Raw genomic sequence first — 57,671 nt, 5'->3', positions numbered from 1 at the left:
GCCGTTATGACCACCTGCCTCAAAACCTTCGGCAACCACTGCGTCTACCCCGGCTGCTTCACTTTTCAACGCAAAGGTGGCACTGGAAACTACGTGTACTACTTTAACACCAGCCGCTTTCAATACCGGTGTCCATGTTTTGGGATTCCCGGCAGAAGTGAATACGATAGGAACCCTTTCTTCCAAAATAATATTAATCAGCTGATCTATATCCGGATACAACAAAGGTATATTTACGCCAAAGGGCTTATTGGTAGCCTGTTTACATTGCTGTATATGATAGCGTAATACATCAGGATACATACTGCCGGCGCCCAGCAAACCCAAACCACCGGCATTACTAACAGCACTGGCTAAACGCCAGCCACTTGCCCAGATCATACCAGCCTGGATAACAGGATATTGAATATTGAATAAGGAAGTGATACGGTTGTTCATGGAAGCGAATATACGATAAAGCGGAAAGCAGAAAGGAGAAAGCAAAAAGCTACTGTAGCGATTAAATATCCGCTTCAATAGCTTTTTGCTTTCCGCTTTATACTTTCCGCGCTACCCCAGATCTATTTCAGTATTGTCGCCGATGTTCAGGCTCTGGCTCAATCCGCGGATATTGGCATCGCTGCCTATCAGAGAGGATTTCAACACCACTTCATACAGGTTACTGAAGGAGCCGATAATAGAATCCTTTACAATAGAATAATTGATCACCGTATTGTCGCCAATGGCCACATTGGGACCAATAATGGAGTTTTTGATATTGCAGCCTTCCCCTATGCTTACCGGTGGTATGATGATCGTATTTTCATATGGTAATACCGGGTTGCTGGCGAGTTTATACTTTTTAAGCAGGATGGCATTTGTTTCCAGCAGCGTGTCTTTACGCCCACAGTCAAACCAGTTAGACACCTTAAAGGCGTTGAACTGCACCCCATGCTCGATCATACATTCCAGCGCGTCGGTGAGCTGGAACTCATCATGTGATTTTATTTTATTGTCGATATTGCTTTGCAGGCAATCAAACAATTGTTGGGTTTCTTTGATCTTGTAAAGTCCTACCAGGGCCAGGTTTGACTTGGGGATCTGTGGTTTTTCCACGACACGGGTTATTTTGCCCGTTTCATCCAGTTCTGCTACGCCAAAGTTCCGCGGGTCATCTACTTTCTTCAGGCCCAGCATGGAATAGGGAGAAGCAATCACTTCTTTAAAATCACATTCACAGATGGTATCACCCAATACGATCAGTATTTCATCATTGCCTACCACATCCCGGGTAAGCGACATGGCGTGCCCGGTACCTTCGCGGCTGTTCTGTTGTACAAAGTGACAGGTCAGCTGCGGATATTTCTTTTCCACATAATGCTGGATCTTTTCGCCCAGGTAGCCTACCACAAATACAAATTCTGTGATACCTGCATCCACCAGCTGATCAATAATGATACTAAGAATGGTTCTGCCGGCTAAAGGTATTAATGCTTTGGGCTGTGTATATGTATGTGGACGAAGCTTGGTGCCCGCCCCTGCCACTGGTATTATTGCCTTCATTTAGTGTTGTCGTTAGGATGAGCTATTGCTACTCGAATGCCGCGAAAATAGTACAAAAAAGCGGAAAGCGGAAGGCTTAAAGGATAATGCAAAAAGCTTTTTGCATAATGCTGATGCCTTCTGCTCAGGGAAATAGCTTTTTGCAGCAGGCTTTATGCTTTCTGCTTGCAATTGATCCGCCTTTCATTTATTTTTGCACCAAATTTAAGGCAACATGCAAAGAGACCAGCAAATATTTGATTTAATCGGCCAGGAATTGGAGCGTCAGCGCCATGGCATTGAGTTGATCGCATCTGAAAACTTTACCAGCTACCAGGTAATGCAGGCGATGGGACAAGTGATGACGAATAAATATGCCGAAGGCTATCCTGGCAAAAGATATTATGCAGGCTGCGAAATTGTAGACCAAAGCGAACAGCTGGCAATCGACAGGGCTAAACAAATATTTGGTGCTGCTTACGTAAACGTACAACCTCACTCCGGCGCACAGGCAAATGCTGCTGTAATGCTGGCGATCCTTCAGCCAGGTGATAAAATCCTCGGCCTGGACCTCAGCATGGGTGGTCACCTTACCCATGGTTCTGCAGTAAACTACTCCGGAAAGCTTTACCAACCTCATTTCTACGGTGTTAACAAAGAAACAGGCCTGGTAGAATATGATAAAATGGAAGAAATTGCCAACCGCGAAAAACCAAAACTGATTGTTTGCGGTGCATCTGCTTACAGCCGTGACTGGGATTACAAACGTATCCGCGAAATAGCTGACCAGGTAGGCGCCTTTGTAATGGCCGATATTGCACACCCTGCAGGTTTGATCGCCAAAGGTTTACTCAACTCTCCATTTGCACATTGCCATTTCGTTACCACTACCACCCACAAAACATTGCGTGGTCCACGTGGCGGTATGATCATGATGGGCGCCGATTTCGAAAATCCATTTGGTCTGAAAACACCAAAAGGCGAAACCCGCATGATGAGCTCCCTCATTGATACCGCTGTATTCCCTGGTATCCAGGGTGGCCCGCTCGAACACATCATTGCCGCCAAAGCAGTGTCTTTCTTCGAGATCCTGTCTGACGATTATACCGTATATGCCAACCAGATTCTGAAAAATGCACAGGCTATGGCGAAAAGCCTCGTTGGTAAAGGTTATGAAATCATTTCAGGCGGTACCGATAATCACCTGATGCTTATTGACCTCCGCAACAAAAATATCTCCGGTAAAAAAGCGGAACAAACACTGGTAAAAGCCGATATCACCGTGAACAAAAACATGGTGCCTTTCGATGATAAATCTGCGTTTGTTACCTCCGGTATCCGTGTAGGCGTTCCTGCCATCACTACCCGCGGTTTAACGGAAGGCCATATGGGCCAGATCGTTGACTGGATCGATCAACTGCTGATGGATGCTGATAACGAAGCATTGATCACCAAAGTAAGAGGCGAAGTAAATACCTTCATGCAGCAGTTTACCTTGTATCCTGAATTGTAGGAAGGGCAGAAAGCATAAGGCATAAAGCAAAAAAGCTATTGTCGCGAGTGATATACGCGACAATAGCTTTTTTGCTTTATGCCTTATGCTTTCTGCTGCTTAATCTATTCTCTCCCAAAAAAATTCTTTGAAATATTAAAATCTCAGCTATCTTTACAGTGTACTAGTTAAGTAGTACACTAAACCACACGATATGATTAACATCCAATCCCTGACATTCAGTTACCGGAAAAACAAGCCGTTGTTTGAAAATCTGCAACTAAGCCTGGAAGCTGGCCACATCTATGGTTTGCTCGGAAAAAACGGTGCGGGTAAATCCACCCTGCTGAAACAAATAGCAGGGCTGCTATTCCCGGATCAAGGCACCTGCGAAGTAATGGGCTACACTGCTGCCAAAAGGCAACCGGCCTTCCTCCGCGAGCTGTTCCTGGTACCGGAAGAATTCTACCTGCCTAAAGTAAGCGTTAAAAAGTATGTAAACCTCTACGCGCCATTCTATCCCAATTTCGATGAAGCCGCCTTTTCCAGGTACCTCAAAGAGTTTGAAATTCCCCGTGAACAGAAATTAACGGAAATGTCCTACGGACAAAAGAAAAAGGTGTTAATCAGTTTTGCACTCGCCACCAACACTAAAGTGCTGATCATGGATGAACCCACCAATGGGCTGGACATCCCCTCCAAGAGCCAGTTCCGTAAAGTGATTGCAGCGGCGGTAAGCGAAGAAAAATGTATCATCATTTCCACGCACCAGGTACGCGACCTCGACAACCTGATAGATAGTATTGTGATCATAGATGGTCATAAAATTATTTTCAGGGAAGATGTCCAAACGGTAACGGATAAACTCAGTTTTAAAACCGTGAGTCGCATGGAAGAAGTCACCGGCGTATTATTTGCCGACAGTAGCCTTCGGGGTCATACTATCATCACCAGGAATGCGGGCAACGAACAAAGCAAAATAGATATGGAGCTATTGTTTAATGCGGTATTGACCAATCACAAACCTATTCAGGAAATATTCAACTAATTATATCCCATGCAAGCAAATAACATTTTCAATTTCAGGCGCATGCAGTTATACCTGCAAAAGCACTTTGCGGATCAACTTCGATTTTACCTGATGGGGGCAGTCGCCACCTTCGGATTAGTTACCCTCATAGGCATACTCCTGGTACTTACCCACAACCACTTTGATAAAATAAGCGATATAGTTCCGTTCTACTATGTTGGATTGTTTGCCGGCGGCCTCCTGTTTACCAGCAGATCATTCAATGAATTGGCTCACAAGGAAAAAGGAGTAGATTTCCTGCTGCTACCGGCGTCCCAATTCGAAAAGTTCCTGACGCTGTTTCTCATCAGTACTATCGGCTTCTTCTTATTTTATCACATCAGTTTCTACCTGAGCGTTAACATCGTTGAAAAGGTGCAGATAGCGGTCAATGGCCTCCATGTCCAAAACGATTATAAATTTCTCAGTGATCCGGATGAAAAAGTATATGTCTACTACGTTTACTTTGTGCTGCAAGCCATCTTCCTATTTGGCGCCACCTGTTTCCATAAATATAGTTTCATCAAAACAGTCCTCTGTGTATTACTGTTCCTGTTTGGATTGTTTTTGATTAACAGTGTTATCGTCACTTTGTTATTTGGCTGGAAATCAGAAATATGGAAATCATCCATCCCATTTGTCATGGTACATAAAATGGAAGTAAGTGGCAGGCTTGTACATGGCGGTGGTTCTTATCTTATTCCACGCTGGCTGCTGGATGCCTATGCGTTTATACTCCGGTTTATATTTGCTCCTGTATTTTGGACATTGGCCTATTTCCGGTTGAAAGATCAGGAAATATAAAATTTTTGTGAGATGGAATTCAAAGAAACTCAAGCCATATACGTACAAATCGCGGACTACATCTGCGAACAGATATTGCTTCATAAATGGCAACCAGACGAGCGTATTCCTTCTGTAAGGGAACTCGCAGTATCACTGGAAGTAAATCCCAACACCGTGATGCGCACCTGCGAGCTGCTGCAGCAACAGGAAATTATTTTCAATAAAAGAGGAATCGGTTACTTCATCAGCCCCGATGCCGTCAAAAAAATCAGGCAGTTTAAAAAAGAGGCATTCATTAGTACTGAACTCCCCAGCTTCTTCCGCAGCTTGTATTTACTGGACCTGGGCCTCGATGAACTAAAACCTCATTACGAGAAATTCAAAAAATCTAATTTCAACTGATATGAAAACGAGTAAAAAATTAATGATCGGTTTTACTGGCATGCTCGTGTTTTTGATGCTATTTTCCGCCATCCTGCTGAGAGTGAACTATAGTAAAGGTATTACCAATATGGAGCAATACAATAAGCACGAGGCAGGCAGGCCTGATCCCAATTATAAAAAGGATACGCTTTCCCCATTTCGTGTCCTGGTTCTTACAAATGGTCAGGCAGATCTTGCCACCACTGAAACACACCCGGACGATAATGGTAACGCTGTTGTTTCGCAAAGTACCAACAATGTCAGCATCAATCACGGGGACGCGTATACGCTGGAACATTATAGTCGTGTAACAACAAGGCAATCCGGCGATACTTTATTTGTTAAGATGAATGAACGAGGAAACATTACGCTCACCTGCCCCTCGCTGAATACGATTCATAGCAGCTACTGCAATGCATCTGTGAATGAATTCAAGCAGCCTCGGTTGCAGATCATCGCCGGCCCTAAAGCAGGAACCGGCCTTTACAATTGCGAACTCACCTCCCTGGTTTATACCGGAGAGATGGAAAATAATTTCTTCCTGGGCGGTGAAAATAAGATGGATAGCATAAAAGTAACCATGGGAAAGAATGGGTCGCTCCGGTTTGATGATTTAGTATATAAGGTTGCAGATATCAGTGTGGATAGCTTAAAGGAGTTGGGAATGTATGGCCGGGCCACCAGTTGTATTAAACAAATTCACTAACAAACGCGAAATACGTTTAGCAATAATTTCTATCGATACACGGGCCTGTTTTTTAGCCGGCCCACATTAATAAAAAATAACAAGCTTTAAAAAAAAGTCCCGATTTTCATCGGGACCTTTTTTTATCATTTTAAAACTGCGTTGCTAAATAGGCCATGGTACCCATTCCTATTTCTATGGCGTGTTCGTCAACATCAAATGTAGGGGTATGTACGCCGGAAGTAATGCCCCGGGCGGTATTACCGGTACCCAATCTAAAAAAGCAGGCCGGCACTACCTGCGAATAGTAAGCAAAATCTTCTGCACCCATCCTGATTTCTGTATCGCCTACTGCTTCTTTTCCCAGGTAATCGGTGGCAAAATACCTGGCTTTGTGGGTCACGTCTTCATTGTTATATAACGTAGGATAACCTACCAGTATTTCGATATCTATTTCAGCCCCCATCGCTTCTGCAATACCTATCGCTTGTTTGCGCAACAACTCATGGGCTTTAAAACGCCAGGTTTCATCCATAGCCCGGAAAGTACCCATCAGCTTCACTTCACTGGGTATTACGTTGGTCGTAAAACCACCATTAAAAGCACAGATAGATAATACAGAAGGTGAAAAAGGATTGTTATTACGGGAGATGATCTGCTGCAGGCTTACCACCAGTTGAGACGCCACCAGGATGGTATCAACGGTAAGATGCGGCTGCGCCGCATGCCCTCCTTTACCTTTGATGGTAATATATATTTCGTCGGCACTGGCCATGTATTTACCTGCATGAAATCCCAGCTTACCTGCTTCCAGCGTGGGATGCACATGCAATCCCAGGATGGCGTCCGGACGTGGATTTTCCAGCGCTCCTTCTTCAATCATGATACTGGCGCCTCCGGGATGTTTTTCCTCTCCCGGCTGAAACAGTATCTTGATGGTGCCTTCAAACTGATCTTTTAGTTCGTTCAATATTTTAGTTGCGCCCAATACACAGGAAGTGTGCACATCATGCCCGCAGGCATGCATTACCCCCACGTTCGTAGATTTATAAGGTACGTCGTTGGCTTCTGTAATAGGCAGCGCATCCATATCGGCGCGCAGGGCGATTACTTTGGAAGGGGGATTTTTTCCTTCAATCAGGGCTATAATACCGGTACCGGCAATGCCCGCCTGGAAAGGAACTCCAAATGCGGTGAGTTGCTGCTGGATAAAAGCAGTTGTTTCAAATTCCTGGAAGGATAGTTCCGGATGGGAGTGTAAATGCCGTCTTACAGCGGTAAATTCAGGAGCATACGCCTTGGCCAGCTCCTTAATACGGTTCTTCATTCGATAGTTCTTTATCCGGTGACACGTTAATAATGGCTGGTACTACAAAAACACCTCCTGCAAACAGGTCGGATAATTTGTCCCGTAATTCGGATGCCTCTTCACGGCTTTTAAAATCGCCTACGCGCACTTTGAAATAAGGGGCCTGGTAATCGAGATAGGTACGATAGTCTCCAAAAAGCTGCATTACTTTTGCTTTGGCTTCGTTGGCGTCGCCACGCTTATTGGTAGAAATCACCTGTACACGAAAGCCTGACTGGTTGCGGATAGCCAGGGTATTAATGTAGATCTGTTTTTTAATCAGCACATCCAGCCGACTATCTTTCACCACTTTTACGCCGCCGTTGACCGCCATTGCATTGTCCTGCGCCATGGCCCAACTACTCCCCAACAAACAGCAAACCAGGATAAATAACTTTTGCATGAATACTGTATAATTTACTATGAACAATTATTTACTGTGCCGATGCTTCCTTGCTTTCCTTCACAATGTTCACACTTGCACTGGCTCCGATCCGGGTTGCTCCGGCTTCAATGAGCTCCTTGGCAAATACAAAGGTACGAATACCACCGGAAGCTTTTATTTGTATGTTAGCAGGTAAATTAGCACGCATCAGTCTTACGGCTTCTACTGTAGCTCCCCTTTCAGCATAACCGGTGGAGGTTTTCATAAAATCCACCCCGTACTTCGCATAGAGCTGGCAACACTTCACGATCTCTTCTTCCAATAATATGCCACTTTCAATAATGATCTTGATCACTTTTTTCTTCTCCCGGATGATGTACATGATATTGGCAATCTCTTTCTCCAGGTACTCCCAGTCTTTGTTTTTGATCGCAGAAATATTCACCACCACGTCAAGCTCATCAGCACCATCTACAATAGCCAGCACGGTTTCCGCCACCTTCGCCTCTATAGCCGAATATCCGAAAGGGAAGCCTATTACGGTAGCCACTTTGGTATTGGTGGCTCCCAGGAACTGTTTGGCCAGTTTCACATATAAGGGTGGTACACAGGCTGCGGCAAAATCATATTCCACACATTCCATACACAACTGCTTAATATCGTCCAGTGTAGTGGTAGGCTTGAGAACCGTATGGTCAATGTACTTATTGATATTCATGGAGCAAAAGTAAAGAATTACGAATTACGAATGGCGAATTACGAAGTTGTGAGGAGATTTTAAAAAAACGGGCCACAAATTCAACATTTTTAAATGTTAAATCTGCGACCCATCAAAAAATATAAATCCAAAGCTTAGCTTACTCTCTCTAATCGCCCCACAACTTCGTAATTCGTAATGTCTAATTCGTAATTCTTCCCACTACGCGTTCTTTCCGTGGCATTGTTTGTATTTCTTACCACTACCGCAAGGGCAAAGGTCATTACGACCAATCTGCGGTCCCTGGTGACGGATAGGCTCTGCCTTCACTTCTTCAGCAGTGTGGTACTCCGGTCCACCGGCCTGGTGACCATTTTGGTCGATCAGGTCTTCATGAGAGGCGCGCATACGGCTCATATCTGTTTTCTCTTCTACCGCTTCCCTGAATTCAGGCTCAGCTTCCTGCGCCTGGTTGCTTACGGGGATACCGCATTTAGACAGGAAAGAAACGATATCACGGCTGGTTTCGCCATCCATATCTTTAAACAGGTTGAACGCTTCGAACTTATAGATCAGCAATGGATCTTTTTGTTCGTATACCGCACTCTGTACTGACTGTTTCAGATCGTCCATAGCACGCAGGTGCTCTTTCCAGGACTCATCGATCAGTGCCAGTGTGATACTGCGTTCCAGGGCATTCATGGTTTCATGGCCTTTGGTTTCCACTACTTTCGCCAGGTTAGCCATTACGTTGATACCTTTTTTACCGTCGGTAAACGGAATAGAGATATTCTCAATCTGGTGGCCCTGCTCCTGGTGAATGCGTTCAATCACCGGCAGTGTATTGCTTATCAGCTCATTTACTTTGCGCTGGTAGTTATCTTTTGCTTCATGATACAGTTTGGAAGACAGGCTGGCCACATCGGTTCTGTTCAGTTCTTCGCGGGTAATGACTGTATCGATAGAGAAGTTCATGATCGCATCCATTTTGAAAGCTTCATAGTCGCCGCTTCCTTTATGTACAGTTACCATGTTTTCTGCCACATCATAGAATGCGTTATCGATATCGATGGCAAGGCGCTCGCCAAACAGGGCGTGATTACGTTTTGAGTAAATCACAGTACGCTGTTTGTTCATCACATCATCATACTCCAGCAACCGCTTACGGATACCAAAGTTATTTTCTTCTACCTTTTTCTGTGCTCTTTCGATGGAACGGGTGATCATGCTGTGCTGGATCACTTCTCCCTCTTTATAACCCATACGGTCCATCAGGCCGGCAATACGTTCTGAACCAAACATACGCATCAGGTCATCTTCCAGTGACACAAAGAACTGTGAAGTTCCGGGATCACCCTGACGACCGGCACGACCACGCAGCTGCCTGTCTACACGACGGCTTTCATGCCTTTCTGTACCGATAATAGCCAAACCACCGGCTTCTTTCACGCCAGGTCCGAGCTTGATATCCGTACCACGACCGGCCATGTTGGTAGCGATGGTGATAGCGCCCGGCAAACCTGCTTCTGCTACAATCTGTGCTTCACGGGCATGCTGTTTCGCATTCAGTACGTTATGTGCTACTTTATCGAAGGTGAGCATTTTGCTGAGCAATTCGGACACTTCCACGGAGGTAGTACCTACCAGTACGGGGCGTCCTGCAGCCTGCAGCTTTTTAATTTCTTCGATAACAGCTTTGTATTTATCTCTCTTGGTTTTGTATACCAGGTCTTCCGCATCGATACGGGTGATCGGGAGGTTGGTGGGAATGGTTACCACATCCAGTTTGTAAATTTCCCAAAGCTCACCGGCTTCCGTAGAGGCGGTACCGGTCATACCGGCCAGCTTATGGTACATACGGAAGAAGTTCTGCAGGGTGATGGTGGCAAATGTTTGGGTGGCAGCTTCCACTTTTACATTTTCCTTCGCTTCGATCGCCTGGTGTAAACCATCGGAGTAACGCCGGCCATCAAGGATACGACCGGTTTGCTCATCTACGATCTTCACTTTACCATCCATTACTACATACTCCACATCTTTATCAAATAAAGTGTAGGCTTTCAATAATTGCTGAACGGAGTGGATACGATCTGATTTGGCGGCAAAGTCCTGCAGTAATACATCTTTCTGCTGCAGTTTCTCTTCCGGTGATACTGACAGTTTTTCAATCTCTGCCAATTCTGATCCCACATCTGGCAGGATAAAGAAGTTTGCATCTTCTCCTCCTTGTGTAATCAGGTGAATACCTTTATCGGTGAGGTCTACGCTGTTTTGTTTTTCTTCGATGACAAAGAACAGGCCTTCATCTACTTTTGGCATTTCGCGTTGCTGATCTGCCAGGTAGTAGTTTTCTGCTTTCTGCAGTAATACCCTGTTACCGGCTTCACTGAGATATTTGATCAGCGCACTGCTTTTTGGTAAGCCTCTCCAGGCGCGCATCAGGGCCAGTCCACCGGTTTTCGGATCATCTTTACCTTCTGCGATCAGCTTTTTAGCTTCCTGCAGGTATTGGTTCACCGCTTTTTTCTGCATTTCCACCAGGTATTCGATACGTGGTTTTAATGCGTGGAATTCCTGTTCTTCTCCGCGGGGAATAGGACCGGAAATAATCAGCGGGGTACGGGCATCATCCACCAGTACGCTATCCACCTCATCCACCATGGCATAGTGATGTTTACGCTGTACCATTTCATCCGGGCTGTGTACCATGTTATCACGGAGATAGTCAAAGCCGAACTCATTGTTGGTACCATATGTAATATCCGCCAGGTAGGCATTGCGGCGATCAGGTGTATTGGGTTGGTGCTTATCGATACAATCTACTGTAATACCCAGGAATTCGAAGAGGGGGCCATTCCATTCAGAGTCACGACGGGCCAGGTAATCATTCACTGTTACAATGTGAACACCTTGTCCGGCCAGTGCGTTGAGATAAGCCGGCAGGGTTGATACCAGGGTTTTACCTTCACCCGTTGCCATTTCGGCAATTTTACCCTGATGTAATACCGTACCACCGATCAGCTGTACATCATAATGCACCATGTTCCAGGTAACCCGGCTGCCGGCTGCATTCCAGCTGTTCTGCCAGATCGCCTTATTTCCTTCGATGCTTACATAATCTCCCTTCAGCGCAAGCTGGCGGTCCAGATCTGTGGCGGTTACTGTCAGTGTGGCGTTATTGGTTAACCGGCGGGCTGTTTCTTTTACAACAGCAAAAGCTTGTGGCAGCAGTTCTTTCAACACTACTTCCAGTTGCTTGTCCCGGTCTTTTTTAAGTAAATCTATTTCCTGGTATATCGTATCTTTTTCAGTTACGTCCTCAGCTGAGTCAGCAGCAGCCTGCTTTTCCGCTATTTCTTTATCAATAGCGGCGAGATGTTCAGCGATGCGTCCGCGGAACTCCTGCGTTTTACTACGCAGCTCATCAATTGGCAGGGATTGCAGTTTTTCGTACTCCTCATTAATCTGCTGCACCACCGGAGAGATGGATTTTATATCCCTTTCTGATTTATTCCCTCCAAATAGCTTTGATAAAAAACCTAACATGTTAAATGTTTAATTACGAATTACGATTTCTATTTATTGTAACCTAACCCTATCCTGGCTGAGTTTATATTTCGCCGCACTACCAACCTGTGTATTGCGGGCCTGGCTGGCCGGATAAACGGCATTCAGGTTACTCAAATATTGTGCTTGTAAAGAAGAACTGTCAAGGTGTCAGTTTTACAGCGCTTCCGGGCAAGGCCTGTAAAAGTAGGAATAAATTTGTGGATTTAACGGGGATTTTGAAGGGATTTTGCAATTTCCGGCGTTCAATTAACATATCTATAATATTTACTGCGAACATACTGCTACCGGACTTCCGGGAGCAAAATTTTAAACCGGTACAATGAGAACTATCTGTGGCCATTCACACCCTTTATCAACGAATGCACCCGGTGCTGATTTTTTGACACCTTCTTCATGGAGGATATCCAACCGGTGTTTTCCGCCGATAAACCTGATGAAACAAAAAGTGAATAAAGTATCAGGATGGGAGAAAATATCAACTCCCGGAAACGCCGCTGTCAGGCCCTTTTCCAGGGAATTAATACCAGTTGCGGGGACTAACCGCTTATCCTGAAATACAACCGCCCGGACAGCACCTTTAACCCTTTATTGATGATGCAAAACAGCTGATGATACCTCCCGGATAAAATTTTCATAAAAAATAGGTGTTATCCATACAAAAAGATGGAAATATGCAAATACTTTTTATAAATTTAAAGGTTTAATAGCCGTTTTTAACTTTTACACAAATATCCACGTTTATGGCAAATGTAATACAGCCACAAAAACTGTTCGTAGCCAGCTGCATGGCGCTGCTGGTGACATCGTTATCCTTTGGTATTCGCGCCGGCATCTTAGGCGGCCTTGGTGTTGAGTTCCATCTGGATACAAAACAATTGAGCATTATTGCCGGAACTGCTTTCTGGGGCTTTCCCCTGGCAGTGGTAATAGGCGGTTTCATAGTAGATGTAATAGGCATGAAAAGGTTGCTGCTGGCAGCTTTCATCCTGCATTTGCTCGGAATCGTGTTAACAGTTTTTGCTTCCGGTTTCTGGTCCCTGTTTATTTCCACCCTGTTTATAGGCATGGCCAACGGCACGGTGGAAGCGGCCTGTAACCCGCTGGTAGCCACTATTTTCCCGGATAACAAAACCACTAAACTAAACCATTTCCACCTGTGGTTTCCCGGTGGTATTGTGGTAGGTACGCTGCTGGTATTTTTGCTGTCGAAGCTGGGACTCAGCTGGCAACTGCAGGTAGCCACCATGATTATCCCTACCCTCATCTATGGTTATCTCTTTTTGAAACTTGATTTCCCTGTAACAGAAAGGGTAGCATCAGGTATTTCTTCTGCCCAGATGTACAAATCAGTGTTAAGCCCGTTGTTTATCGTGATGTTTATCCTGATGTTTGGTACTGCTATCACAGAACTCTTTACCGGTCAGTGGATAGAAGTATTGTTAAAGAATGTAACAGAAAATTCTATTCTTATCCTGGCGTTAACTGCAGGTGTGCAAACATTGGGCAGGGGTATTGCGGGGCCGGTGGTACATAAAATATCGCCTACCGGTGTTTTGCTTTTTTCTGCCATCTTTTCTGCTTTAGGTTTATATTTACTTTCCCATGTATCCGGTAACATGATCTTTGTGGCCGCCTTTATTTTTGGTATGGGCGTTACTTATTTCTGGCCTACCATGCTGGGTTTTGTATCAGAAAATATTCCCCAGTCGGGCGCATTGGGTATGAACCTGATGGGTGGAGCGGGCATGTTTGCCGTTTCTGTTTACATGTATTTCATGGGAGGTTTTTATGATAGCATTATCGTAAAACAATTGCCTGCCGGTGCTTCACTGGATGCTTACCGCTCTGCGGCTCCCGGCAGCGCAGAAGCTACCGCATTCAGCCAGGCTACTGCAGTGGCCGGCCCAGAAATCATCAATGCTACACTGGTAATTCCCGTTGCCCTGATCGTGGCTTTTGCAGGACTCTTTATTTATATGCGCGGCCGTAAAAAATCGCAACTTCAAAACGCACAGGTTCAAACCGTATAACTTATAAAACGATAATTGTAAATATGACACGGAAACTAAGAATGGGAATGATAGGAGGCGGGAAAGACGCCTTCATTGGTGCAATTCACCGTATTGCAGCCAATATGGACGGACTGGTTGAGCTGGTGGCAGGCGCCCTCAGTATCAATAACGACATTGCAGTGGAATCAGGTAAAATGCTGTTCCTTGATCCGGAGCGTACTTATCTCGATTTCAAAACTATGCTGGAGAAAGAAGCAAAGATGCCGGCAGATAAACGCCTGGACTTTGTAACGATCGTTACGCCCAACTTTGCACACTTTGAACCGGCGATGATGGCGCTGGATCTTGGTTTCAACGTAGTTATAGAAAAGCCCATCACTTTTTCACTCGACGAAGCCAAACAATTAGAAGCAAAAGTTGCTGCTACCGGCTTAACGCTGTTGCTTACACATACCTACACCGGCTACCCGATGGTAAAACAGGCCAAACAGATGGTGAAAGACGGCGCACTCGGTAAAATCCGTAAAGTATGGGTAGAATATCCGCAGGGATGGCTGAGCAAAATGAGCGAAAGAGAAGGTAATGCACAGGCAGCATGGAGAACAGATCCTAAAAAATCAGGCAAAAGCGGTTGTATGGGCGATATCGGTACCCATGCGGCTAACCTGGCGGAATATATTACCGGCGCAAAAATTGAAAAGCTCTGCGCTGATCTGAATATCATGGTACCCGGTCGTGCACTCGACGACGACGGCGCCGTACTGCTCCGCTTCGACAATGGCGCTGCCGGCGTGCTGATGGCATCGCAGGTGGCCGCTGGTGAAGAAAACGCACTGAAGATCCGTGTATACGGAGAAAAAGGCGGTCTGGAATGGGCACAACAGGAACCTAACACCCTCCTGGTAAAATGGCTGGATAAACCTACTGAAATCTACCGCGCAGGCGGAGGCTACTCTTTCCAGTCGAGCTACATGACACATAATACCCGTACACCGGGCGGGCATCCGGAAGGATACCTGGAAGCATTCGGTAACCTGTACCGCAACTTCGCACAAACCTTAGCAGCGAAAATTGATGGCGTACAACCATCTCCTGAATCCCTGGATTTCCCGGGTACAGCAGAAGGCGTTCGCGGCATGGCATTTATCGATAACGTAGTACGTTCTTCCCAGAGCGATGCTAAATGGACAAATTTCGAGATATAGTATTCATCACTAGAACGAGCGTATGAAAACGATAAAAGGACCCGGTATTTTCCTGGCGCAATTCATGGGAGATGAAGCGCCTTTCAATAATCTGAAAGCCATCTGTGAGTGGGCGGCTTCCATTGGTTTCAAAGGCGTGCAGATCCCTTCCTGGGATGCCCGCCTGATAGACCTGCAGAAGGCTGCGGAGAGCAAAACCTATGCAGATGAAATCAAAGGGATCGTAAATGCAGCAGGACTGGAAATTACAGAACTGAGCACGCATTTGCAGGGACAACTGGTAGCAGTAAATCCCGCTTTCTCTGAAATGTTCGACGGATTTGCGCCCGCGCAATATCATAATAATATCAATGCACGCACGGAGTGGGCGGTGAACCAGCTGAAATATGCGGCTAAAGCCAGCCGTAACCTGGGGCTCAATGTCCACGCCACTTTCAGCGGTGCGCTGTTGTGGGCGCCCGCCATGTATCCGTGGCCACAGCGTCCGGCCGGGCTGGTGGAAACAGGTTTTGCGGAACTTGCGAAACGCTGGCTGCCTATCCTCAATGAATTTGATGCCAACGGTGTAGACGTTTGCTATGAAATTCATCCGGGAGAAGACCTGCATGACGGTATCACCTTTGAGCGCTTCCTGGAAGCCACCGGTAACCATACCCGTGCCAACCTGCTCTACGATCCGAGCCACCTGCTGTTGCAGTGTCTCGACTACCTGGAGTATATCGATATTTACCACGAAAGGATTAAAGCATTCCACGTAAAAGATGCGGAATTCAATCCTACCGGACGTTCCGGCGTTTATGGCGGATACCAGTCGTGGATCAATCGTCCGGGACGTTTCCGCTCCCTTGGTGATGGACAGGTTGACTTTAAATCCATCTTCAGTAAAATGGCACAATACGATTATGCCGGTTGGGCCGTTATGGAGTGGGAATGTTGTATCAAGCATCCGGAAGACGGCGCAAAAGAAGGCGCGCCATTCATCAAGGACCATATCATCCGTGTTACTGAAAAAGCATTTGATGACTTTGCAGGTGCCGGCACAGATGATGCATTCAACAAAAGAATATTAGGCATTTAATTAATTATCCACTGATCGTTCGTAAACAATAACCAAATAAAAAAATCAACAAATGAGAAAGAGATATCTGGCGCCGCTAGTATTAAGTGCTTTATTCTTTGCAGCTTGCGGAGGAGGAGAGAAAAAAACAGAGAATGCTGACAGCGTTAGCACTCATGAAAGCCCAGCAGCAGATACTTCCATGGTATCCCCCAGCGCCAGCAAACCTGTTAGCAAAGGCGAAACCCTGATGGCGCAGAGTGATTGCAAAACCTGCCATAAAGAAGAAATGAAAGTGGTAGGACCTGCCCTGAAAGATATTGCTGGCAAATATCCTAACACACCTGAAAATGTGGAGAAACTGGCTGACAAAGTAATCAAAGGCGGTTCAGGAAACTGGGGCGAAGTAGCCATGTTACCGCATCCACAGGTTTCTAAAGAAGATGCCAAAGAAATGGTAAGCTATATCTTGTCTATTGGCAAGTAATGGTGATTCTATCATAAACTCAATCATCCGGAATGAAAAAATTAATCATGGGCGCCCTGATGGTAGCCGCCGTTCTTGGCACTACCGCAGTGAAAGCCCAGAAATTAAATACCCTGTCGGCCAAAGAAAAGAAACAAGGCTGGGTGCTGTTGTTCGACGGCACTTCTACCAAAGGCTGGCACTCTTACCTGCAATCCTCTGCCAGCCCTGCATGGGGAGTAACGGATGGAGCGATTGGCCTGAACCAGGAAGCGAAAAAGAAGGGTGCACCAGGTGGCGACCTCGTTACTGACGCGGAATATGAAAACTATGAACTGAGCTACGAATGGAAAATATCTCCGGGTGGCAACAGCGGTCTTATTTTCAGCGTTCACGAGGATCCTTCCTTAAGCCAAACATACCTGTCCGGTCCTGAAATGCAGGTGATCGATGACGCAGGCCACCCCGATGGGAAAAACCCAAAACACAATGCGGGTGAATTGTACGATCTCATCAAAGCATCTACCAGGCCGGCAAAACCGGTAGGCGAATGGAATTCCGCCAAATTAACAAAGAAAGACGGTCACCTGACCCTTTGGCTGAATGGCGTGAAAACTGCCGAAACTACTATGGGCACACCGGAATGGGATGCGCTGGTAGCTAAAAGCAAATTCCACGACTGGAAAGCATTCGGCAAATACGCAAAAGGACATATCGCCCTGCAGGATCATGGCGATGATGTATGGTACCGCAATATCAAAATCAGAGTTCTTTAATCTAAGCGAAAAGCGGAAAGCAAAAAGCAGAAAGCTATTGTAGCGCAGATATAGGCATCAGCTGATATCCGTTTACCTCCGCTACAATAGCTTTCTGCTTTTTGCTTTCCGCTTTTTCGCCTTTTTTCATTTTTCTATTCCCACGTAACATAAGATGAAAGCATTAACCGCGTTTATTACACTCATGCTCCTTGCCGGCACCATTTCCGTACAGGCAAAGGACAAACACAAGGCGAAAAGGGTTTTGGTATTCTCCAAAACAACAGGCTTCCGCCACGATTGCATTCCTGCTGCTAAAACAGCCATTATGCAACTCGGAAAAGAAAATGGTTTTGAGGTAGATACTACCGAAGATGCCAGCGCCTTTACATCTGCCAATCTGAAAAAATATGCGGCCGTTATTTTCAGCTGCACCACCGGCGATGTACTTGACAGCGCACAGCAGGTAGCCTTTGAAAATTATATCCACAAAGGCGGCGCCTGGATGGGTATACACGCAGCTACCGATACGGAATACGATTGGCCCTGGTATAACAAGCTGGCCGGCGCCTGGTTCCTCAGTCATCCTCATCAGCAAACAGCCACACTGAAAGTAGTGGACCACAATCATCCCGCTACCAAAGACCTGCCCGACGAATGGATCCGCAAAGATGAATGGTACAATTTCAAAAATCTCAACCCCGATGTACATGTGCTGATCAAAATCGATGAAACCAGCTACACCGGCGGTAAAAATGGTGATAACCACCCCATGTGCTGGTATCATAATTTTGAAGGAGGCCGTGCCTTTTACACCGAAATGGGACATGTGAAAGAAGCATACCAGGATCCCGTATATCTGAAACATTTGCTGGGCGGCATCGAATATGCTATCGGCAACTGGAACCCCAAAAACTAATCCGATACAATGAAACATACCATCAAACTTATTTTGCTGCTCGCCCTCGTTGGCATGGCAGCCTGTAAAAAAACTCGCCCCGGTAAACCCAGGGTGCTGGTATTTACCAAAACCTCCGGTTTCCAACATTCTTCCATCCCTGCCGGCATCGCTGCCGTACAGAAACTGGGTACCGAAAACGGATTCGAAGTGGACACTACCACCGATGCCAACAAATTCAATGAAGATACACTCCAGTCCTATTCTGCCGTTATCTTCCTGAACACCACCGGTGATGTACTCAACAACTACCAGGAAGCCGATTTCGAAAGATATATACAGGCAGGCGGTGGCTATGTTGGGGTACATGCCGCAGCAGACACCGAATATGAATGGGGCTGGTATAACCACCTCGCAGGCGCCTGGTTCCAAAGCCATCCTCCAGGCGTTCACAAAGCTATAGTTGACGTAATTGTAAAATCATTTCCCGCTACTGAAGGACTCCCGGAAAAATGGGAACATACAGATGAGTGGTATAACTACAGGAACGTGGATACTACCACCACCGTACTGTTGAAATTAGATGAGAAATCTTACCAGGGCGGTATCATGAACGGCAACCATCCTATTAGCTGGTATCATGATTACGACGGCGGCCGTGCCTTCTATACAGGACTCGGACATACCGAAGAATCCTATACAGACAGCCTGTTCCTGAAACACCTGGCCGGAGGTATAAAATACGCTATCGGTAAAAACCAGGTGCTGGATTACAGCCTGGCCAAAACGTTGCGTGTACCGGAAGAAGACCGCTTCACCAAAAATGTGCTGGTATCCGGTGAGTTCTTTGAACCTACCGAAATGGCGATTCTTCCTAACCTCGATATCCTCGTGGCACAACGCCGCGGAGAGCTGATGATATATAACAACGCAGAAAAGAAACTGTCGCAGGCAGGCTTCCTGAAAGTATATCATCATACCGATGTTCCCAAAGTAAACGCGGAAGAAGGATTTCTTGGCCTGGCCGCTGACCCCGACTTCAAAAATAATCACTACATCTATGCGATGTACTCACCGGTAGATACCTCCGTAAACCGTTTGTCACGTTTCAAATTTGAAAACAACAAACTGGATATGGCCTCCGAAAAAGTAATCCTGCAGTTCTACTCCCAACGCGATATCTGCTGCCATACCGGCGGTTCTATTGCCTTCGGACCAGGCGGACTGCTGTACCTGTCTACCGGCGACAATACCACTCCATTTGATGAACCGGGACAGAAATATGTGAGCAAGGGTTACGGGCCTACAGATGACCGTCCCGGGCACCTGCAGTACGACGACCGCCGCGGTTCTGCCAATACCAACGATCTGCGCGGAAAAATCCTCCGCATCAAAGTGGAAGCAGATGGCTCTTATACCATTCCTGATGGTAACCTGTTCCCGAAAGGTACAAAAGGTACCCGCCCTGAAATTTATGCCATGGGTACCCGTAATCCCTACCGTATGTCGGTAGACCAGAAAACAGGTTATGTGTACTGGGGTGAAGTAGGGCCGGACGCTAATAACGACGACTCTACCCGCGGGCCAAGGGGCTATGATGAAGTAAACCAGGCCAAGAAACCCGGTAACTTTGGTTACCCCATGTTTATTGCCAACAACAAACCTTACCGCAAATACAACTACGAAACCGGCGAAAGCGGCCCTTACTACGATCCGCTGAAACCGATCAACGACTCACGTAACAATACCGGGTTGAAAGAATTGCCACCCGCAACTTCCGCCTTCATCTGGTATCCTTATGCCAAATCGGACGAATTCCCGATTGTAGGCAGCGGCGGCCGTAATGCAGAAGCAGGACCTGTTTACTACAGCGAATTCTATCCAAAAGAAACGCGCTTCCCGGATTACTATAACGACAAACTGTTTATCTACGACTGGATACGCGGCTGGATCATGGCGGTGACCATGGATAAAAACGGCGACTTCTCCAAAATGGAAAGGTTTATGCCTAACACCAAGCTGAACGCACCGATCGATATGGAAATGGGTCCGGATGGCCGTTTGTATATCCTCGAATATGGTAACGGATGGTTTAGTAAAAATGCAGATGCAGGCCTCTCCCGGATCGATTTTAACGGTGGTAACCGTGCACCGGTAGCGAAGATCCATGCAGACCGTTTAACCGGCGGATTGCCCTTTAAAGTAAAAATAAGCGCAGAAGGATCTGTTGATCCCGATGGCGATAAACTTACCTATCTCTGGAACTTCGGCAACGGCACCAAAAAAGAAACCACGGAACCAACCGTTGAATATACCTACAGCACCGCCGGCGAATACCAGGTGTTCGTAGAAGTAGCGGATGACAAAGGCCTTAAAACCAAGAGTAAATCCCTTGATGTTTACGCAGGTAATGAAACCCCTGATGTAAAAATCAATATCACTGGTAACCAGATGTTCTACTTCCCGGGCAAACCTGTACAATACGCAGTTAGCATCAGCGATAAAGAAGATGGTAATTCTGCCGATGGAAAACTCGATGCCAACAACATATTTGTAAAGGCCGATTATATCCAGGGACGTGATAAAGCCGGAGCGCCGCAGGGCCACCAGATCATTACCGGCGCCATTGCAGGTAAAAATATCATGGAAGTATCAGATTGTAAAACCTGTCATAAGCCGGATGAAAAATCTATCGGTCCTTCTTTCAAACAGATAGCTGAAAAGTACAAAAGCGATCCTGCCGCACCTGAAATGTTAGCTAAAAAGATCATCAGCGGCGGCGGCGGCGTATGGGGAGAAACAGCGATGTCCGCACATCCGGGCATTTCTGTAGGTGAAGCCAAACAACTGGTAGAATACATCTATTCTATTGGCGGCGCTGCACCAAAAGTAACCTCCCTGCCGGTTAGCGGCAATATCAGTCCAACCATGGGCGGTGAAGCCAAAGACAACGGCGTACTTTACATGCTGGCCAGCTACACCGATAAAGGTGGTCCCGGTATTAAACCTATCACCGGTACTGCGCAAACAGAGCTGATCAGCCCTGTGCTGTCTGCGGCCGACTATAGTAAAGCGGATGGCGTATCTACTTTCGCCGTGGATGGTATGAAATTCCTCATTCCTTCCAATGCATCCGGCTGGGTGGTGTACAATAAACTGGACCTTACCGATGTAAATGGCATTGAGCTGGCCTACATGGTACAGGAAACACCACAGCAGGGTTATGTAGTGGAAGCATTCCTCGACGATGCCAACGGCACCCGTTTGGGCGAAGTGACCATCGGACCAGGCGCAGCTCCCAAAGCAGCCAACAAAGTGAACTTCAACTTTACACCGGTAGCAGACGGAAAGAAACATAATCTTTATTTCCGTTTCAAAGCCACAGATGCTACACAGAAAGTGCAGTTAGGAATCCTTTCCTTCACACTGCATACATAGGGTGGAGCAGAAGGCATAAAGCATAAAGCTATTGAGGCGAATGACAGCAGCGAAATAATAATCGCTCTGTCATTCGCCTCAATAGCTTTATGCTTTATGCTTTACGCCTTCTGCTTAATTCGCATCCCACCACAACCGGTCGTTCTGCGTTACCTGCTGATCAGGCTGAGGATTAGTCAGCAACTCATTAGCCGGATAAGGCCACCTGCGTGGAATCGCTTTTACTATTTCATCCTGGTAAGGTTTTAATAACGGATAACCGGTTCGTCTCCAGTCGTTATATATTTCGGGAGAAAGGAAACCGGCAACATACTTCTCTGTAATGATCTGCGCCAGGGCATTCGTCGCGGTTAATGCCGGCCTCGAAGCAATATAAGTTTGTACTGTATTCCCGGTAATACCCAGCATATTCATATGCGCCTCAATAGCTGCTGCGTTTACCGGACCGGCTGCCGTAGCTCCCTGTTTGATAAAAGTGGCTTCCGCTTTTATAAATAACGCCTCCGCATAAGTAGCCAGGTAAAGGCTGGCATCTGCACCGGCATAAAATTTATTGACAACGGAAAATGAGTCCGGATCAGCAGCTGGCGTAGCGCCTACTCTTCTTCCGGCATAATTACCTTTATTACCTTTGGTAGCCAAAACAGGCAAACGAGGATCCTTTCTGGCCACCAGCGAATCAATAAACGACTGGGCCATTACCACGCCGCCAGAAGCTGCACCGGTATTCATGTACCAGGGATTCTCCGCCTGTCCGCTGCCCGGATAAGCAATCAACGCATTGTCTTTGTTGTCCGTAAAGCCATGTTGTAAGGCCAACAGGGCCTTATCTGCCTGTTGTGCAGCAGTATGCCCCGGCGCTTTGGTTAAACGCAGGTAATACCGGGCTTTAAGCGTGTACACAAATTTCTTCCACTGATCCATATTTCCATTGTAGATATAATCATCATTACCCGGCTTTACTTTGCCTTCGGGCTGCTCCAGGTAATAAAGCGCGCTGTCGAGCATGTCCTGGATGGTATTGTATACTGCCTCTTGTTTATCATACGCCGGCTGCATCACCTCTGGTATTTTAAATGCCTGTGAATAGGGCACATTTCCCCACAGATCTGCAGCTATGGCCAGGTTATAGGCAAACAATGTTTTACCGATAGCCGCATACCCGTTGTGGTGCAGTTGCTCCGCCTGGTTAATCATCATATTCAGGTTCTGGAAAACATTGGGATACAGGTAATAGTTCCAGGTATTGTTTGCATCTACCGGGGTAATGGTATAGGATTCCAGGCTGGGCGAGGCCTGGTTGAGCGATAATTGCTGCATCCAGTAAGCGGTCACCGTTCCGTAGAAACCCCCGGTTACATTAGTACTCGTGGTAATTTCCACCGGGGGTAATATCTGCGCTTCCTTCACCTGCAATGGATTATTCGGATCTGTATTTACATCCAGGAATTTTTTACAGCCGGTTCCCAGTAAGGTACTACCAGTTACCAGGATCATTATCGTTATTTTTTTCATGTTGTACACTTTAATACTGTTTTAGAACATAACCTTTACACCGGCAATAATACTCCTGTTGGAAGGCACGGGAAAGTTGGAAAATCCTTGCCCGTTGCCGCTTCCATTCAGGCTTACTTCGGGGTCAGAACCGGTGTAGTTTTTATGCAGGATGAAATTGGTACCTGTGAGTGTGATCACTGCCGATTTAAAAAAAGAATTTTTCAATACACCGGCGCCAAAGTTATAACCCAGCGACACCTGGCGTAGTTTGAGGTAAGAGCCGTCTTCCACGCTGTTTTCGTCTGCCGCAGCGTAATAAGACTTATAATAGTTTTCATCCAGCACAATAGCTTTCGTATTCAGCGCATTGGTTTTCTCATTTACCCCCTGCAGCACCACGCTGCTTCCCCTGTTTTCTGTTCCTTTGGCGGTGCCGTAATAGAAAAGAGAACCATTATCCAGGTTAATAACATCGCCACCATGCTTATGGTCCAGTACAAATGAAAACGTAAATCCTTTGTAATTAAACTGGCTGGTAATACCGCCTGTCCATTTGGGAGTAGAGTTGCCGATAGGGCCGAACTCAGTGCTCACAATAGGATAGCCATTCTCCGTAAGCACCAGCTGATGCTGATCATTACGCACGTAATGATCTCCGTAAATAACGCCGTATGGTTGATTGGCATAGGCGAATATTCCGGGATTGGTAAACCCTGCCAACTGTATATAAGAAACGCCGTTTGCGAGGTTTAATACTTTGTTATCAATTTTCGTATAGTTGACACCGATAGTCCATGTGGCACTCTTTGTTTTTACTGGTGTAAAACCCAGTGTTACCTCTATTCCTTTGTTCAGCATATCGCCTGCATTGAGAGAAGCGGCATTGAAGCCGGTAGCTGCAGAAATTGGCGATCCGGGCGTTAGCAAATTGCTGCTTCGTTTACTGAACCAGGACACTTCCAGCGAGCCGCGGTTCTGGAACCACTTCGTTTCAAGCCCCACTTCAAATTCTTTCAGCGTTTCATTTTTTAAAGGAAAGCCATAGGTGGTGGTTAGTGCATACCCGTTTTCTCCGCGGAATGGAAACGCCACATTACCAACGCTGGCCTGGTACCAGGAGTTATTCAAAGAATAGGGCGATACGTTATCGTTACCCACCACGGAATACGATCCCCTTACTTTACCAAAATTCAAAAACCGGTTACCCTGCATATGCAGCGCTTCTGTAAAAATAAATCCTGCACTTACTGAGCCATAGGGATAGAACTGGTTATCGCGCGACAACACAGAAGTACCATCGTAGCGGCCTGTCAGCGCTAATGTGAGCATCCGTTTGTATTCCAGGTTAGCCTGTCCGTAAAAACCTACTTTACGGTACCTGTAATAACTGTAATTGGAAGATACCTTGGAAGCGTTACCGATATTATAAAGTTTATCGACAGATAAACCTACCCCCTGCACAAAAGAGTAATCATTATAGTTACTGAAGATATTATTTCCGACGAGGATGTTTCCCATCCAATTCTCGTTAAACTCTTTCCTGGCTTCCACCATCAGGTCATTGTTGAATTGCTGGAACTTAATATTACGTTGATATACCTGCCCCGTTATGGGTGTAGGGCCTGTATTGCCCCAGCCTATGGCCCCGGGTGCTTCGTGATAGCCGGTAGTATTTACATACATATCCGCACCCAACCGCTCTGTGATGGTTAGCCATGGTAAAGGATTATAGCTAAGCGTAACCACCGGTATAATGCGGTTGTTCTTATCCTGCAAACCGGTATTATCCAGTATCCAGTATGGATTATTACGTGCAGCCCGGAACAAACGTTGTGAACCATCTTCATTCACCGAAGGATGCGGATCCCAGGAAATAGGGGCGCCATAGACCGTCCACAATGGATTCACAAAATTATTCCCCTCCAGGTAGCGATGATTGTTTGACTGGATATAGTTAAACTGGGTGGTTAACTGCAGGTTACTCAACAGCTTCACACCATAGCGGGCAAACAGCGAATGCCTGGAATAATCGGTATTGGGAATAGTACCGGTTGTTTTCAGGTAAGAATAAGATACCAGGTAATTGGACTTATCTGAATAACCGCTTACGCTGATATTGTTATCAGAAGTATGCCCGGTTTTGAAAAACTCTTTAGCGGGATTATGTTTTTTTACCGGTACCCCGTTTACTTTCAGGGTATCGATCAATGGCCCCCAGGAAGAGGAACTGACACCGCCGTTGTTGCCATCTACATAAACGCCTCCTGTACCCTGTGCATATTTATCCTGCAATTCCGGAAGTATGGCATTCTGAAAGGAGTAGCTGCTGCTGAAAGTCACAGCGGGTTTATCTTTGACACCGGCGCCGCTGCCATTTTTTGTAGTGATAATAACGGCGCCACGGGCCGCGGCTGCGCCATACAACGCTGTTGCAGCAGCGCCTTTCAGTACCGAAATACTTTCGATAATATTAGGGTCTATATCACTGGCCCTGTTGGCAGTACCGCCGGAATATTCCGGCCTGTTAGGATTGCCTGATTCCGTATTATCCATCGGGATACCATCTACTACAAACAATGCCTGGTTGTTGCCCACCAGCGAGGTATTACCACGGATCACAATCCTGGCGGAGCTTCCCGGGATACCACTGGAATTCCCGATTTGAACACCGGCCACTTTTCCCGCCAAAGCATTCACCACATTGTCCTGTTTCGCCTCTGTAAGTGTGGCGCCTTTTATTTCCTGTACACTATAAGTAAGCATACGTTTGTCGCGCCTGATACCGAGTGCAGTTACTACCACTTCGTTAATATTCCTGGAATTATCCGGCAGGGAAATGATCAGGGGTGCTGTGCTGCCGGCCTTTGCAGTAGTGGTAGTATATCCCATTGCTGTAATGAGCAGGACATCGCCCTCTTTGGCGTTAATGTTAAAGGTACCGTCTGCAGCCGTCATTACACCGGTATTACGGCCTTGTATGTGAATAGATGCGCCCGGGATGGCCACACCTTGTTTGTCCACCACCTTCCCGGAAACGGTTGGTGATTGGGCGTAGGCAAAAGCTACCGCTAACAGCAGCCATGCTGCTATTGCAATTGTTTTTTTCATAAGAGTAGAATTTGTTGAGATTAAGCAGGTGGTACCATGTTTGCAAACGTGTGCCAGCCTACGTTGTAGACAACGCAGTAAAATGATTAATTAATAATGGAAAAGATTTTGTGTCTGATAAATTTTAGTTGCCTTTCGGCAGATTCATAACATTGTTTTGGTTCGATATGCCATGCATACCAACGTCCATCATACTTCCAGCCGAAGTATGGACAGATAGAATATGTTTGATATAAAAGTAAAATTAGGTCACATTCCCCGATGTGGTCACACCAGAATTAACCATTTATACGCAGATATTAACCACGCAGCAAAATGGGTTAATATACGCGCATTACCAGCTGCCAACCCGGTAATTCCGGATCTGGAACTGTTCTTCAAAGCCCATCTTCAGGTAAATACCAATCCCCATTTTTGAGGCCTGCAGGGTAGCATAGGCTGCGTTAAGACCAATAGCTTCGTTGAGTACATGCCCCATGATTTCGCGGGCGAGACCTTTGTTGCGCATTTCAGGAATCACCCCTACACCATGTATTCCTGCAATACCATCCCTGCAATGTAGAATAGCGGTACCGGCAGGTACGCCGTTATAATAAGCGAGGTAAAAATGCAGATCATTACAGGTGCTCATTAATATACCCGCGCCAATCGTATATCCAAAAGCCTGCGGGTACAAGGCAGCCCACAACTCAGCCTGCGCATTATCTGATATCCGCACATAGGTCAAACTGTTTTCTACGGTAAATGGCTGTTCCAGCTTTATAGACATCCCGGCCTGTTCAAAAGCCAACACACCACCTTTTGCAGCAATATATTCATCGGCGCCGCTGTTGCAGATATCAAAATAAGGGATGGTTGTTTTTGTTTCCCCAATTACTTCCAGTGCAGCATCCAATGCCTCCGGTGTTACATCGTTCCTAAACCAGAGGCGGTTAGGCCAGTCAGCGTTTTCTATACGGCAATAACTAAACAAAGGAGCGTCCACAAATCCATTGAATGGCGTGCCGGCAGTTTTCCACAGGGAAATGAGGTTGTCGAGGTTCGCTTTTATAATATCAGACATATCGCAATTTAGGATTTATCTGATTTCAAAAGAGCGGAAAGCGGAAAGCAAAAAGCAAAAAGCTATTGAGGCGAATGATATGAGCGGATATTATTTCCGCTTATATCATTCGCCTCAATAGCTTTTTGCTTTTTGCTTTCCACTTTATCCTTTCCTGGGTTTGGCGCCCATATAAAAGGTGAGTGTTCCGCCATTCATGATATCTGCATGAGTAATATACAGACGGTTTAAAGGAACGCCATTCAGTTGTACTTTTTGTACGTACACGTTTTTATCGCTTTGGTTTTTCACATCTACTACAAATGTTTTCCCATTTTCCAGCTGCAGGGTGGCCTTGTCAATAGCAGGGCTTCCCAACGAATACTGGTCAGCACCCGGGCATACGGGATAAAAGCCCAGGGTGGTGAAAATGTACCATGCACTCATTTGTCCGCAATCGTCGTTGCCTCCAAGACCGTCAGGCCCGGGGTGATACATTTTTTTCAGGATCATGCGTACACGTTCCTGCGTTTTCCATGGTTGGCCGGTCCAGTTATACAGGTAAGCCACATGATGCGAAGGTTCGTTACCATGTACATAGTTACCGATGATGCCGTCGCGGGTAATATCTTCCGTTTCAGCAAAATATTTATCAGGCAGCTCCATCGTAAACAGTGAATCAAGATGCGCGGTAAATTGTTTTTTTCCGCCCATCATGGTAATCATCTCATCGGGATTATGCGGCACATACAAACTGTAGTTCCAGGCATTGCCTTCAATAAAGCCCTGGTCGTGCGTTTGCAGCGCATCAAAACTGGCCTTAAAACTGCCATCGTTCAGCTTGGGACGCATGAAGCCAGTGTTGCTGTCGTATACATTTTTATAGTTACCGGAACGTTTAATAAACTCTTCATAAATATCGGACCTGCCCAATTTCTTTGCTACCTGTGCAATACACCAGTCGTCGTACGCATATTCCAACACCTTTGAAACGGAAGAACCATTCTTATCTTCCGGGATATAACCGCGATCTATGTAATACTCCAGGCCATCATAACTGCGATGACGGGCAGTGGTTACGCAGGCATCGAGTGCTTTGTTTACATCGAATGGTGCATTGCCTTTCATAATGGCATCTGCGATAACGGATACGCTGTGATAGCCGATCATACACCAGTTTTCATTGGCGTAATGCGCCCAAATGGGAAGCATGTGCTGCGCGCTTTGCTCATAGTGGCTCAGCATAGACCGGATCATATCGGCATTGCGTTTGGGCTGGATCACATTAAATAGGGGGTGCAGCGCGCGATAGGTATCCCAGAGGGAAAAGGTGGTGTAATTCGTATACCCGTTAGCGGTATGGATGTTCATATCCAGTCCGCGGTATTGCCCATCCACATCCATATAGGTTGTTGGATTTATGAAGGCATGATACATGGCCGTATAAAAGTTCTCTTTTTCCTCTTTGCTGCCGGATTCAATATGTATTTTATTAAGCTCTTTTGTCCACAATGCCTGGCCATCGCGTTTTACCTGTTCAAAGTCCCATCCAGGAATTTCTTCCCGCAGGTTTTTCAGGGCGCCTTCTGTGCTAACAGGCGACAGGGCAAGTTTTATCTTGATCTTTTCGCCGGGCGCCGTGTTAAAATCGAAGTAGGCGCGGATCTGCCTGCCGGCCATTTCAGGAAAATTCTTTGACTGATCAAATTTTCTCCAGAAGCCCTTGTACACATCTTTCGCGTTATTTTGCTGTCCGTATTGTACAAATGGTTTGGAGAATACCATGGCAAAATATTCTATTCTCGTACGTGCCCAACCGTTAGTTTGACGGAACCCGGTGATCAGGGTATCATTTTCCACCCTTATAAAGGTCCATACGTTTTTGTTGTCGTAGTTGTAGATGCCCGACATCATATCCAGGATGATATGCGCCTGACCCGTACCGGGAAAAGTATACTGATGAAACCCAACACGGTTGCTGGCGGTGAGCTCTGCCAGGATATTATCGTCTTCAAGCTTTACCTTATAATAAGCAGGTTCCGCTACTTCCGTGCTATGGGAAAAAGAAGAACGGTAACCGCTTTCCGGGTGGTCTGCAGTACCGGGGTTCAGCTGCAGCCGGCCAACGGTAGGCATAATCAAAAAATCGCCCAGGTCGGAGTGACCGGTACCACTGAAATGGGTATGACTAAAACCAACAATGGTTTTATCCTCATACTGATAACCCGCGCAGTATTTATATACGTCAGGGTTATACTTTCCATTCATTTCGTACGGGATGGTATCCGTTTCCGGACTAAGCTGCACCATTCCAAAAGGCACGGTAGCGCCGGGGTAGGTGTGTCCCATTCTTTGTGTGCCGGTAATCGGCTTCACATATTGTATAATATTTTCCTGTGCCATTGCGGGCACAGCAGAGGAAAGAAAGGCGGATAATAAAAATCTTCTCATATGGTTAGATTTAAGCAATTAGCTTTTGGCCTTCTTTTAAATATCCGCTGCATTCACTAAAAGCTAACAGCTAATGCCTAAAAGCTAGAAAAAGTACCTCCCGAAGAATCGGGAGGAAATATTTCAGTGAACAATGAAAAATCGTTTACAGGTCTATTTATTCGCTGTTGGTGAATAAGAATATGGGAAAGCAGCTGGTGCGGTTCCTCTTGATTTCTCAGGAGTGGCGCCCATTCTAAATTCCAGGGTGCCGCCTTTTTGCAGGTCCTGGTGGCTGATCCAGTTCCTCGAATAAGGCTGTCCATTTAAGGAAGCACTTTGCACATACAGGTTCTTTTCGCTGTTACCCGGTGCATTGATCACCATTTTCTTACCATCTTCCAAAGTCATTGTTAACCTGGAAAACAGCGGCGTACCCAGTACATACTGTTGTGTACCCGGGCATACCGGATAAAATCCCATAGCAGAAAATACGTACCAGGCGCTGGTTTGACCGTTATCTTCATCGCCACAATATCCGTCGGGAGTGGCTTTGTATAAACGGCTCATTACCTGGCGTACCCAGTATTGTGTTTTCCATGGCTGGCCTGCATAGTTATATAAATAGATCATGTGTTGAATGGGTTGGTTGCCGTGAGCATACTGTCCCATGTTCATGATCTGCATTTCGCGTATTTCGTGGATAACGGTGCCGTAATAGCTTTCATCAAATACCGGTGGCATGTTGAAAACAGAATCCAGCATCCTGGAAAACATTTTTTGTCCGCCCATCAGTGAAGCCAGTCCCTGTACATCATGAAATACCGACCAGGTATAGTGCCAGCTGTTTCCTTCGGTAAAGGCATCGCCCCATTTGAATGGATTAAACGGTGTCTGGAACTTGCCATCCTTGTTTTTTCCACGCATCAGTTTTGTTTCCGGGTCAAACAGGTTCCGGTAGTTTTGCGAGCGTTTTTCAAAGAGATCTGTTTCGCTTTTAGGACGGTTCAATGCTTTAGCCAGCTGGTAAATGGTAAAGTCGTCGTACGCATATTCGAGGGTACGCGCGGCATTTTCATTTACGTTTACATCGTAGGGCACATAACCGAGGGAATTGTAATATTTCACCCCGAGGCGGCCTACGGAGCTAAGCGGGCCTTCGTTTTCCGTATTTTTCAAGATGGCCTTGTACAGGTTGTTAATATCATAACCGCGGATACCTTTTAAGTAGGCATCAGCGATGAGGGAAGCTGAGTTGGAACCCACCATACAGTCGCGGTGACCGGGGCTGGCCCATTCAGGCAACCATCCGCTTTCGTTGTAAGCGTTGGACAAGCCTTCCATGATATGTGCGCTGAGAGAAGGATACATCAGGGTAAAGAAAGGATGTACTGCGCGGAAGGTATCCCAGAAACCGTTGTCGGTAAACATATAACCCGGCAATACCTGTCCGTTGAACGGGCTGTAGTGTACCACCTGGTTCTTTGCATCAATTTCGTAGAACTTGCGCGGAAACAGCATGGTGCGGTACAGGGAAGAGTAGAAGGTACTTACCTGTTCGCTGGAACCGCCTTCCACCGCTAATCTGCCGAGTTCTTTATTCCAGATATCCTTTGCTTTTTTGTAGGTGGCATCAAAGCTGTCGTTACCGATTTCACGCTGCAGGTTTAATTCGGCCTGTTCAAAACTGATAAAGGAAGAAGCGGTTTTGATGCTTACTTTTTCGCCTTTCTTTGTTTTGAAACCTACTACTGCACCGGTATGATCTGCCTGTAGTTCAAGCTTACCCTTTACCAGTACAGAGTCGTGCCAGGTATCGGCCACCGTAAACGGTTTGTCGAAAGTGATGATGAAGTAATTCTTAAAATTGGATGGTACGCCACCACTGTTTTTGGTGGTATACCCGATGATCTTTTGCTGTTCCGGTAATATCTTAATATAGGAACCATGATCAAAGGCATCTACTACTATATACGCGCTGTCGGTAGCCGGATAGGTAAAACGCAACTGGGCAGCCCTTTCTGTGGGAGTAATTTCTGTGGTTACATCGGGATCAGCGAGATATACGCTATAGTAATAAGGTTTGGCTATTTCTGATTTATGGGAAAACCAGCTGGCCCTGTGTTGTTGGTCAAACTTAACCGTGCCGGTAACCGGCATAACGGCAAACTGGCCATAGTCGTTAATCCACGGTGAAGGTTGGTGTGTTTGCTTGAATCCTCTGATCTTATCAGCGGTATATTGATAAGCCCAGCCATTTCCCATGGTATTGGTTTGCGGCATCCAGAAATTCATTCCCCATGGCAGGGCAATGGCAGGATAAGTATTCCCATTTGATAAGCTCACTTTGGAATCAGTGCCCATCAGTGTATTTACCCATTCCGCCGGCTCAGCTACTTTATTTACCGTTTGGCTATATGCGCCATGCAGACAAAATAAAGCGGCTGCTAACAGTCCAACTTTTTTCATGATTAGATATTATAAAAAAATAAAAATGATCCTTTCGCTAATGACACGCAAAATCTGGTGTAATATACCGTGAAATTTTTACAAAATCGATTTAGCACAGGTATAGAAAAAAAAGATTCAACGAATCCTTTTCCCTTATCTTTCAAAGCCGGTACTAAAAGTATAAATATTTTTTCATCATTTGCAAGTATTTGACGCTTTTTTTCCGCGAGATTACATTGGCCATCCGGCATAACCTATGCGCTCCCGTTACACCATCACCACCGCTTAGGCTGATCCCCGCAGGATAAACTTGCCGGGCAGCTCTACAGCATTCTTTTTTAAGGGCGTACTGTTTTTGTCCAGCTGGTGCATCAGCAGGTCTATGGCCGTTTTGGCGATACCTTCAATAGGTTGTTCTATCACAGAAATGCCGGGAGGGTATAAACGGAAGATATCGTGGTCATCAAAACAGAGCACGGCAATATCATCCGGCATCTTCAGCCCCATACGCGCCAGTACTTCCAGCCCCAGGATTCCCAGGTAGTTGGTGGAAAAAAAGATGGCTTCCAGCTCGGAGTTAGCCTCTATAAAATCCTGCAGCTCCCGGAGCGAGTCTTCCCGCTGCTTATGGTACTGCAGCTGGAGGATATGCTTTTTCTTCACGGGGATCTTATGATCTTTCAGGGCGGTTACATATCCTCGTAAACGTTCTTCTATCTGTATCAGTTTTACATCTACCATCACAAAGCCTATTTTGGTAAACCCTTTGCTGATCAGGTGTTTCATTCCCTGTTGTACCCCGTCAAAATTATTGATCAGTACATAGGGGGTTTTAATAGACGGAAAATAGCTATCCATCAATACTACCGGCTTATGCTGTTGTACCAGGTGCTGGATCTCCTTTTCCATACCGGGGGCTGGCGTAATCAGGTAGCCATCTACCATTTGCCTGCCCAGCATACGGATAAGTTCACCACCTTTTTGTGCATTGTTTTCGGTACTGCAGTATACCACATTATATCCCCGGCGCTCGGCCTCGGTTTCAATAGTTTTAGCCAGGCTGGCAAAAAAACTCCCGGAAATACTTTCTACAATCAGTCCCAGGGTTTTGGACTGACCGGTACGGAGGTTCACGGCCATCCGGTGGGGTTCATACCCCGATTTCTCGGCGACCTGCATGATCCTGGTAGCCACTTCATCCCGGATACGCATTTGTTTCCCCTTTCCGTTCAATACGAAAGAAACGGTAGAAGGCGCTACCCCGGCCATTTTTGCAACATCTTTAAGGGTTAATCTCTTCATGTATAGTGATTGGTTTTGGCATCAGTAAAACCAGCATTACAGGCACATTCCTTACAAGGCGACAGTTATAGTAAGACTGTTTCCCGCGCTGACAGCTACTCATTGGAACGGAAATTACAAAAATACCCGTAATTCCTACCAGGGAAGAAAAAAATGGTTATCTTTCAGTTGACCTATGCGGAATAATATATCTCCTCTGGGCACGTTATAGTAATTCACCGGTGCTGATTTGCCCACATTATTACAACTGTAGTAAATATACTAGTGCGTATGAAGTCTCTTTCTCAACTTACAGATCCAGTTTACGTAAAGCCTGACCATGAAACTAAACTTGACCGCCTTTTTAAAAGCTGGATCAGGGACGAACGTGATCTTCCTTTTGTGTACCTGACACTTAAAATTACTTTCACGTTGTGGCCACTGGCTATTATCATGTACATACCCGGTATGAACAACTGGATATGGTGGACTGCCGCCATCGCCTACCAGTTCCTTAACAACATCACCTTTAAGGGCCCTTTCGGGTTGATGCTCCATTGCACCAGCCATCGTGCCTTCTTCGAAAAAAAATACCAGTTCTGGAATAATTACCTGCCCTGGGCTATAGGTCCCCTGTTCGGGCAAACGCCTGAATCTTATTATTCCCATCATATCGGCATGCATCATCCGGAAAACAATATGCCGGATGACGACAGCTGTACCATGATCTATCAACGCGATTCCCTGCGCGGCTTCCTTTCTTACCTGCTGAATTTTGTTACTTTCGGGGTATACGATACCGCCCGCTATCACATCCGCAAGAAGAGAAATAAGCTGATGGTGAAGCTGGTAAGAGGCGAGGTACTCTTTATTGCCGCCTGTGTGGGATTATCCTTTATTAATTTCCCCGCCACCTTTGTGGTATTTATATTACCATTCATTATCTCCCGGGTAATTATGATGGTGGGCAACTGGGCCCAGCACGCCTTTATCGATGCAGAAGAGCCGGAAAACTCCTATAAAAACAGCATTACCTGTATTAATACAAAGTATAACCATAAATGCTGGAATGATGGCTATCATATCAGTCACCACGTAAAACCCAGCATGCACTGGACTGAGCACCCGGTATATTTTACCCAAACACTGGACGAATACATCGCCAATGATGCCATTGTATTCGATGGGATCCACTTCCTTCATGTGTGGGCCTACCTGATGGGGAAACGCTATGACCTGCTTGCAAAACATTTTGTAAACATCGGCGGACGTTTTAAAACGGATGCTGAGATTATTTCCTTCCTGAAACAACGGACACGCAGAATTACCGTAGTACAGGCGCCGGTGGCAGTAGCTGCTGCTTAGTAAAGAATTACGAATTGGGAATTACGAATTACGGGTTTTGTGGGTAGACAATAGCAAATAACCGATATTTGCCACTATCTACCCACAAAACCCGTAATTCGTAATTCCCAATTCGTAATTCTCTCTCCCGACAGGCACAAACCCGCTACCACATTACATCCGGACGTAAAATCATAAAAGTTATATTATATTATCTTAATGAATATGCTTAATCATAACAATAAGTAACTAAATTTGCGCTCTAACTTTTTTTATTAAAGTAAAAAATATGCGTACTGTTACACTGAAAAGGGTTGTGGTTACCGGCTTGGGAGCATTAACACCTATCGGGAATGATGTAAATACTTTTTGGAACAATATGAAGGCCGGCGTTAGTGGCGCGGGTCCCATCACAAAATTTGACACCACAGAGTTTAAAACAAAATTCGCCTGTGAAGTGAAGGGATTTGAGGTGGAAAAATATATGGAAAAGAAGGAAGCCCGTAAAATGGATTGTTTCACACAGTACGCTATGGCAGCTGCTCAGGAAGCAGTGCAGGATGCAGGTCTTGACAGTGAAGGAATCGACAAAACCAAAATAGGCGTGATCTGGGCCTCCGGCAACGGCGGGATGCTCACGTTCGAAGAACAGATCGTTGAATTTACACAGGGGAACTTCATCCCTAAGTTCAACCCGTTCTTTATCCCTAAGTTAATATGTGACATTGCAGCTGGCCAGATAGCCATGAAATACGGTTTCATGGGTGTTAACTTCTGTACTGTTTCGGCCTGCGCCTCTTCTACCAGTGCCCTGGTAGATGCTTTCAACTACATTCGTCTTGGTAAGGCCAATGTTATTGTAGCAGGCGGTTCTGAAGCCCCGGTTACCCGTGCGGGTATTGCAGGTTTCAATGCCCTCAAGGCATTATCAACCCGCAACGAAGATGCTGTTCACGCATCCCGCCCGTTTGATATTGAACGCGATGGTTTTGTAATGGGAGAAGGCGCCGGCGCCATCATCCTGGAAGAATATGAACACGCTATTGCCAGGGGTGCTACCATCTACGGCGAAATGATCGGCGGCGCGATGACCTGTGATGCCTACCACCTCACGGCTACCCATCCGGAAGGACTGGGCGCACGCTTAGGTATGGAACAGGCCCTGGAAGATGCCGGTATTGCCACTACTGATGTAGACTATATCAACTCCCACACTACTTCCACACCGGTAGGTGATCTCAGCGAACTGAAAGCCATTGTCACCGCGTTTGGTGATCATGCGCCTAAAGTCAATATCAGTGCTACCAAATCCATGACAGGTCACCTGCTTGGAGCTGCCGGCGCTATTGAGGCCATTGCCTGTATCAAAGCTACCCAGGAAGATATCATTCCGCCTACCATCAACACCACTGTACTGGGCGAAGGTATTCCTACCAATCTGAACCTCACCCTCGGTAAGGCGCAGCAACGTACCGTGAATGTTGCCATGAGTAACACTTTCGGCTTTGGTGGACACAATGCGATCGTAGTATTCAAAAAATATAAGGCTTAAGGTAAGCCGGGAAATTTTGTTTTGACCAGGATTAAACTGACTGACCTGATTTCCTGATTTTTTTTGCAAGATTTAAAAAAAAATTAGCGAGGATTGAAGCACTTTACCAGCTTTGATCTTCGCTAATTTTTTTAGCAAAAAAGTAAGAAATCAGCCTGATCAGGCCAGTCAGTTTAATCCTGGTCAAAACAAAATTCCCAATTATGGCGTAGCTTAGTAGTTTAATATTATGGCAAAGAAAAAAGAGAATGTACCCGCTACTTCCGTTGCGCAAGCCCCGGCAGATGAACAGATAGCCATCTTTGGCGCACGGGAGCATAACCTGAAAAACCTGGACCTGGAGTTGCCCAAAAATAAACTGGTAGTCATCACCGGCATTAGTGGCAGTGGTAAATCATCCCTGGCATTTGATACCATTTATGCAGAAGGCCAACGCCGTTACATGGAAAGCTTTTCCGCTTATGCCCGCCAGTTTATCGGCGATATGGAAAGGCCCGATGTGGATAAAATCACCGGCCTTTCACCCGTTATTTCTATAGAACAGAAAACTACCAATAAAAACCCGCGATCTACGGTTGGTACCATTACGGAGATCTATGACTTCCTGCGCCTGTTATATGCCCGCGCCGGTACAGCCTACTCCTATAATACCAATAAACCCATGACGCGCTTTTCTGAAGAAGAAATTCTGGCGCACCTTTTCAAAAACTATAAGAATAAAAAACTGGCTATCCTGGCTCCGCTCGTACGCGGACGTAAAGGACATTACCGGGAACTGTTTGAACAGGTACGCAAACAGGGCTATGTAAAAGTGCGGGTAGACGGAGAAATCCAGGACCTGAAAGAGAGAATGCAGGTGGACCGTTACAAGATCCACGATATAGAACTGGTAATAGACCGTATACAGGTGCAGGAAGATGCCCGTACCCGTATCAGCCAGAGTGTGCAGAAAGCGCTCACTATGGGCAAAGGACTGCTGTTTATCATGGACCATGATACCAACAAAGTAAGCCAGTACAGTAAACAGCTGATGTGTGAAGACACCGGTCTTTCCTATGAAGAACCCAGTCCGAACACCTTTTCCTTTAACTCTCCCTATGGCGCATGTCCGCGCTGTAAAGGTCTTGGTACCATTTACCAGATCAATATGGACGAGATCATCCCCGATTACAGCATTTCCATTACAGACGGCGGATTGAAACCCCTCGGCGAAGCACGCGATACTTTTACCTTTAAACAGGTACAACAACTAGCCAAAAAGTATAAATTTTCCTTAACTGCCCCAATTTCCAGTATTCCGCAAAAAGCACTCAACGTATTGCTGTTTGGCGATGAAAACGGGAAACTGGAAGTAGACTTGACCTATGATGAAGGCAGTGGTAACACTGAATATGCAACCGAATACGAAGGTGTAGTGAACATGGTACGCCGTTATTTTAACGATACCTCTTCCGATCACGTACGCAGCTGGGCAGAAGGTTTTATGCAACTGAGCACCTGCCCGGAATGCAACGGCGCCCGTCTGAAAAAGGAAAGCCTCTTCTTTAAAATCGATGAAAAAAATATATCCGAGCTGGGTAACATGGATCTGGATAAGCTCCTGGCCTGGTTTGGCACCATCGAAGACCGTCTCGAGAAAAAACAAAATGCCATCGCTAAGGATATCCTGAAGGAAATCCGCGAGCGGCTGGGATTCCTGTTAAACGTAGGACTGAACTATCTCACCCTGAACCGTCCTACCCGGACGCTCAGCGGGGGCGAATCCCAGCGTATACGACTGGCTACGCAGATAGGATCACAGCTGATGGGCATTACCTACATACTGGACGAACCCAGCATTGGCCTGCATCAGCGCGACAACATGCAGCTTATCGACGCTCTTCGCAACCTGAAAGAAATGGGGAATACCGTGATAGTGGTGGAACACGATAAGGACATCATGCTACATGCCGATCACCTCGTAGATATAGGTCCCGGCGCCGGCGTACACGGCGGACAAATCATCGCACAAGGCACACCCGGAGCCATACTCAAACTCAATACACCTACGGCTGGTTACCTGAATGGCAAAACAGCCTCGGAAATACCCGCCCAGCGCCGTAAAGGCAATGGCAACAGCCTGGAACTGAAAGGCGCCTCCGGCAACAACCTGAAAAATGTAAACCTGAAACTGCCCCTGGGCACTTTCATTTGCGTGACCGGCGTTTCGGGCAGCGGTAAATCTACCCTGATCAACGAAACCCTGTATCCTATTCTCTCCAAACATGCCTACGACTCCAAAATGGTACCGATGCCCTACAAAAGCATCAAAGGACTGGAGTTCATAGATAAAGTGATAGAAATAGATCAGTCACCCATAGGACGTACCCCACGTTCCAATCCCGCTACCTACTGCGGATTTTTTACCGATATCAGAACCCTCTTTGCTTCCGTACCGGAAGCGAAAATCAGGGGATATAATGCCGGCCGCTTTTCCTTCAACGTAAAAACCGGCCGCTGCGACGTTTGTGAAGGCGGTGGTATGCGCGTAATAGAAATGAACTTCCTGCCAGACGTATACGTGCATTGCGAAAAGTGTAACGGTCGCCGTTATAACCGCGAAACACTGGAAATACGCTACAAAGGCAAATCCATCTCCGATGTACTGGACATGACCGTGGACGAAGCAGTGGAATTTTTCCAGCCGGTTCCGTGGATCTACCGCAAAATAAAAACGCTGCAGGATGTTGGTCTTGGCTATATCACACTCGGACAATCTGCCGTTACCCTTTCCGGAGGGGAAGCCCAAAGGGTGAAACTGGCCACCGAACTTTCCAAGAAAGATACTGGCAAAACCATTTATATCCTGGATGAACCTACAACAGGGCTCCATTTCCAGGACATCCAGCTGCTGCTGAACGTACTGTACAAACTGGTAGACAGGGGTAACACAGTACTGGTGATAGAACACAACCTGGACGTTATTAAAATGGCTGATTACATTGTAGACCTGGGCCCCGAAGGCGGCGGCGGCGGCGGTACCATTTTATGTACCGGTACACCGGAACAGGTAAGCACCTGTAAAGACAGCCATACTGCCCGATTCCTCAAAAAGGAGCTGGGAATTTAATATCTTGCCAACTTGTAAACAATCAATGAAAAGCATTTACCAGATATTACTCACCTGTTTCATTTTCGCCGGGATCATTGCCTGCGAAAATGAAACAAAAGTATGTGATCAAACCTTACGCAATGATCTGCATACGCACTTTAAGCGCGATAGCCTCGGCGTACTGAGAGACACTACCATGCCCAGGGTAACGGCATATGCACTTGGCCGGGATACCATTTATAAAAAACAGGCATTGAGTGACCTCTATTTCCAGTTGTCGCCCGTAGCAGACAGCAGCAGGTTTTACCTGAAGGTAGATTCGGCAGCAGCAGCCGATACTATCACCTTCCGGTATTCCCGGGTAAAGCATTTTATATCGCCGGGATGCGGATTTGGTACCTACTTCAACCTGGATACCATTATCGCTACCACCCATACCATCAGTTATCTTCAGATTAATAATAAGTCCGTAATCAGCAGCAATGACACGCATCTTCTGTTATATTTCCGTGTTAGGTAGTATCCTGTTCTCCGTTGCTGCTGTAGCTCAGAACAAGCCGGCAGCCGTAAAAACAGATACCCTGCACAAAGCCATCAAGGCGGATACCACCCATAAAATGGTGGCAGATACCGCCAGGAAACTGATGGTGCCTCATAAAGACAGCTCCTGGTACATTCCCGGCGGCATAAGGGTTGGAGTGGATCTAAGCCGCATTGTTTCCGCTATCTATTATCCATATAGAAAAGAAGTAACAGTAGTGGCAGATGCCCGTATCAACAGCAACCTGTATGCAGCTTTTGAAGGCGGATTTACCAGCACCCCCTACAGCGACACCAACTACACCTATAAAGGCAGTGGCGTATTTGTAACACTGGGCGTAGATTATAACTTCCTGAAAAGACAATACCCTTCTGAAAAAAATATGTTTTATGGTGGCATCCGTTACGGATTTTCCCATTTGAGCTATGAAGTGCCTTCTTATAATATCAAAAATACTTATTGGGGGGATCATCTCACAGGCTCAGTACCCAAAACCAATGTCAACGCCCATTGGGTGGAACTGGTGGTAGGGTTGAAAGCAGAAGTGCTCAAAAACTTTTTCATGGGATGGAACATACGGGAACGCATATTGATCAACAATGTAAAAACCGATGAGATCACCCCATTGGTTATCCCCGGTTTTGGCAGCGGATCCAAAAAATCAGTGTTTGATGTGCAGTATACGATTTCTTATACCATTCCTTTTTACCGGTTAAAGGAACATGCACCGAGCCTCGAGACGAAGAAGAAAAAGATTCCGAAGCGATAATTGTCTTGCCCAGGATTAAACTGATTTTGATGATTTTCAGGATTTTTTTCTGTGATTATAATTTGATTTAAAAAGATTCGAGAAGATCTAAGCGGATAAATTCGCTTAGATCTTCCCGAATCTTTTTAAATCAAAAAAGAAAAAATCATCAAAATCATCAAAATCAGTTTAATCCTGGGCAAGAAAAAACTACTTAAAGCCGCAACATCTCTATATGAGGAATCCCATCTTCCAGGTACATCTCACTGGTTTGTTCAAAACCCAATGTTCCATAGAATTTTTGCAGATATTGCTGGGCGCCTATTTTGATAGGTATTTTACCGTAATGTTGCTGTAACTCAGCGATAGAACGCTCCATCAATTCCCTGCCGGCCCCCTTTCCGCGTACCAGCGGCGAGGTTACCACTCTTCCGATAGATGCTTCTGTGTACTTAATACCCGGCCCAAAAATGCGGGTATAAGCCAATAATACCCCGCTATCATCAGTTCCCATTAAGTGCAACGCCTTTTGGTCTGAATAGTCCAGGTCCTGGTAGGCACAATTTTGCTCTATCACAAATACCTCGCTCCTCAAATGTAATATGGCATAGAGTTCTGCCGTAGTAAGCTCCTCAAAGGATTTTATCTTCCAGTTCATACCCTTAATTTGCTATAAATTTACTGGAAGCTTCCAATAATACTGCTAATTTTATACCCGACAGATGAATATTTAGCCCAATCGTCCAAATCATGACAGATAAGCAAACGCCGTTCCTCTCCATGGAACATATCACCGTAAGGTATCTTGACAAAACACTATTCAATACCCTTAGCTGGGAGATCAACAAAGGAGAACAATGGGCCATCACAGGCCCCAGCGGCTCCGGGAAAACAGCCCTGCTGAATAGCATACTTGGTAAGTTTAATATCATTAACGGAAGTATTCACTATCATTTCTATGATGACTGGTGCCGGACACATACCATTACCGATCCCTGGTTCAACTACCGTAACCTGATTGCAATGGTAGGGCATCATCATACCTTCCGCAACCTCTCCAATACCACAACGGATTTTTATTACCAGCAGCGCTTTAACAGCATGGATGCCGATAATTCACCCACCGTGATGGAATACCTGGAAATAACGGAAGTACCTGCACTTCTGCAACCACTGCGTATTACGCCATTGATGGAAAAGCGCCTTATTAAATTATCCAATGGCGAAACCCGCCGGGTCATGATTGCCCGCGCATTATTGCAACAACCACAGCTGTTGATACTCGACAATCCCTATATCGGGCTGGATGTGCAGGCCCGCAGGGACTTCAGCCATATGATCAATGAAATTATCAGCAACGGTGCTACCGTATTACTGGCAACAGCTCCCAACGAAATTCCCGAACATATTACACATGTGCTTACCCTGGAAAATGGCGCTATAACGGGTAAGTATACACGCAATGAATTCAGCAGTATGCCTTTACCCGCTCCGTCAGAAATTGCGCTGCCGGAAATGGAGACAGACAGGATCGCTGCACTGGTGCAAAATATCGACCATAACCGGTTTGAAACGATGGTACGAATGGAGGATATCCATATTAAATATGGCGAAAACACCATCCTCAACGGCATCAACTGGACAGTAAAACCAAACGATAAATGGGCGTTACTGGGGCCTAATGGCGCCGGCAAATCTACCCTGCTTAGTCTTGTAAACGGCGATAACCCCCAGGCATATGCCAACAAATTATGGCTGTTTGACCGTAAACGCGGAAGCGGCGAAAGTATCTGGGATATCAAGAAAAAAATCGGGTTTGTATCACCGGAGCTGCACCAGTACTTCACCTCCCGCGATAATTGCCTGCAGGTGGTATGTTCGGGGTTTTCTGATGTGATAGGCAGTACCAAACCAGCTACGCAGCAACAGCTGCAGATAGCGCGCGACTGGATGACGGTACTCAATATCACAACACATGAAACAACACCATTCAAACAGGTACCGGAAAGCGCCCAGCGCCTCACCCTGCTGGCCCGCGCCCTGGTGAAAAACCCACCATTGCTGATCTTTGATGAGCCCTGCCAGGGCCTCGATGCGCAGCAAAAACTACACTTTAAAAAAGTGATAGAACAGCTGTGCGCCCACATGCCGGTTACGCTTATTTATGTTACCCACTATGAAGAAGAACTCCCCGACTGCGTAGATAAATTCATTCGTTTAAATAAAGGGGAAATGGTGTAAGAAGTTTTTCTTGCCCAGGATTAACAGTGATTATGATGATTTTCAGGATTTTCTTTGTGATTATATTTTGATTTTAAAAGATTCGGGAAGATCTAAGCGAATTTATCAGCTTTAGATCTTCCCGAATCTTTTAAAATCAAAAAAGAAAAAAATCCAGAAAATCATCATAATCACTGTTAATCCTGGGCAAGAAAAAAACCAATTCAATAAAATTCCCGACATTCGCACCTAATAGTTAATCACCCTAATCTCCGTTCCTGATGCACCCAACAAAACGGCTTACTGCTGTAGCAGCATTATTCCTTTTCGTGGCCGCCCTGTTTGTGATCAATGGTTGTCGCACCACCCGAAAAGAAATGAACCCGGAATTCGCCAAATATATTGAGGCCTATACCGCCGGGATTATCTCCAAACAAAGTGCTGTTCGTGTTCACCTTACCGGGCAAACAAACGTAACACATACCCAGAATGAACCCCTGGAGAAGGAAGTGTTTGAATTTTCACCTTCCATCAAAGGTAAATCGTACTGGATAGACGCCACCACCATCGAGTTCAGACCGGATGAAAATCTGCAACCCGGCAAAACCTATGAGGCTACCTTTAAGTTGGGGAAAATATTGGATGTTCCTAAAGAACTTGGCTCCTTCGATTTTGAATTCAAGATCATCAAGCCTTCTTTTTCGATAGATAACTTTGGCCTCAAAGCCAGCACCAATAATACCCTCGACAGGATGACCCTCACCGGCGCTGTTTACACCGCTGATGTGGAAGATCCCCAGTCCATCGAAAAAATACTGACCGCACAATACGCCGGCAAAGGCCTGCCCATCACCTGGCAGCACAATGCCACAGAGCGTACCTCCCGGTTTACCATCGCCAACATTACCCGCTCCAATATTGCCCGTAACCTGGAACTGAGCTGGAATGGCTCCGCCCTTAAAGTGGACAATGCCGGCAAAAACACCATCGAGGTACCCACCGTCGGTGATTTTAAGGTACTGAATATTAAAGCCCTTTCTGATCCGGAACAACACCTGCTGGTACAATTCTCCGACCCTATCAGCATGGCGCAAACCCTCGAAGGCCTGATCGGCATCAGCGGGCAAAGCGACCTCCGCTACACGGTAGATGGCAGCGAAGTAAGCGTATATACCCCCACCAGGCTGGAAGGGAATTATAACGTAATCATCAATGAAGGCGTTATCAACATCACAGATAAACGCTTAGGCAAAACATTCAGCGCCAATGTAAACTTTGAAAATACCCTGCCTTCTGTCAGCATTCCCGGCAAAGGCGTAATCCTCCCGGAAAGCAATAAACTGGTGATGCCATTCGAAGCCGTAAATCTTAATGCGGTAGATGTTACCATCATCAAAATCTATGAAAACAACGTACCGCAATACCTGCAGCGCAACGACCTCGATGGCAGCCAGGAACTACGGCGTGTAGGCAAGCCCGTGGTAGAAAAAACGATTCGTCTTGATGCCGATAAATCGGTGAACCTCCATAAGAAAAATCGCTTCTTCCTCGACCTCGATAAAATGCTGCGCACAGAACCAGGCGCTATATACCGCATTACCATTGGTTTCCGTAAAGCATATGCTATGACCGCCTGCTCCGCAGATACCACGAAAGACGGCGCCAACGCATCATCGTCGGATGAAGAAGGCGAAGAAGAATATTATGGCGGAGAAAAAATTGATGACGACGATTCATTCTGGCAGCGCTACGATAGCTATTACCCATATGGTTATAACTGGGACCGCCGCAACGACGCCTGCTCCAACTCCTACTACAGCAAAGATAAATGGGCTTCCCGCAATGTTATTTCTTCCAATATCGGTCTCATCGCCAAAAGAGGAAACGACAACAGCATGATGGTAGCGGTAACGGATATACGTGATACCAAACCTATGATAGGCGTGGAACTGGAACTGCTCGACTACCAGAACCAGGTCATCTACAAAACAAAAAGTGATGGAGAAGGCGTAGCTACCTTCGATCTGAAACGTAAGCCTTACCTGCTCATTGCCAAAAAAGGAAATGAAAGAGGCTATCTTAAACTGGACGACGGCAGCTCGCTGCCGCTGAGCCGCTTTGATGTGAAAGGAGAAGAAGTACAAAACGGGATCAAAGGCTTCCTGTATGGCGAACGTGGCGTATGGCGCCCCGGCGATTCTGTTTATCTCACCTTTATACTGGAAGACAAAGGACAGAAACTCCCGGCCGATCACCCGGTTACCCTGGAGTTATACAACCCGAAAGGACAGCTGTACAAACGTATTAATCAACATGAAGGGCTTAACGGCTTCTATAGCTTTGCCACCGCCACCGCGCCGGATGATCCTACCGGCAGCTGGGTAGCAAAAGTAAAAGTAGGCGGCGCCACCTTCCAGAAAAATGTCCGCATAGAAACCGTTAAGCCTAACAGGCTTAAAATAAAGATGGATTTCGGCAATAATATCTCCTTGTCGAAAGGCAGTGCCAGCGGTAACCTTTCCGCGATGTGGCTGTTCGGCGCCACCGCGCAACATCTCAAAGCCAAGGTGGATGTATCGCTCGTACAAAGCAGTACCAGTTTCAAAAACTTCAGCGACTATTCCTTTGATGATCCTGTAACCCGCTTTGAAGCGGAAAACAAAACGATCTTTGAAGGACCGCTGAACGATAACGGCAGCGCACCGGTAAATGCAGACCTTCAACTGGGTAAAGTTGCGCCGGGACAACTGAAAGCAAATTTCGAAGTAAAAGTATTTGAGCCCGGAGGTGATTTCAGCATCGATCACTTCTCCATGCCTTACAATCCATTCACCTCCTACGCAGGTTTGCGCATGCCGGCAGGCGACCGCACCACAGGGATGCTACTGACCGACAGACCACATACCATTGAACTGGTAGATGTGGACGGCAACGGCAATCTCACACCCGGCAGCCGCGATGTACAGGTAGAAGTATACAAAATCAAGTGGAGATGGTGGTGGGATGAAGGAGAGTCAGATGACTACTCCAACTTTACCCAGGATAGCTATAACCAGCTGCTGACCAAAGAAACAGTGACGCTGCAAAATGGTAAAGGCAAATACAACCTGCAGATCAATTCTCCCGACTGGGGAAGGTACCTCGTAAGGGTAAAAGACCTGCAAAGCGGACATACCGCGGGTAAATCCGTGTATATCGACTGGCCGGGCTGGGCAGAAAGAATGCAGAAAGATAATCCCGCAGAAGCATCCATGCTCGTGTTTACATCTGACAAACAACAGTATAAAACCGGCGATGATATTAACCTGACGATCCCCAGCAGCGCCGGCGGACGCGGGCTGGTAAGTATTGAATCCGGCAGCAAAATATTAAAGACCTATTGGATTTCCACCAAACAGGGACAAACAACTTTTAAATTCAAGGCAGAAAAAAACATGGCGCCTAATATATACGTGAACGTTAGTTTGCTGCAGCCACATGCGCAAACGCTCAACGATCTGCCTATCCGTATGTATGGTACCATTCCGATTTCAGTGGAAGACCCGGGAACTATCCTCAAACCGGTGATCACGATGGCCGATAAGCTGAAACCCGAAACAGAGGCCAGCATCTCGGTGAGTGAAAGCAACGGTAAGCCAATGACCTATACCATCGCCATTGTAGACGAAGGCCTGCTGGATCTTACCCGCTTTAAAACACCCGATCCGCACAGCGTGTTTTATGCCAGGGAAGCCCTCGGTGTAAAAACCTGGGACCTGTTCGACTATGTAATAGGCGCCTGGGGAGCCGATATGGATCGTATCCTGAGCATTGGTGGTGATGAAGGCCTGAATAAAAATGCCGGCGCCGCCAAAGCCAACCGCTTTAAACCAGTAGTAAAATACATGGGGCCTTTCTACCTGAAATCCGGGCAGAAACAAACGCATAAGTTCAAACTACCTCCTTACATCGGCTCTATAAAAGCCATGGTGGTAGCCGGCCAGGATGGAGCTTATGGTTTCGCAGAAAAAGCAGTAGCAGTGAAGAAACCGTTGATGCTGCTCACCACTGCGCCACGCGTACTGGGTCCTTCTGAAACCATCCAGGTGCCTGTAACCGTGTTTGGTCTGGAACCCAATATCCGCAGCGCCAGCGTTACCCTCAGTACCAGCCCGCTGCTGGAAATAGTTGGTGAGCAAACCAAAACCGTTACCTTCTCCCAACCCGGAGAACAAATCGTTTACTTCGACGTAAAAGTAAGACCACAGACAGGCGTCGCTAAAATCAAAGTGGTTGCCAGCAGTGGTGCAGAAAGAGCGGAAGAAAATGTGGAACTGAATGTGCGTAACCCTAACCCGGTTATTACCAACATCATTGAAAATACACTGGAAGGCAATAAGAGCTGGCAATCTGCTTACAGCCCGGTAGGTATGGCGGGTACCAACTCTGGCATCCTGGAAGTGTCTACCATTCCATCACTTAACCTGGCGAAGCGTTTGCGCTTCCTGATAGAATATCCGCATGGTTGTATTGAACAAACCACTTCCGGCGTATTCCCGCAATTGGTGCTGAACCAGCTGATGGACCTGAAAGAAGGTCAGCTGGCAGAAGTAGACCGCAACGTAAAAGCCGGCATCAACCGGCTGAAGAGCTTCCAGGGTTCCGATGGTGGCTTTAGCTACTGGCCTGGAGAAGGCAACTCCGACGAGTGGGGTACCAACTACGGTGGACACTTCCTGGTAGAAGCCCAGGCACAAGGCTACACCCTGCCTGCGGGCTTGCTGGACCAATGGAAGAAATACCAGCGTAACAAAGCCGGTACCTGGGCTCCAAGCACGCTCAACTTCTATGGAGGAGACCTTACACAGGCATATCGCCTGTACCTCCTGGCACTGGCCAAATCACCTGAACTGGGCGCTATGAACCGGTTGAAAGAATTCAAGTACCTGTCGGCCCCTGCCAAATGGCGCCTGGCAGCGGCCTATAAACTATCCGGGCAACCCGAAGTAGCCAATTCACTGGTGCAGAGCCTGAGTACCGACGTAAAACCATACACCCAGCTGGGTGGTACCTTCGGTTCAGATCTGCGCGACAAAGCCATGATCCTGGAAACATTAACTATCCTGGGCCAGCGGAACCGCGCCGGTGAAATGGTAAAACAGATCGCCGCTCAATTGTCGCAAAATGACCAGTGGTACAGCACACAAACGACCGCCTATTCGCTGATTGCAATAGCCAAGTACTGTGGTAACAATAAAGGCGGCAGCAAGATAAGCTTTGCTTATACCTTAAACGGCGTTAAAGGCACTGTAAACGGGCAATCTTTCGTAACACAGATACCAGTCACCTTTACCGGCACAACGGGCAATATCAGTATCCAGAACAACGGAAACAACCTGCTGTATGTACGGCTTATTCTCCAGGGGCAACCGGACGCCGGCCAGGAACCGGTAGCCAGCAACAACCCGGATGTATTAAGTATGCAGGTAAGCTACAGCACCCGCGATGGTAAACCCATTGATCCGGCTACCCTTAAACAGGGCAGCGACTTTATGGCAACAGTTACTATCGCCAACCCCGGCAAACGTGGCTACTACGAACAAATGGCGCTATCGCAGATCTTCCCCTCAGGCTGGGAAGTGCTCAATACCCGGTTGATGGATAACGACAGTGCCTTCCATTCTTCCCCGGCTACGTATATGGATATCCGTGATGACAGGGTTTATACCTATTTCAATATTGAGGAAAACAAGAAGCGCACCTATAACGTATTACTGAATGCCGCTTACCTGGGCCGCTACTATTTACCGGCCACTTCCTGCGAAGCGATGTACGATAATACCATACATGCTTTCCAGCCAGGCAAATGGGTGGAAGTAGTGAGATAGCTGTTAGCTGTTAGCTGTTAGCTGTTAGCTTTTAGCTTTTAGTAAGTGCTGCAAAAATAAAAATCCCGCAAAGGTTCAATGCTTTTGCGGGATTTCTATTTTTGCGGTATTTATTAAATCAGACTCTTTCCAGGTTATATTCTTTCCAGGAAATCATGTATCAACAAGGCTACTTCTTTGTGGTATTCTTCCAGCATAAAGTGCGCGCCATCAAATAAATGTATTTCTGCATTTTCAACGTCTCGTTTATAGGCTTCCGCACCAGGCCAGGTAAATATCTTATCGTTTTTACCCCATACCACCAGTAATGGTGGTTGCTGTGTACGCAGGTATTGCTGCCATTCCGGGTATTTAGGGAAGTTGGTGCCATAATTCTGAAATAAGGCAATCTGTATTTCTTTTACACCCGGGCGGGCCATGTAAGCGTGCGCCAGCTGATAGCTATCGGGACTTACAGCGTCAGGATTGGCTGCTCCATACAGGTGCTCCTCTTTAATTCTTTCAAGCGTAAGTTTTCCTGCTATTTCCTCCAACAGCGCCCTTTCATCACCGGCCTGCTCCAGTTCACCGATGATCTGCACATCCGGTCCCAGTCCTTCGTTATATATATTGGCATTCTGTATCACCAGCGCTTTCACCAGCTCCGGTCTTTTGCTGATGATCCGGAAACCTATGGGGCCGCCGTAATCCTGCAAATACCATGTAAATGAGGTAAGACCGAGAGCGTCTATAAATTGCTCCATTACCAGGGCCAGGTTGTCAAATGTATAGTCAAATGCCGTGAGCGCCGGGATACTGCTTTGCCCGAAGCCCGGATAATCCGGCGCTATCACATGGTACCTGCCGGCAAGGTCATTAATAAGATCCCGGTACATATGGGAGGTAGTTGGGAAACCATGTAAAAGTAAGATCACCGGCGCATCCGCAGGCCCTGCTTCACGGTAAAATATATCAAGGTTGTTAACAGTGATTGTTTTATATAAAACGCCGGTAGTAGTGAGTGTTTTCATTTTCCGTTTATTGTGTACCAACCAGTACATTATTAATTAAAAAAAAGGATTTGTGAAGGTTTGCTCGTTTTCAGCGCCTAGGGCGAATGTGGTGATCTGTGTTTCATATGGAATGCTTTGCTGGCATAAAAGTATATATTTTACCGACTAGTACAAAATATATTTTCTAAAAAATTTTTAGGAAGAAGGGATAAATAGGCTGAAAGGAGATTTAGATTAATTCGTTTTCAAAGAGTTCATGCAGCTTTTGCTGGAGGAGTTTTTTGTCGGGGAGGAGTGTCTGATATTCGGCGATAATAGACGGAGAAAGATTTGCACCAAGTGCATATTCCACAATTTCATTATTCTTTTCCTTACACAATAAAACTCCCACAGTTGGATTTTCAAATGGCTTTTTTTCCTTACGATCAAGAACGTTCATATAGAAATTCAATTTACCAAGATATTCAGGTATAAACTCCGTGGTTTTTAACTCAAAAACAACCAGACAACGCAACTCCCGATGATAGAAAAGCAGGTCAATGTAAAAATTAACACCACCTACGACAACTTTGTACTCCTTACCAATAAAGCTAAAGTCTTTCCCTATCTCCAGGATAAAGGCCTGGATCTTATCAATGAGCGACTTTTGTAGCTCTTTCTCCGTATGACGTTCAGGAAGATTAAGGAATTCAAATACATAGCTGTCTTTGAAAACATTCTTAGTATTTTCTCTATTTTTTATTTCCCCGGGAAGTTGTTGATTTCTCAATACAACCCGCTCGTATAAGCTACTTTTTATCTGACGTTCCAATTCTCTTACAGAGTAGTTTTCATTAATAGTCAGGCGGATATAGAATACTCGTTCTTCATTCTTTTCTATCTTCTCCATCAAAATCAGATGATGGGACCATGAAATCTGAGTTAACAATGTATTACGAACGTCTTTCAATTTCGCCAACAGTGTTGGCGAAATTGCATCTAATTGATTATCAACAACCTGTAATTTCTCAAAAGTCGCAAATTCTTCCAAAAGCGGAGCATAAATTTCATAAAAAAGCTTCATCCTATACAGTCCACGGCTACTGAATCCCTTCAACTCCGGATGATGCTTCCCAATAAAATCCGCAAGTTCATTAATTGCCCCATTTCCCCATACAGCACTTTTCAATTTCCCATGAATATACTCTCCAACCTGCCAATACAAGTTGATCATTTCAACATTCACCATTCTTTGGGCATTACTCCTCGATCGCTGAATAAGCGTTACAATTTCTGTAAATTGACTTGTCATAAAATATGGATTTTTTTCGGGTTATTGTTTGAGATATAAATCATGCAGGCGCATAATTTGCGCAAAGGAACAACCAAAATTGGAACCCTCCGCATTCATTTTGAGCAACGATAATGAACAGATCAAAATGAGAATATCTTCTTTCACTTTTTCTCTATACAGACGCTTGTGCAAAGGGCACAAAAAATACTTCCTTAACAACTGTCACACCATGCAATATAGCATAGACAGGCCTTCACAAATCATATTGATAATTTAAGCAAATTTCGCCATCGGTGATGGCGAAATTGCAAACGTTTGAATTTTCATGAAAAAATCGAGCTTGAATACTGCTGCTTTTAAAGAATATCACATCCAATAACAGCTGGGTTAATTGTATATATTATGTGATTTCAATTTCGCCGACAGTGTCGGCGAAATTAAAATCATCTGATCCCCCTAAGCAACCGCCTTTAAGCACGGTCTTCAAAAAAGAAAAACACCCATGAACACGTGATTAATTTGCATATATTTGAGCATACCTGGTACCAAGAATGCAGCATCTAAAACCCTCATGAACGACTATGACTCCATTACAGAAAATCTATACCCTGCTGGCATTATATATACTTACCTGCAATCCTTTAAACATCGCTTCTGCACAAAGCTTTGAATGCAAAGCAGACAGTCTCATCCTGAGAGTATTCAATGATAAAAATGGGCCTGGTGGCGTTTTTATGGTCGCCCAAAACGGAAAAACAATTTATCAAAATGCCTTTGGTAAAGCTAACCTGGAGCTAGATGTGAACCTGACCGCTGAGAATGTATTCCAGCTGGGCTCTATGACAAAGCAATTTACAGCGGTAGCGGTGCTCATGCTGGAACAACAAGGTAAATTAAATGTAACGGATCCTGTTTCCAAATTCATACCTGATTATCCTGCCGGAGATAGAATAATGATACATCATTTACTGACGCATACGTCGGGTATTAAAGATTTCACCAAAATGCCGGCACTGTCCAGCATTGCGCAGAAAGAAATGACACCTGAAATGATGGTTGCCTTTTTTAAAAATGAACCGGTTGATTTTGCCCCCGGCGAAAAGTTTGAATATAATAATTCCGGTTACGTACTACTGGGATATATCATAGAGTTGGTTTCAGGAGAGCGCTATGAAGATTTTATTAAAAAAAATATTTTCGAAAAAGTGGGCATGAGTCAATCCTGCTACGCCAGCGACAAACAAATAATTAATAAAAGGGCATACGGATACCATAAAAAAGAGCACGGATATGTAAATAAAACGATGATCAGCTTTAGTGTTCCTTTCTCTTCCGGCTCATTGATGTCTACCACCGGGGATATGTTGAAATGGCAGAATGCCTTAAATCAACATCTGTTACTCAATGCAGCAGAGACAGAAAAAGCATTTGACAAATACCAGTTAAGCACCGGTAAAACCTTTAACTATGGCTATGGCTGGCATATTAAGGAAATAAAAGGCGTACCCGACAGAGAGCATGGCGGCAGTATATTCGGATTTAAAACAATGGGCGTTTATATTCCCGGTAAGGATATTTATGTGATAGGAATGAGTAACTGTGACTGCAATTCTCCTACAAAAATAACGGGGGATATTGCGGCATTGGCCCTGGATGAGTTAAGATAAGCCTATCTTTGGCCACATAAAATTATTACCCGGACTCCGCGATGAAATTAGATACACTCAAACAGTGGTGCATAAAGAAGAAATGGCGGCTGACTGCTGCAGGCATTCTCCTCATTGCCTACTATTTTTGTTTACCCAAACAACTCTTCACAACTGCTACTTCCTATGTGTTGGAAGATAGTAACGGTGACTTGTTGAATGCCAGCATTGCTACAGATGGACAGTGGCGTTTTCCTTTCAATGCGCACGTACCGGAAAAGTTTGAAAAATGTATTGTGGCGTATGAAGATAAACGGTTCTATTACCATTGGGGCCTGGATCCTATTGCGATTGGCAGGGCGATCAATCAGAATATCCGTGGCAAAAAAGTAGTGAGTGGCGGCAGCACACTAACCATGCAGGTAATACGGTTGTCGCGCAACCAACCCCGTAACATCTGGCAGAAATTGATTGAAGGGATATTGGCTACCAGGCTGGAGTTTGCAGCCTCCAAAAAGAAGATCATTGCTTTATATGCAGCCAACGCACCTTTTGGCGGCAACGTAGTGGGACTGGAAGCAGCGGCCTGGCGTTATTATGGCCGTAAAGCGGATTTGTTGTCATGGGGAGAAATGGCTGCCCTGGCTGTTTTACCAAACAGCCCTGCGCTCGTACACCCGGGCCGCAACAGGGTAACGTTATTGAATAAACGCAATCAGCTGCTGAATAAATTATATCGTCAACACACCATCGATAGCGTTACCTCTCAGCTGGCCAGGCTGGAACCTTTACCGGATCAGCCATTGCCACTGCCGCAGGAAGCGCCGCATTTGCTGGATCTGTTCCGCAAAGAATACCTGCAACAAAAAACCGACGCTCCAACGCGGATTAAAACAACCGTTATCGCCGACCTCCAACGCAATGCCACCGCTATTGCCGAACGATACCACAACGCATATAAAGCCAATGGCATCAACAATGCAGCGGTGCTGGTACTGGATGTGGAAACCGGTAATACGCTGGCGTATGTGGGCAACATCTACAACCCCGCCGATCCTGAACTGGAGAGTCATGTGGATATTGTGCAGGCCAGAAGGAGTCCGGGTAGTACCCTGAAACCTGTGCTGTACGCCGCGATGCTAAACGACGGTCTCATTCTTCCCAATACCCTGATCCCTGATGTACCTACACAAATTGCCGGCTACTCCCCTCAGAACTTTGACCTGGGCTATGATGGGGCTGTACCCGCTTCCCGCGCGCTGGCAAGATCGCTGAATATTCCGGCGGTGCGTATGCTGCAACAATACCGCTACGAGCGGTTCCATAGCCTGCTGCAGAAAATGGGCATCACCACGCTCGATAAACCGGCAGATCATTATGGCTTATCACTTATTCTCGGCGGCGGGGAAACCACGCTCTGGGAAATGTGCGGAATGTATGCCAGCATGGCGCGTACGCTGGTGCATATGGAACAGTATAAAGGGAAGTATGATATGGACGATATTCATCCACCCAATTACCGGCTGAATATACAGCGTCCTTCAACACATGGATTGAGTAAAGATGGTCTGCTGGATGCAGGCTCCATCTGGTATGCCTTCCAGGCCATGACAGAAGTAATGCGTCCGGGAGAAGAGTTGCTGTGGCAGCAATTTTCATCATCCCAACGTATTGCCTGGAAAACGGGGACCAGCTTTGGCTTCCGTGATGGATGGGCCATTGGCGTTACACCACAGTACGTAGTGGGCGTTTGGGTAGGTAATGCCGACGGAGAAGGCCGGCCCGGTTTAATAGGAGTGTCTACCGCTGCACCGATCCTGTTTGATGTATTTCGTTTATTGCATACCGGTAGCTGGTTCAATACGCCCTATACCCAGCTGAGGAAAATAGAGGTCTGCCGTAAAAGCGGCTTCCGCGCCAGTGAGCTGTGCGATGAAAAAGATTCCGTATACGTTCCGGTGGCAGGCATGCGGGCAGGTATCTGTCCTTATCACCAATTAATCCATCTCGACAGAACCGGTCAGTGGCGGGTAACAGAGAGCTGCGAATCGCCTCAATTCATGCAGCATAAAGCCTGGTTTGTATTACCTCCTTCACAGGAATATTATTATCGCAGTAAAAACTATTACCAGCAGCTGCCTCCCTACAAACCTGACTGCCTGGCTTCCCTGGGGCTGGATAAAGCGCCCATGGAACTTATTTATCCCAAACCCGGTGCACGTATATTCGTGCCCGTAGAAATTGATGGCAAGCCCGGTCAAACAATCTTCACCGCTACACACCGGAACACTGCTGCAAAAATTTTCTGGCACCTGGATAATAATTTCGTTGGCGCTACTACAGAGTTTCACCAGATGGCGCTGCATCCTGCAGCCGGAAAACATACCATCACATTGGTAGATGAGAACGGAGAAAGAATAGAACAAACATTTGAAATACTGGATAAGGAACGGGAGTGACGCGGAGTTTTTCTTGCCGGGGATTTTTTCTTGCCCAGGATTAACGGTGATTATGATGATTTTCAGGATTTTTTCTTGTGATTATAATTTGATTTTAAAAGATTCGGGAAAATCTAAACGAATTTATCCGCTTAGATCTTCCCGAATCTTTTAAAATCAAAAAAGAAAAAATCCTGAAAATCATCATAATCACCGTTAATCCTGGGCAAGAAAAAATCCCCGGCAAGAAAAAAACTAGTAATTATACTTCTCCTTCCAGAGGTTTTTGAGATACTTCCGCAATTCCTCTTCCCGCGGGTTATTCCCCGGTTCGTAGAACTTGGTTCCTTTAATGGCATCAGGCAAAAATTCCTGGTTTACAAAATTATTTTCGTAACTGTGTGCATACGCATAGCCTTCACCATATCCCATCTGCTTCATCATTTTCGTAGGGGCGTTCCTGATATGCATGGGTACCGGCAGATCGCCGGTTTGCGCCACCACCGACTGCGCCGCGCTGATAGCGGCAACGGCTGCATTACTCTTTGCGGATGCTGCCAGGTAGGTTACGCACTGCGACAGGATGATCCTGGATTCCGGGAAACCGATGAGGTTGACTGCCTGGAAGCAGCTGGTAGCCAGCAGCTGGGCATTAGGATTAGCGTTGCCGATGTCTTCCGATGCCAGTATCACCAGCCTGCGCGCAATAAATTTCAGATCTTCGCCGCCATCGATCATCCTTGCCAGGTAATACAATGCCGCATTGGGATCACTGCCCCGGATAGATTTTATAAAGGCGGAAATGATGTCGTAATGCTGCTCTCCGCTTTTATCGTAAATGGCTACACGCTGTTGCGCGATGTCCATTACTTTTTGATCGGTGATCACAATGGGATCTTCCTGCAGCGTGGTTACTACCAGTTCAAACAGGTTAAGCAGTTTGCGGGCATCTCCGCCGGAAATATTAAAAAGGGCAGTCGTTTCTTTGAGTTCAATATGCTTACTGCGTAACCATTCATCACGCTCCATGGCCTGTTGCAGCAATGTCATGAGTTGCTCCTGGCTCAATGGCTTTAACACATATACCTGGCTGCGTGACAATACCGCCGCATTTACTTCAAAGGAAGGATTTTCCGTGGTAGCGCCGATGAGCGTAATAATGCCTTTTTCTACAGCCCCCAAAAGTGCGTCCTGCTGGGATTTATTAAAACGGTGAATTTCATCAATAAACAATACGGCATGCCGCTGTCTTCTTGCCATTTCTATTACTTCCCTTACTTCCTTTACACCGGCAGAGATAGCACTGAGCGTGTAAAAGGGTACCTGTAATGTATGGGCAATGATATTGGCGATAGTAGTTTTGCCCACACCGGGAGGACCCCACAAAATCATGGAAGGGATCATGCCCTGCGCAATCGCTTTTCTTAAAATACTATCCTTGCCGGTAAGATGTTCCTGCCCCACCAGTTCATCCAACGTTACCGGTCTTAACCGCTCCGCTAATGGTTGCATACTACACTTGTGTTTTTATTGGTCATTGCCCGGGTTAACGAGCGGGATACTTTTATCGGTGTCCGGATGATTGATCTGGTTCATTTTAAACGCCATGATTCCCTTGATGGACCGGGCGCGGGTGAGGGCCAGGTTGGCCTTTTCTCCCGTAAAAAGTTCTGTTACTGTGGCTTCAAATAATTGTAGCCAGCGGTCGAAATACGCTGGCTGCAGGGGAACCAGCTTATTCAGCTTGAAGTGCGGTTCCATAGCATTCCGGCCATAGCTGCCACTGTCCAGCAACAAACTTTCCCAGAAATCGTACATAATGGGCAAATGATGCGCCCAGTCTACCTTTGCCACATCACGGAAAATAAAACTGATCAGCTCATCGGCGTTTACCTTATCGTAGAAGCTGTCTACCAGTTGCTTTATATCATCTCTGTTGATAATTTCTCTCTTTTCCATAGCCCCTTTGTTTTATTCCTGTTCTTCATCCTGCCGGTTCTCGTTCTGCCTGCCCTGCCACTGACGCAGGAAGCGGAATGACAGGTTGATATTTACAGTAAACAGGGCTCCCATTAACAGGCATACAAATCCTATTGGTTTCAACATCGTTTGCCTGATGGCCGCCTGCTGCTCTTCGGGCAGTTGCGATACTGCTTCTTTCATCTGCTCCGGTGTTACCAACACCAGCGTTAATCCGCAAAAGATCAGGATCAGGGCAAATATCAGTCCGATGGCACCCATAATACGCATCCCCCCGGGAGTGCTTTCCTTCAGTGGGATCTCCGGTATCAACAGGCTGCGCTGAAGATATAAAGACAAAACGCTATGAATAAAACAGGCTCC

The 57,671-nt window shown here is 46.2% G+C and carries 39 protein-coding genes (2 of these 39 only partly in view); 21 read left to right on the top strand and 18 right to left on the bottom strand.

What is annotated here, in order from left to right; translation table 11 throughout:
- Positions 1 to 438: the start of an NAD(P)H-dependent flavin oxidoreductase gene (locus tag KE626_RS03815; RefSeq protein ID WP_211971542.1), read on the bottom strand. It extends 501 nt beyond the left edge of the window; the window shows 438 of its 939 coding nt (coding positions 1-438); its start codon is at positions 436 to 438; its stop codon lies beyond the left edge, outside the window.
- 111 nt (positions 439 to 549) lie between these two features.
- The gene (locus tag KE626_RS03810) at positions 550 to 1,542 is read right to left on the bottom strand and encodes a sugar phosphate nucleotidyltransferase (RefSeq protein ID WP_211971541.1); all 993 of its coding nucleotides are present in this window, start codon (positions 1,540 to 1,542) and stop codon (positions 550 to 552) included.
- A gap of 214 nt (positions 1,543 to 1,756) precedes the next feature.
- Between KE626_RS03810 and KE626_RS03805 the strand changes: the two genes are divergently transcribed.
- The 5 genes from KE626_RS03805 (at position 1,757) to KE626_RS03785 (ending at position 5,997) form a co-directional block, all read left to right on the top strand.
- Positions 1,757 to 3,034, top strand: a complete 1,278-nt coding sequence (locus tag KE626_RS03805) for a serine hydroxymethyltransferase (RefSeq protein ID WP_211971540.1) — start codon at positions 1,757 to 1,759, stop codon at positions 3,032 to 3,034.
- A gap of 193 nt (positions 3,035 to 3,227) precedes the next feature.
- The gene (locus tag KE626_RS03800; RefSeq protein ID WP_211971539.1) at positions 3,228 to 4,061 is read left to right on the top strand and encodes an ABC transporter ATP-binding protein; all 834 of its coding nucleotides are present in this window, start codon (positions 3,228 to 3,230) and stop codon (positions 4,059 to 4,061) included.
- A 9-nt stretch (positions 4,062 to 4,070) separates the two neighbouring features.
- Positions 4,071 to 4,886 carry a hypothetical protein gene (locus tag KE626_RS03795; RefSeq protein WP_211971538.1) on the top strand — a complete coding sequence of 272 codons (816 nt, stop codon included), beginning with the start codon at positions 4,071 to 4,073 and terminating at the stop codon, positions 4,884 to 4,886.
- Positions 4,887 to 4,898: 12 nt separating this feature from the next.
- Positions 4,899 to 5,270, top strand: a complete 372-nt coding sequence (locus tag KE626_RS03790) for a GntR family transcriptional regulator (RefSeq protein WP_211971537.1) — start codon at positions 4,899 to 4,901, stop codon at positions 5,268 to 5,270.
- 1 nt (position 5,271) lies between these two features.
- Positions 5,272 to 5,997, top strand: coding sequence for a hypothetical protein (locus KE626_RS03785; RefSeq protein WP_211971536.1), 726 nt, complete (start codon positions 5,272 to 5,274; stop codon positions 5,995 to 5,997).
- Positions 5,998 to 6,127: 130 nt separating this feature from the next.
- On the opposite strand, the gene KE626_RS03780 is transcribed toward KE626_RS03785, so the two are convergent.
- The 4 genes from KE626_RS03780 to secA all read right to left on the bottom strand — a co-directional run bounded on the left by KE626_RS03780 (position 6,128) and on the right by secA (position 11,952).
- Positions 6,128 to 7,303 carry a M20 metallopeptidase family protein gene (locus tag KE626_RS03780; protein WP_211971535.1) on the bottom strand — a complete coding sequence of 392 codons (1,176 nt, stop codon included), beginning with the start codon at positions 7,301 to 7,303 and terminating at the stop codon, positions 6,128 to 6,130.
- On the bottom strand, positions 7,287 to 7,727 hold the full coding sequence (locus KE626_RS03775) for an SPOR domain-containing protein (RefSeq protein WP_211971534.1): 441 nt from the start codon (positions 7,725 to 7,727) through the stop codon (positions 7,287 to 7,289). Before KE626_RS03775 ends, KE626_RS03780 begins: the two co-directional genes overlap by 17 nt.
- A 31-nt stretch (positions 7,728 to 7,758) precedes the next feature.
- Positions 7,759 to 8,427, bottom strand: coding sequence for a deoxyribose-phosphate aldolase (gene deoC / locus KE626_RS03770; RefSeq protein ID WP_211971533.1), 669 nt, complete (start codon positions 8,425 to 8,427; stop codon positions 7,759 to 7,761).
- 201 nt (positions 8,428 to 8,628) lie between these two features.
- Positions 8,629 to 11,952: a preprotein translocase subunit SecA gene (secA, locus tag KE626_RS03765; RefSeq protein WP_211971532.1), complete on the bottom strand. Its 3,324-nt coding sequence runs from the start codon at positions 11,950 to 11,952 to the stop codon at positions 8,629 to 8,631.
- 764 nt (positions 11,953 to 12,716) lie between these two features.
- On the opposite strand from secA, the gene KE626_RS03760 reads away from it, so the two are divergent.
- From KE626_RS03760 to KE626_RS03730, 7 genes are all read left to right on the top strand, one after another.
- Entirely contained in the window at positions 12,717 to 14,006 is a 1,290-nt protein-coding gene (locus KE626_RS03760; protein ID WP_211971531.1) for an MFS transporter, read from the top strand.
- Positions 14,007 to 14,029: 23 nt separating this feature from the next.
- Complete coding sequence (locus KE626_RS03755; protein ID WP_211971530.1) at positions 14,030 to 15,193, top strand: Gfo/Idh/MocA family protein; 1,164 nt, start codon at positions 14,030 to 14,032, stop codon at positions 15,191 to 15,193.
- A 22-nt stretch (positions 15,194 to 15,215) separates the two neighbouring features.
- A complete protein-coding gene (locus tag KE626_RS03750; protein WP_211971529.1) occupies positions 15,216 to 16,271 on the top strand; it encodes a sugar phosphate isomerase/epimerase family protein in 1,056 nt (351 codons plus the stop codon).
- Positions 16,272 to 16,323: 52 nt separating this feature from the next.
- The gene (locus tag KE626_RS03745; protein ID WP_211971528.1) at positions 16,324 to 16,737 is read left to right on the top strand and encodes a c-type cytochrome; all 414 of its coding nucleotides are present in this window, start codon (positions 16,324 to 16,326) and stop codon (positions 16,735 to 16,737) included.
- A gap of 32 nt (positions 16,738 to 16,769) precedes the next feature.
- Positions 16,770 to 17,492 carry a 3-keto-disaccharide hydrolase gene (locus KE626_RS03740; RefSeq protein ID WP_211971527.1) on the top strand — a complete coding sequence of 241 codons (723 nt, stop codon included), beginning with the start codon at positions 16,770 to 16,772 and terminating at the stop codon, positions 17,490 to 17,492.
- 154 nt (positions 17,493 to 17,646) lie between these two features.
- Positions 17,647 to 18,390 (top strand): ThuA domain-containing protein, encoded by a 744-nt coding sequence (locus KE626_RS03735; protein ID WP_211971526.1) that lies wholly within the window; start codon positions 17,647 to 17,649, stop codon positions 18,388 to 18,390.
- 9 nt (positions 18,391 to 18,399) lie between these two features.
- A complete protein-coding gene (locus KE626_RS03730; protein WP_211971525.1) occupies positions 18,400 to 21,807 on the top strand; it encodes a ThuA domain-containing protein in 3,408 nt (1,135 codons plus the stop codon).
- 114 nt (positions 21,808 to 21,921) lie between these two features.
- Here KE626_RS03730 and KE626_RS03725 read toward each other — a convergent pair whose 3' ends face one another.
- From KE626_RS03725 to KE626_RS03700, 6 genes are all read right to left on the bottom strand, one after another.
- Positions 21,922 to 23,322 carry a SusD/RagB family nutrient-binding outer membrane lipoprotein gene (locus KE626_RS03725; protein ID WP_211971524.1) on the bottom strand — a complete coding sequence of 467 codons (1,401 nt, stop codon included), beginning with the start codon at positions 23,320 to 23,322 and terminating at the stop codon, positions 21,922 to 21,924.
- 21 nt (positions 23,323 to 23,343) lie between these two features.
- Positions 23,344 to 26,412, bottom strand: a complete 3,069-nt coding sequence (locus KE626_RS03720; protein ID WP_211971523.1) for a SusC/RagA family TonB-linked outer membrane protein — start codon at positions 26,410 to 26,412, stop codon at positions 23,344 to 23,346.
- Between the two features lie 334 nt (positions 26,413 to 26,746).
- On the bottom strand, positions 26,747 to 27,475 hold the full coding sequence (locus KE626_RS03715) for a GNAT family N-acetyltransferase (protein ID WP_211971522.1): 729 nt from the start codon (positions 27,473 to 27,475) through the stop codon (positions 26,747 to 26,749).
- Positions 27,476 to 27,619: 144 nt separating this feature from the next.
- Positions 27,620 to 29,905: a GH92 family glycosyl hydrolase gene (locus KE626_RS03710; RefSeq protein ID WP_211971521.1), complete on the bottom strand. Its 2,286-nt coding sequence runs from the start codon at positions 29,903 to 29,905 to the stop codon at positions 27,620 to 27,622.
- Between the two features lie 153 nt (positions 29,906 to 30,058).
- A complete protein-coding gene (locus KE626_RS03705) occupies positions 30,059 to 32,353 on the bottom strand; it encodes a GH92 family glycosyl hydrolase (protein WP_211971520.1) in 2,295 nt (764 codons plus the stop codon).
- Between the two features lie 267 nt (positions 32,354 to 32,620).
- A complete protein-coding gene (locus KE626_RS03700) occupies positions 32,621 to 33,637 on the bottom strand; it encodes a LacI family DNA-binding transcriptional regulator (protein ID WP_211971519.1) in 1,017 nt (338 codons plus the stop codon).
- A gap of 270 nt (positions 33,638 to 33,907) precedes the next feature.
- On the opposite strand from KE626_RS03700, the gene KE626_RS03695 reads away from it, so the two are divergent.
- The 5 genes from KE626_RS03695 (at position 33,908) to KE626_RS03675 (ending at position 40,913) form a co-directional block, all read left to right on the top strand.
- Positions 33,908 to 34,981 carry a fatty acid desaturase family protein gene (locus tag KE626_RS03695; RefSeq protein WP_211971518.1) on the top strand — a complete coding sequence of 358 codons (1,074 nt, stop codon included), beginning with the start codon at positions 33,908 to 33,910 and terminating at the stop codon, positions 34,979 to 34,981.
- A 268-nt stretch (positions 34,982 to 35,249) separates the two neighbouring features.
- The gene (gene fabF / locus KE626_RS03690) at positions 35,250 to 36,512 is read left to right on the top strand and encodes a beta-ketoacyl-ACP synthase II (protein ID WP_211971517.1); all 1,263 of its coding nucleotides are present in this window, start codon (positions 35,250 to 35,252) and stop codon (positions 36,510 to 36,512) included.
- Positions 36,513 to 36,741: 229 nt separating this feature from the next.
- Positions 36,742 to 39,621, top strand: a complete 2,880-nt coding sequence (gene uvrA, locus KE626_RS03685) for an excinuclease ABC subunit UvrA (RefSeq protein ID WP_211971516.1) — start codon at positions 36,742 to 36,744, stop codon at positions 39,619 to 39,621.
- A gap of 25 nt (positions 39,622 to 39,646) precedes the next feature.
- Complete coding sequence (locus KE626_RS03680; protein WP_211971515.1) at positions 39,647 to 40,123, top strand: DUF6452 family protein; 477 nt, start codon at positions 39,647 to 39,649, stop codon at positions 40,121 to 40,123.
- On the top strand, positions 40,086 to 40,913 hold the full coding sequence (locus tag KE626_RS03675) for a DUF6048 family protein (protein WP_211971514.1): 828 nt from the start codon (positions 40,086 to 40,088) through the stop codon (positions 40,911 to 40,913). The genes KE626_RS03680 and KE626_RS03675 overlap by 38 nt, the downstream gene beginning before the upstream one ends.
- A 193-nt stretch (positions 40,914 to 41,106) precedes the next feature.
- Here the strand turns inward: KE626_RS03675 and KE626_RS03670 are convergent, their stop codons facing one another.
- Positions 41,107 to 41,550, bottom strand: a complete 444-nt coding sequence (locus KE626_RS03670; RefSeq protein ID WP_211971513.1) for a GNAT family N-acetyltransferase — start codon at positions 41,548 to 41,550, stop codon at positions 41,107 to 41,109.
- A 92-nt stretch (positions 41,551 to 41,642) separates the two neighbouring features.
- Between KE626_RS03670 and KE626_RS03665 the strand changes: the two genes are divergently transcribed.
- Positions 41,643 to 43,133 carry an ATP-binding cassette domain-containing protein gene (locus KE626_RS03665; protein WP_211971512.1) on the top strand — a complete coding sequence of 497 codons (1,491 nt, stop codon included), beginning with the start codon at positions 41,643 to 41,645 and terminating at the stop codon, positions 43,131 to 43,133.
- Positions 43,134 to 43,393: 260 nt separating this feature from the next.
- Complete coding sequence (locus KE626_RS03660) at positions 43,394 to 48,979, top strand: alpha-2-macroglobulin family protein (protein ID WP_211971511.1); 5,586 nt, start codon at positions 43,394 to 43,396, stop codon at positions 48,977 to 48,979.
- 134 nt (positions 48,980 to 49,113) lie between these two features.
- Here the strand turns inward: KE626_RS03660 and KE626_RS03655 are convergent, their stop codons facing one another.
- Positions 49,114 to 49,989 carry an alpha/beta fold hydrolase gene (locus KE626_RS03655; protein WP_211971510.1) on the bottom strand — a complete coding sequence of 292 codons (876 nt, stop codon included), beginning with the start codon at positions 49,987 to 49,989 and terminating at the stop codon, positions 49,114 to 49,116.
- 211 nt (positions 49,990 to 50,200) lie between these two features.
- The gene (locus KE626_RS03650) at positions 50,201 to 51,262 is read right to left on the bottom strand and encodes a PDDEXK nuclease domain-containing protein (protein WP_211971509.1); all 1,062 of its coding nucleotides are present in this window, start codon (positions 51,260 to 51,262) and stop codon (positions 50,201 to 50,203) included.
- Between the two features lie 563 nt (positions 51,263 to 51,825).
- Between KE626_RS03650 and KE626_RS03645 the strand changes: the two genes are divergently transcribed.
- Entirely contained in the window at positions 51,826 to 52,911 is a 1,086-nt protein-coding gene (locus KE626_RS03645; protein ID WP_211971508.1) for a serine hydrolase domain-containing protein, read from the top strand.
- 41 nt (positions 52,912 to 52,952) lie between these two features.
- Positions 52,953 to 55,349: a penicillin-binding protein 1C gene (pbpC, locus tag KE626_RS03640; protein ID WP_211971507.1), complete on the top strand. Its 2,397-nt coding sequence runs from the start codon at positions 52,953 to 52,955 to the stop codon at positions 55,347 to 55,349.
- A 234-nt stretch (positions 55,350 to 55,583) separates the two neighbouring features.
- On the opposite strand, the gene KE626_RS03635 is transcribed toward pbpC, so the two are convergent.
- The 3 genes in view from KE626_RS03635 to KE626_RS03625 are tightly spaced (at most 15 nt apart) and all read right to left on the bottom strand, a layout consistent with a single transcriptional unit that may run on beyond the window.
- Complete coding sequence (locus KE626_RS03635) at positions 55,584 to 56,840, bottom strand: replication-associated recombination protein A (RefSeq protein ID WP_211971506.1); 1,257 nt, start codon at positions 56,838 to 56,840, stop codon at positions 55,584 to 55,586.
- A 15-nt stretch (positions 56,841 to 56,855) separates the two neighbouring features.
- Positions 56,856 to 57,287, bottom strand: a complete 432-nt coding sequence (locus tag KE626_RS03630; RefSeq protein ID WP_211971505.1) for a group III truncated hemoglobin — start codon at positions 57,285 to 57,287, stop codon at positions 56,856 to 56,858.
- 12 nt (positions 57,288 to 57,299) lie between these two features.
- On the bottom strand, positions 57,300 to 57,671 hold the 3' portion of the coding sequence (locus KE626_RS03625) for a hypothetical protein (protein WP_211971504.1). The gene runs 138 nt beyond the window's last position; 372 of the gene's 510 nt are visible here — the last part of the coding sequence; its start codon lies beyond the right edge, outside the window; it ends in the stop codon at positions 57,300 to 57,302.

The organism is Chitinophaga hostae, from assembly GCF_018224885.1.
Classification (GTDB): domain Bacteria; phylum Bacteroidota; class Bacteroidia; order Chitinophagales; family Chitinophagaceae; genus Chitinophaga; species Chitinophaga hostae.
This window is presented reverse-complemented; position numbering and strand designations above follow the sequence as displayed.

Coding starts and splice junctions, on each gene's coding strand:
- KE626_RS03810 (WP_211971541.1), bottom strand. CDS start 1,542: ATGAAGGCAATAATACCAGTGGCAGGGGCGGGCACCAAGCTTCGTCCA.
- KE626_RS03805 (WP_211971540.1), top strand. CDS start 1,757: ATGCAAAGAGACCAGCAAATATTTGATTTAATCGGCCAGGAATTGGAG.
- KE626_RS03800 (WP_211971539.1), top strand. CDS start 3,228: ATGATTAACATCCAATCCCTGACATTCAGTTACCGGAAAAACAAGCCG.
- KE626_RS03795 (WP_211971538.1), top strand. CDS start 4,071: ATGCAAGCAAATAACATTTTCAATTTCAGGCGCATGCAGTTATACCTG.
- KE626_RS03790 (WP_211971537.1), top strand. CDS start 4,899: ATGGAATTCAAAGAAACTCAAGCCATATACGTACAAATCGCGGACTAC.
- KE626_RS03785 (WP_211971536.1), top strand. CDS start 5,272: ATGAAAACGAGTAAAAAATTAATGATCGGTTTTACTGGCATGCTCGTG.
- KE626_RS03780 (WP_211971535.1), bottom strand. CDS start 7,303: ATGAAGAACCGTATTAAGGAGCTGGCCAAGGCGTATGCTCCTGAATTT.
- KE626_RS03775 (WP_211971534.1), bottom strand. CDS start 7,727: ATGCAAAAGTTATTTATCCTGGTTTGCTGTTTGTTGGGGAGTAGTTGG.
- deoC (WP_211971533.1), bottom strand. CDS start 8,427: ATGAATATCAATAAGTACATTGACCATACGGTTCTCAAGCCTACCACT.
- secA (WP_211971532.1), bottom strand. CDS start 11,952: ATGTTAGGTTTTTTATCAAAGCTATTTGGAGGGAATAAATCAGAAAGG.
- KE626_RS03760 (WP_211971531.1), top strand. CDS start 12,717: ATGGCAAATGTAATACAGCCACAAAAACTGTTCGTAGCCAGCTGCATG.
- KE626_RS03755 (WP_211971530.1), top strand. CDS start 14,030: ATGACACGGAAACTAAGAATGGGAATGATAGGAGGCGGGAAAGACGCC.
- KE626_RS03750 (WP_211971529.1), top strand. CDS start 15,216: ATGAAAACGATAAAAGGACCCGGTATTTTCCTGGCGCAATTCATGGGA.
- KE626_RS03745 (WP_211971528.1), top strand. CDS start 16,324: ATGAGAAAGAGATATCTGGCGCCGCTAGTATTAAGTGCTTTATTCTTT.
- KE626_RS03740 (WP_211971527.1), top strand. CDS start 16,770: ATGAAAAAATTAATCATGGGCGCCCTGATGGTAGCCGCCGTTCTTGGC.
- KE626_RS03735 (WP_211971526.1), top strand. CDS start 17,647: ATGAAAGCATTAACCGCGTTTATTACACTCATGCTCCTTGCCGGCACC.
- KE626_RS03730 (WP_211971525.1), top strand. CDS start 18,400: ATGAAACATACCATCAAACTTATTTTGCTGCTCGCCCTCGTTGGCATG.
- KE626_RS03725 (WP_211971524.1), bottom strand. CDS start 23,322: ATGAAAAAAATAACGATAATGATCCTGGTAACTGGTAGTACCTTACTG.
- KE626_RS03720 (WP_211971523.1), bottom strand. CDS start 26,412: ATGAAAAAAACAATTGCAATAGCAGCATGGCTGCTGTTAGCGGTAGCT.
- KE626_RS03715 (WP_211971522.1), bottom strand. CDS start 27,475: ATGTCTGATATTATAAAAGCGAACCTCGACAACCTCATTTCCCTGTGG.
- KE626_RS03710 (WP_211971521.1), bottom strand. CDS start 29,905: ATGAGAAGATTTTTATTATCCGCCTTTCTTTCCTCTGCTGTGCCCGCA.
- KE626_RS03705 (WP_211971520.1), bottom strand. CDS start 32,353: ATGAAAAAAGTTGGACTGTTAGCAGCCGCTTTATTTTGTCTGCATGGC.
- KE626_RS03700 (WP_211971519.1), bottom strand. CDS start 33,637: ATGAAGAGATTAACCCTTAAAGATGTTGCAAAAATGGCCGGGGTAGCG.
- KE626_RS03695 (WP_211971518.1), top strand. CDS start 33,908: ATGAAGTCTCTTTCTCAACTTACAGATCCAGTTTACGTAAAGCCTGAC.
- fabF (WP_211971517.1), top strand. CDS start 35,250: ATGCGTACTGTTACACTGAAAAGGGTTGTGGTTACCGGCTTGGGAGCA.
- uvrA (WP_211971516.1), top strand. CDS start 36,742: ATGGCAAAGAAAAAAGAGAATGTACCCGCTACTTCCGTTGCGCAAGCC.
- KE626_RS03680 (WP_211971515.1), top strand. CDS start 39,647: ATGAAAAGCATTTACCAGATATTACTCACCTGTTTCATTTTCGCCGGG.
- KE626_RS03675 (WP_211971514.1), top strand. CDS start 40,086: ATGACACGCATCTTCTGTTATATTTCCGTGTTAGGTAGTATCCTGTTC.
- KE626_RS03670 (WP_211971513.1), bottom strand. CDS start 41,550: ATGAACTGGAAGATAAAATCCTTTGAGGAGCTTACTACGGCAGAACTC.
- KE626_RS03665 (WP_211971512.1), top strand. CDS start 41,643: ATGACAGATAAGCAAACGCCGTTCCTCTCCATGGAACATATCACCGTA.
- KE626_RS03660 (WP_211971511.1), top strand. CDS start 43,394: ATGCACCCAACAAAACGGCTTACTGCTGTAGCAGCATTATTCCTTTTC.
- KE626_RS03655 (WP_211971510.1), bottom strand. CDS start 49,989: ATGAAAACACTCACTACTACCGGCGTTTTATATAAAACAATCACTGTT.
- KE626_RS03650 (WP_211971509.1), bottom strand. CDS start 51,262: ATGACAAGTCAATTTACAGAAATTGTAACGCTTATTCAGCGATCGAGG.
- KE626_RS03645 (WP_211971508.1), top strand. CDS start 51,826: ATGACTCCATTACAGAAAATCTATACCCTGCTGGCATTATATATACTT.
- pbpC (WP_211971507.1), top strand. CDS start 52,953: ATGAAATTAGATACACTCAAACAGTGGTGCATAAAGAAGAAATGGCGG.
- KE626_RS03635 (WP_211971506.1), bottom strand. CDS start 56,840: ATGCAACCATTAGCGGAGCGGTTAAGACCGGTAACGTTGGATGAACTG.
- KE626_RS03630 (WP_211971505.1), bottom strand. CDS start 57,287: ATGGAAAAGAGAGAAATTATCAACAGAGATGATATAAAGCAACTGGTA.